This window comes from Ferriphaselus sp. R-1, assembly GCF_000746095.1.
Classification (GTDB): domain Bacteria; phylum Pseudomonadota; class Gammaproteobacteria; order Burkholderiales; family Gallionellaceae; genus Ferriphaselus.
This window is the reverse complement of record NZ_JQKP01000002.1, coordinates 172,736-227,790: the sequence shown is the minus strand read 5'-3', so window position 1 is coordinate 227,790 and position 55,055 is coordinate 172,736. Positions and strand designations below refer to the sequence as shown.

56 protein-coding genes, 1 pseudogene and 1 riboswitch (2 of these 58 running past the window's edge) are annotated in these 55,055 nt (G+C 60.3%); of the genes and pseudogenes, 35 read left to right on the top strand and 22 right to left on the bottom strand.

The features are described from left to right. Positions 1–177, bottom strand: the beginning of a protein-coding gene (locus DM08_RS03500; protein ID WP_035383233.1) for a DUF4124 domain-containing protein. It extends 414 nt beyond the left edge of the window; 177 of the gene's 591 nt are visible here — the first part of the coding sequence; it begins with the start codon at positions 175–177; the stop codon falls past the left edge of the window. Beyond that, positions 170–817 (bottom strand): orotate phosphoribosyltransferase, encoded by a 648-nt coding sequence (gene pyrE, locus DM08_RS03495; RefSeq protein WP_035383414.1) that lies wholly within the window; start codon positions 815–817, stop codon positions 170–172. Before pyrE ends, DM08_RS03500 begins: the two co-directional genes overlap by 8 nt. 61 nt (positions 818–878) lie before the next feature. Here pyrE and DM08_RS03490 point away from each other — a divergent pair, with 61 nt between their 5' ends. Next, a complete protein-coding gene (locus DM08_RS03490) occupies positions 879–1,673 on the top strand; it encodes an exodeoxyribonuclease III (RefSeq protein ID WP_081908762.1) in 795 nt (264 codons plus the stop codon). Here DM08_RS03490 and DM08_RS03485 read toward each other — a convergent pair. The 6 genes from DM08_RS03485 to DM08_RS03460 are packed head-to-tail and all read right to left on the bottom strand — an operon-like array spanning position 1,641 to position 8,188. Next, the gene (locus DM08_RS03485; RefSeq protein ID WP_035383231.1) at positions 1,641–2,627 is read right to left on the bottom strand and encodes a septal ring lytic transglycosylase RlpA family protein; all 987 of its coding nucleotides are present in this window, start codon (positions 2,625–2,627) and stop codon (positions 1,641–1,643) included. The two genes, DM08_RS03490 and DM08_RS03485, sit on opposite strands and share 33 nt — an antisense overlap. Before the next feature lie 10 nt (positions 2,628–2,637). Beyond that, positions 2,638–3,735, bottom strand: a complete 1,098-nt coding sequence (gene rodA, locus DM08_RS03480) for a rod shape-determining protein RodA (RefSeq protein ID WP_035383230.1) — start codon at positions 3,733–3,735, stop codon at positions 2,638–2,640. Further along, positions 3,728–5,674, bottom strand: coding sequence for a penicillin-binding protein 2 (gene mrdA, locus DM08_RS03475; RefSeq protein WP_035383229.1), 1,947 nt, complete (start codon positions 5,672–5,674; stop codon positions 3,728–3,730). The genes rodA and mrdA overlap by 8 nt, the downstream gene beginning before the upstream one ends. 6 nt (positions 5,675–5,680) lie before the next feature. Beyond that, the gene (gene mreD / locus DM08_RS03470; RefSeq protein ID WP_035383228.1) at positions 5,681–6,187 is read right to left on the bottom strand and encodes a rod shape-determining protein MreD; all 507 of its coding nucleotides are present in this window, start codon (positions 6,185–6,187) and stop codon (positions 5,681–5,683) included. Next, positions 6,184–7,089 (bottom strand): rod shape-determining protein MreC, encoded by a 906-nt coding sequence (gene mreC / locus DM08_RS03465; RefSeq protein ID WP_035383227.1) that lies wholly within the window; start codon positions 7,087–7,089, stop codon positions 6,184–6,186. The genes mreD and mreC overlap by 4 nt, the downstream gene beginning before the upstream one ends. Positions 7,090–7,144: 55 nt before the next feature. Continuing rightward, a complete protein-coding gene (locus DM08_RS03460) occupies positions 7,145–8,188 on the bottom strand; it encodes a rod shape-determining protein (RefSeq protein ID WP_035383226.1) in 1,044 nt (347 codons plus the stop codon). A 99-nt stretch (positions 8,189–8,287) separates the two neighbouring features. Here DM08_RS03460 and gatC point away from each other — a divergent pair, with 99 nt between their 5' ends. The 4 genes from gatC to DM08_RS03440 all read left to right on the top strand — a co-directional run bounded on the left by gatC (position 8,288) and on the right by DM08_RS03440 (position 12,407). After that, positions 8,288–8,575, top strand: coding sequence for an Asp-tRNA(Asn)/Glu-tRNA(Gln) amidotransferase subunit GatC (gene gatC / locus DM08_RS03455; RefSeq protein ID WP_035383225.1), 288 nt, complete (start codon positions 8,288–8,290; stop codon positions 8,573–8,575). A gap of 6 nt (positions 8,576–8,581) precedes the next feature. Continuing rightward, positions 8,582–10,036, top strand: a complete 1,455-nt coding sequence (gene gatA, locus DM08_RS03450) for an Asp-tRNA(Asn)/Glu-tRNA(Gln) amidotransferase subunit GatA (RefSeq protein ID WP_035383224.1) — start codon at positions 8,582–8,584, stop codon at positions 10,034–10,036. A 2-nt stretch (positions 10,037–10,038) separates the two neighbouring features. Next, positions 10,039–11,490, top strand: a complete 1,452-nt coding sequence (gene gatB / locus DM08_RS03445) for an Asp-tRNA(Asn)/Glu-tRNA(Gln) amidotransferase subunit GatB (protein WP_035383223.1) — start codon at positions 10,039–10,041, stop codon at positions 11,488–11,490. A gap of 68 nt (positions 11,491–11,558) precedes the next feature. Then, positions 11,559–12,407, top strand: coding sequence for a DNA ligase (locus DM08_RS03440; RefSeq protein ID WP_035383222.1), 849 nt, complete (start codon positions 11,559–11,561; stop codon positions 12,405–12,407). Here DM08_RS03440 and DM08_RS03435 read toward each other — a convergent pair. The 6 genes from DM08_RS03435 to DM08_RS03410 form a co-directional block, all read right to left on the bottom strand. Further along, a complete protein-coding gene (locus DM08_RS03435; RefSeq protein WP_035383221.1) occupies positions 12,397–13,164 on the bottom strand; it encodes an SDR family oxidoreductase in 768 nt (255 codons plus the stop codon). The genes DM08_RS03440 and DM08_RS03435 overlap by 11 nt on opposite strands. After that, complete coding sequence (locus DM08_RS03430) at positions 13,164–13,793, bottom strand: thiol:disulfide interchange protein DsbA/DsbL (RefSeq protein ID WP_035383220.1); 630 nt, start codon at positions 13,791–13,793, stop codon at positions 13,164–13,166. The genes DM08_RS03435 and DM08_RS03430 overlap by 1 nt, the downstream gene beginning before the upstream one ends. 15 nt (positions 13,794–13,808) lie before the next feature. After that, complete coding sequence (locus DM08_RS03425; protein ID WP_035383219.1) at positions 13,809–14,435, bottom strand: SPOR domain-containing protein; 627 nt, start codon at positions 14,433–14,435, stop codon at positions 13,809–13,811. Positions 14,436–14,447: 12 nt separating this feature from the next. Then, the gene (argS, locus tag DM08_RS03420; RefSeq protein ID WP_035383218.1) at positions 14,448–16,127 is read right to left on the bottom strand and encodes an arginine--tRNA ligase; all 1,680 of its coding nucleotides are present in this window, start codon (positions 16,125–16,127) and stop codon (positions 14,448–14,450) included. 80 nt (positions 16,128–16,207) lie between these two features. After that, positions 16,208–16,756, bottom strand: coding sequence for a response regulator transcription factor (locus DM08_RS03415; RefSeq protein WP_035383217.1), 549 nt, complete (start codon positions 16,754–16,756; stop codon positions 16,208–16,210). Then, complete coding sequence (locus DM08_RS03410) at positions 16,753–18,102, bottom strand: ATP-binding protein (protein WP_051937775.1); 1,350 nt, start codon at positions 18,100–18,102, stop codon at positions 16,753–16,755. The genes DM08_RS03415 and DM08_RS03410 overlap by 4 nt, the downstream gene beginning before the upstream one ends. Before the next feature lie 114 nt (positions 18,103–18,216). On the opposite strand from DM08_RS03410, the gene DM08_RS03405 reads away from it, so the two are divergent. Beyond that, positions 18,217–18,684, top strand: a complete 468-nt coding sequence (locus DM08_RS03405) for a copper chaperone PCu(A)C (RefSeq protein ID WP_035383216.1) — start codon at positions 18,217–18,219, stop codon at positions 18,682–18,684. 115 nt (positions 18,685–18,799) lie between these two features. Here the strand turns inward: DM08_RS03405 and DM08_RS12475 are convergent, their stop codons facing one another. The 3 genes from DM08_RS12475 to DM08_RS03390 form a co-directional block, all read right to left on the bottom strand. Next, a complete protein-coding gene (locus DM08_RS12475; RefSeq protein ID WP_035383215.1) occupies positions 18,800–19,006 on the bottom strand; it encodes a DUF1289 domain-containing protein in 207 nt (68 codons plus the stop codon). A gap of 15 nt (positions 19,007–19,021) precedes the next feature. Continuing rightward, the gene (locus tag DM08_RS03395; RefSeq protein ID WP_051937774.1) at positions 19,022–19,258 is read right to left on the bottom strand and encodes a DUF2798 domain-containing protein; all 237 of its coding nucleotides are present in this window, start codon (positions 19,256–19,258) and stop codon (positions 19,022–19,024) included. A gap of 86 nt (positions 19,259–19,344) precedes the next feature. Continuing rightward, positions 19,345–19,599 (bottom strand): YkgJ family cysteine cluster protein, encoded by a 255-nt coding sequence (locus DM08_RS03390; protein WP_051937773.1) that lies wholly within the window; start codon positions 19,597–19,599, stop codon positions 19,345–19,347. 122 nt (positions 19,600–19,721) lie between these two features. Between DM08_RS03390 and DM08_RS12990 the strand changes: the two genes are divergently transcribed. Further along, positions 19,722–20,252, top strand: a complete 531-nt coding sequence (locus DM08_RS12990; RefSeq protein ID WP_161780258.1) for an HNH endonuclease — start codon at positions 19,722–19,724, stop codon at positions 20,250–20,252. Further along, positions 20,171–20,497, top strand: a complete 327-nt coding sequence (locus tag DM08_RS13325; protein ID WP_161780257.1) for an HNH endonuclease — start codon at positions 20,171–20,173, stop codon at positions 20,495–20,497. Before DM08_RS12990 ends, DM08_RS13325 begins: the two co-directional genes overlap by 82 nt. A gap of 422 nt (positions 20,498–20,919) precedes the next feature. Here the strand turns inward: DM08_RS13325 and thiC are convergent, their stop codons facing one another. Continuing rightward, positions 20,920–22,791: a phosphomethylpyrimidine synthase ThiC gene (gene thiC / locus DM08_RS03375; protein ID WP_035383211.1), complete on the bottom strand. Its 1,872-nt coding sequence runs from the start codon at positions 22,789–22,791 to the stop codon at positions 20,920–20,922. 27 nt (positions 22,792–22,818) lie between these two features. Next, positions 22,819–22,917: riboswitch (TPP riboswitch) on the bottom strand. 119 nt (positions 22,918–23,036) lie between these two features. Between thiC and DM08_RS03370 the strand changes: the two genes are divergently transcribed. The 25 genes and pseudogenes from DM08_RS03370 to DM08_RS03250 all read left to right on the top strand — a co-directional run bounded on the left by DM08_RS03370 (position 23,037) and on the right by DM08_RS03250 (position 48,356). After that, on the top strand, positions 23,037–23,687 hold the full coding sequence (locus DM08_RS03370; protein WP_035383210.1) for a protein-L-isoaspartate O-methyltransferase family protein: 651 nt from the start codon (positions 23,037–23,039) through the stop codon (positions 23,685–23,687). Positions 23,688–23,742: 55 nt separating this feature from the next. Continuing rightward, complete coding sequence (gmd, locus tag DM08_RS03365; protein WP_035383209.1) at positions 23,743–24,831, top strand: GDP-mannose 4,6-dehydratase; 1,089 nt, start codon at positions 23,743–23,745, stop codon at positions 24,829–24,831. 9 nt (positions 24,832–24,840) lie between these two features. Continuing rightward, positions 24,841–25,797, top strand: a complete 957-nt coding sequence (locus tag DM08_RS03360; RefSeq protein ID WP_035383208.1) for a GDP-L-fucose synthase family protein — start codon at positions 24,841–24,843, stop codon at positions 25,795–25,797. Beyond that, positions 25,794–26,960 (top strand): nucleotide sugar dehydrogenase, encoded by a 1,167-nt coding sequence (locus tag DM08_RS03355; protein WP_035383207.1) that lies wholly within the window; start codon positions 25,794–25,796, stop codon positions 26,958–26,960. Before DM08_RS03360 ends, DM08_RS03355 begins: the two co-directional genes overlap by 4 nt. A gap of 5 nt (positions 26,961–26,965) precedes the next feature. Beyond that, a complete protein-coding gene (locus DM08_RS03350; RefSeq protein ID WP_035383206.1) occupies positions 26,966–27,592 on the top strand; it encodes a class I SAM-dependent methyltransferase in 627 nt (208 codons plus the stop codon). A 98-nt stretch (positions 27,593–27,690) separates the two neighbouring features. Beyond that, complete coding sequence (locus tag DM08_RS03345; RefSeq protein ID WP_152555770.1) at positions 27,691–28,701, top strand: alpha/beta hydrolase; 1,011 nt, start codon at positions 27,691–27,693, stop codon at positions 28,699–28,701. Between the two features lie 89 nt (positions 28,702–28,790). Further along, positions 28,791–29,540: an FkbM family methyltransferase gene (locus tag DM08_RS03340; RefSeq protein ID WP_035383204.1), complete on the top strand. Its 750-nt coding sequence runs from the start codon at positions 28,791–28,793 to the stop codon at positions 29,538–29,540. Positions 29,541–29,568: 28 nt separating this feature from the next. Then, on the top strand, positions 29,569–31,053 hold the full coding sequence (locus DM08_RS03335; protein WP_152555769.1) for a lipopolysaccharide biosynthesis protein: 1,485 nt from the start codon (positions 29,569–29,571) through the stop codon (positions 31,051–31,053). Then, complete coding sequence (locus DM08_RS13320) at positions 31,050–31,583, top strand: DapH/DapD/GlmU-related protein (protein ID WP_051937772.1); 534 nt, start codon at positions 31,050–31,052, stop codon at positions 31,581–31,583. Before DM08_RS03335 ends, DM08_RS13320 begins: the two co-directional genes overlap by 4 nt. 143 nt (positions 31,584–31,726) lie before the next feature. Continuing rightward, positions 31,727–32,566 (top strand): class I SAM-dependent methyltransferase, encoded by an 840-nt coding sequence (locus tag DM08_RS03325; protein WP_161780256.1) that lies wholly within the window; start codon positions 31,727–31,729, stop codon positions 32,564–32,566. A gap of 4 nt (positions 32,567–32,570) precedes the next feature. After that, on the top strand, positions 32,571–33,896 hold the full coding sequence (locus DM08_RS03320) for an O-antigen ligase family protein (protein ID WP_035383201.1): 1,326 nt from the start codon (positions 32,571–32,573) through the stop codon (positions 33,894–33,896). Positions 33,897–33,904: 8 nt separating this feature from the next. Further along, positions 33,905–34,714, top strand: coding sequence for a glycosyltransferase family 2 protein (locus tag DM08_RS03315; protein ID WP_035383200.1), 810 nt, complete (start codon positions 33,905–33,907; stop codon positions 34,712–34,714). Continuing rightward, a complete protein-coding gene (gene asnB, locus DM08_RS03310) occupies positions 34,714–36,564 on the top strand; it encodes an asparagine synthase (glutamine-hydrolyzing) (RefSeq protein WP_035383199.1) in 1,851 nt (616 codons plus the stop codon). Before DM08_RS03315 ends, asnB begins: the two co-directional genes overlap by 1 nt. Further along, the gene (locus tag DM08_RS03305; protein WP_051937771.1) at positions 36,561–37,475 is read left to right on the top strand and encodes a glycosyltransferase; all 915 of its coding nucleotides are present in this window, start codon (positions 36,561–36,563) and stop codon (positions 37,473–37,475) included. Before asnB ends, DM08_RS03305 begins: the two co-directional genes overlap by 4 nt. Positions 37,476–37,479: 4 nt before the next feature. Beyond that, positions 37,480–38,310, top strand: coding sequence for a methyltransferase domain-containing protein (locus tag DM08_RS03300; RefSeq protein WP_051937770.1), 831 nt, complete (start codon positions 37,480–37,482; stop codon positions 38,308–38,310). Positions 38,311–38,702: 392 nt separating this feature from the next. Beyond that, positions 38,703–38,855 (top strand): annotated as a pseudogene (locus tag DM08_RS13315) (DapH/DapD/GlmU-related protein); the annotation flags it as partial. 10 nt (positions 38,856–38,865) lie between these two features. Continuing rightward, positions 38,866–39,723, top strand: a complete 858-nt coding sequence (locus tag DM08_RS03290) for a class I SAM-dependent methyltransferase (RefSeq protein ID WP_035383197.1) — start codon at positions 38,866–38,868, stop codon at positions 39,721–39,723. After that, the gene (locus DM08_RS03285; protein ID WP_035383196.1) at positions 39,720–40,664 is read left to right on the top strand and encodes an NAD-dependent epimerase/dehydratase family protein; all 945 of its coding nucleotides are present in this window, start codon (positions 39,720–39,722) and stop codon (positions 40,662–40,664) included. Before DM08_RS03290 ends, DM08_RS03285 begins: the two co-directional genes overlap by 4 nt. Continuing rightward, the gene (locus DM08_RS03280; protein ID WP_035383195.1) at positions 40,661–41,833 is read left to right on the top strand and encodes a glycosyltransferase family 4 protein; all 1,173 of its coding nucleotides are present in this window, start codon (positions 40,661–40,663) and stop codon (positions 41,831–41,833) included. Before DM08_RS03285 ends, DM08_RS03280 begins: the two co-directional genes overlap by 4 nt. Next, on the top strand, positions 41,830–42,579 hold the full coding sequence (locus DM08_RS03275; protein WP_035383194.1) for a glycosyltransferase family 2 protein: 750 nt from the start codon (positions 41,830–41,832) through the stop codon (positions 42,577–42,579). The genes DM08_RS03280 and DM08_RS03275 overlap by 4 nt, the downstream gene beginning before the upstream one ends. Continuing rightward, positions 42,576–43,538, top strand: coding sequence for a UDP-glucose 4-epimerase family protein (locus DM08_RS03270; protein ID WP_035383193.1), 963 nt, complete (start codon positions 42,576–42,578; stop codon positions 43,536–43,538). The genes DM08_RS03275 and DM08_RS03270 overlap by 4 nt, the downstream gene beginning before the upstream one ends. Then, positions 43,535–44,512 (top strand): MraY family glycosyltransferase, encoded by a 978-nt coding sequence (locus DM08_RS03265; protein ID WP_035383192.1) that lies wholly within the window; start codon positions 43,535–43,537, stop codon positions 44,510–44,512. Before DM08_RS03270 ends, DM08_RS03265 begins: the two co-directional genes overlap by 4 nt. After that, complete coding sequence (locus tag DM08_RS03260) at positions 44,496–46,331, top strand: polysaccharide biosynthesis protein (RefSeq protein WP_035383191.1); 1,836 nt, start codon at positions 44,496–44,498, stop codon at positions 46,329–46,331. Before DM08_RS03265 ends, DM08_RS03260 begins: the two co-directional genes overlap by 17 nt. Continuing rightward, a complete protein-coding gene (locus DM08_RS03255) occupies positions 46,315–47,598 on the top strand; it encodes an O-antigen ligase family protein (protein WP_035383190.1) in 1,284 nt (427 codons plus the stop codon). Before DM08_RS03260 ends, DM08_RS03255 begins: the two co-directional genes overlap by 17 nt. Next, a complete protein-coding gene (locus DM08_RS03250; protein ID WP_237560208.1) occupies positions 47,595–48,356 on the top strand; it encodes a glycosyltransferase family 2 protein in 762 nt (253 codons plus the stop codon). The genes DM08_RS03255 and DM08_RS03250 overlap by 4 nt, the downstream gene beginning before the upstream one ends. Here DM08_RS03250 and DM08_RS03245 read toward each other — a convergent pair. Then, positions 48,353–49,192 (bottom strand): glycosyltransferase family 2 protein, encoded by an 840-nt coding sequence (locus tag DM08_RS03245; protein ID WP_035383189.1) that lies wholly within the window; start codon positions 49,190–49,192, stop codon positions 48,353–48,355. The genes DM08_RS03250 and DM08_RS03245 overlap by 4 nt on opposite strands. A 139-nt stretch (positions 49,193–49,331) precedes the next feature. Here DM08_RS03245 and DM08_RS03240 point away from each other — a divergent pair, with 139 nt between their 5' ends. Together DM08_RS03240 and DM08_RS12175 are read left to right on the top strand one after the other, a co-directional pair. After that, complete coding sequence (locus tag DM08_RS03240; protein ID WP_051937768.1) at positions 49,332–50,402, top strand: glycosyltransferase family 4 protein; 1,071 nt, start codon at positions 49,332–49,334, stop codon at positions 50,400–50,402. Positions 50,403–50,407: 5 nt separating this feature from the next. Continuing rightward, positions 50,408–50,800: a GtrA family protein gene (locus tag DM08_RS12175; RefSeq protein ID WP_051937767.1), complete on the top strand. Its 393-nt coding sequence runs from the start codon at positions 50,408–50,410 to the stop codon at positions 50,798–50,800. Here the strand turns inward: DM08_RS12175 and DM08_RS03230 are convergent. The 3 genes in view from DM08_RS03230 to DM08_RS03220 are tightly spaced (at most 12 nt apart) and all read right to left on the bottom strand, a layout consistent with a single transcriptional unit that may run on beyond the window. Then, positions 50,793–53,567 carry a bifunctional diguanylate cyclase/phosphodiesterase gene (locus tag DM08_RS03230; protein WP_035383188.1) on the bottom strand — a complete coding sequence of 925 codons (2,775 nt, stop codon included), beginning with the start codon at positions 53,565–53,567 and terminating at the stop codon, positions 50,793–50,795. The two genes, DM08_RS12175 and DM08_RS03230, sit on opposite strands and share 8 nt — an antisense overlap. A 12-nt stretch (positions 53,568–53,579) precedes the next feature. Continuing rightward, positions 53,580–54,764 (bottom strand): hypothetical protein, encoded by a 1,185-nt coding sequence (locus DM08_RS03225; RefSeq protein ID WP_237560207.1) that lies wholly within the window; start codon positions 54,762–54,764, stop codon positions 53,580–53,582. After that, positions 54,736–55,055, bottom strand: the 3' portion of a protein-coding gene (locus tag DM08_RS03220) for a hypothetical protein (protein WP_237560206.1). The gene runs 118 nt beyond the window's last position; only the last 320 of its 438 coding nucleotides appear in the window; its start codon lies off the right edge, out of view — the gene reads right to left on this strand; the stop codon is at positions 54,736–54,738. The genes DM08_RS03225 and DM08_RS03220 overlap by 29 nt, the downstream gene beginning before the upstream one ends.

Here is a 55,055-nt window from a genome sequence, read left to right as displayed (position 1 = left end):
GATCACGCGCCCCTTCTCGTCCAGCTCTACGCTGCTGCGGTTCGCGTATTCGGGCGGGATGGTTTCGCCATAATGGGTGCGTCCTTTCTCATCCTTCCATTTGAAAGTCCTTGCCTCGATCGCCGAGGTAAAGAGCAGGCCAAGAACAAGAGCCGGGATCAGGCGGATGCTAGTCATTTTCTACTCCGTAGCGGTCGCGGTAGGCTTGTACCGCATGCAGGTTCTGCTGCAGCTCGGGTTGACCCTGCAAGTAGCCGAGCAAATCGCCGAGTGCAGCGATCGAGATCACCGGGATGCCGTAGCTGCGCTGAACTTCCTGTACGGCGGACAATTCGCCCTGGCCACGCTCCATGCGGTCCAGTGCGATGACCACGGCGCAAGGGGTCGCCCCGGCGGCACGGATCAGGTCGATGGATTCTCGCACCGAAGTGCCGGCAGAGATCACGTCGTCAATGATGAGCACCCGGCCCTGCAACTTGGCGCCTACCGTGGTGCCACCTTCGCCGTGATCCTTGGCCTCCTTGCGATTGAAGCAGTAAGGCACGTTGCGGCCTTGTTCCGCCAGCGCGATGGCCGTGCCTGCCGCCAGCGGGATGCCCTTGTAGGCCGGGCCGAACAGCATGTCGAACTCGACACCGGAGGCCAGAATGGCCTGCGCGTAGAACTGCGAGAGCTCGCGCAAGGCGCTACCGTCCTGAAACAGACCGGAATTGAAGAAGTAGGGTGAAAGTCGCCCTGCCTTGGTCTGGAACTCACCGAAACGCAACACGTTCTGGCTGATGGCGAAGCGGATGAAATCCTGGCGAAACTGGGACATGGTTGGCTCGGCGAACGATGGGGAGGCCATTATAATGGCAGCCTTCCATTTGGAGTACCTCATGCGCATCATTACCGCCAATCTCAACGGCATCCGCTCCGCGTTCAACAAGGGCTTCCTGCCCTGGCTGGAGCAACAGAATGCCGACCTCGTTTGTTTGCAGGAGCTCAAGGCGCAAGCGGCTGACATGACTCCGGACATGCTCGCCCCGGCGGGCTATCACGGCTTTCACCACTACGCCGAAAAGAAGGGCTACAGCGGTGTCGGCATCTACACCCGGCAAGTGCCGGATGCGGTGATCGAGGGTCTGGGCATCCCGGAGTTCGACTGTGAGGGGCGCTATCTGGAAGTGCAGTTCGGCAACCTCAGCGTGGTGTCGCTGTATCTGCCGTCCGGCTCCAGTGGCGAAGAGCGACAAGCGGTGAAGTTCAAGTTTCTCGATGCCTTCATGCCACACATGGTGCGGCTAAAAAACAGCGGGCGTGAGGTCATCGTCTGCGGTGACTGGAACATCGCCCACACCGAGAAAGACCTGAAGAACTGGAAGGGCAACAAGAAGAATTCCGGCTTCTTGCCGGAAGAGCGCGCCTGGATGAGCGAGCTGCTGGGCTCGGTGGGTTTTGTCGATGTGTTCCGCCAGTTGCATCCCGAGCTGGAAGCCTACACCTGGTGGTCGAATCGCGGACAGGCCTGGGCCAAGGACGTGGGTTGGCGCATCGATTACCAGATCGCTACGCCCGGCATCGCCCAGACCGCCCGCTCAACCTCGATCTACAAGGCTGAGCGCTTCAGCGACCACGCCCCGCTGACCGTGGATTACTCATCAGTGCTTGCTCACCAGGGGCTTGAAGCCTAACTGAGCCGCCAGCTTTTCAGCGGCGGCACGTGCGGCAGCGTCGTTTGGATACGGGCCGAGGTGCACTCTTACCAGCCCGTCGTTTTTTGGGTACAGCATCAGCTTTTTGGTGCCCGCGCTTAACTCGGACTGCATCTTTGCGCGGAAGCTCTCGGCGCTCTCCTGACTGCGGAAAGCGCCCAGTTGCAAAAAATGATCGCCGCCCTCCCCAGAAACGACAGGCAAGGTTTCGGCGATCGCTGCACTTGGTTCTGGGGCGGGGAGAGGGGTGCTACTGAGCACCCCTTCGTTTTGCAGGGCATAGGTACGTCCGCTGGCATGAACTGCAGGCGTGGGATCACTGTCGGCAGTCAGACTCTCCACCTCCACCTGCGCGCTACCGTTGCCGATGATGGCCAGCTTGGTCGCTGCCGCATAGGAAAGGTCGATGAGGCGATCATGCAGGAACGGGCCGCGATCGTTGATGCGCACCACTACCGAGCGACCATTGCCGACATTGGTGACGCGCGCATAGCTCGGCACCGGCAGGGTGGGATGGGCCGCAGTCATCTTGTACATGTCGTATGGCTCGCCGCTGGAGGTGTTCTGGCCGTGGAACTTCTTGCCGTACCAGGAGGCGATGCCGCGTGTCTTGTACTTCCCGGCCTCAGTCAGCGGCGTGTAGTTGTTGCCCAGAGCGACGTAAGGGCGGTTGGCATAACGGTGCAGCGGCTCGTTGACGGGTACGGCATCCGGAGTGTTTTCCAGGTTGGGTGGAATATCGTTGCCTGGGCCGTCCCCCGCCAAGTAACCGCCACGACCGGGAAGGCTGGTTGGCGACGATGGCTCCGTGATGGGAGCGTGTGTCGGGACGACAGGTACAGTCGCATCGCGTACGCCTGCCGGTTGCGTGGGCGTGGTGCCACAGGCGCTGAGTAGTAGCATCGCGCAGAGCAACGATCCGTATTGCTTCATGGGGTTCACCTCAAGTTTTTACCAGTTTTTGATGGGTATGCACGCTCATCAGGATACCAAAACCCAATAGCAATGTAAGCATGGAGGTCCCGCCATAGCTGACCAGCGGCAGCGGCACGCCTACCACCGGCAGGATGCCGCTGACCATGCCCATATTGACGAAGGCATAGGTGAAGAACGTCAGTGTGACGCTGCCCGCCATCAAGCGGGTGAAGTAGGTCGAGGCATTGGCGGTGATGACGAAGCCGCGCAGGATGACGAACAGGTACATGGCGAGCAGCAGCAGGTTGCCGAACAGGCCGAACTCTTCCGAATAGACGGCGAAGATGAAGTCGGTGTGGCTCTCCGGCAGGAAGTTGAGGTGAGTCTGAGTGCCGTTCAGATAGCCCTTGCCGAACACCCCGCCGGAGCCTACCGCGATCATGCCCTGGATGGTGTGATAGCCCTTGCCCAGCGCATCCTTGGTCGGATCGAGCAGCATCATGATGCGGTGCTTCTGGTAGTCGTGCAGCATGCCCCACAGGAAGGGTGCGCTGGCGGCGGCGGCGATGACCATGCCGGCCATGACGCGCCAGGAAAGTCCGGCCAGAAACAGTACGTAGAAGCCGCTGGCACCAATCAGGATGGCGGTGCCGAGGTCTGGCTGTTTGGCGATCAGGCCGACCGGCAGCAGCAGCAGCAGGGCGGCGATGGCGTAGGTCTTCATGGTCAGCGTGGCTTCGTATTTGTCGAAGTACCACGCCATCATCAGCGGCACGCCGATCTTCATCAGCTCCGACGGCTGGATGGTCGCCACCCCCAGATTCAGCCAGCGGCGGGCACCGTGACTGATCTCGCCGAACAGGGCCACGCCCAGCAACAGCAGTATGCCCACCAGATACAGGGGAACGGCGGAGCGCATCAGGTAATGCAGCGGCATGTTGGCGACCGCCCACATCAGCGCGAACGCCACCACGATGTTACCCAGTTGGGCGAACACGCGATGCCAGCTGGCATCGCCCGCGCTGTACAGCACCACCAGGCTGGTCAGCATCAGCAGGCTGATGGCGAGCAGCAGCACGGGGTCCAGGTGGGCGGTGAAGCGATGCCAGAATTCGCGCTTAGTCATGCTCCTCTACCTCCTCGGTGGCAGGCGCGGCTTCCGGTACGCCGGAGGCTGCGTTGCCCAACGGCTGTTTCGGCGCGGGCGGGGGCGGCACCTTGCCCAACAGATAGTAATCCATCACTTTGCGGGCGATTGGAGCTGCTGCGGAACCGCCATGGCCGCCGTTCTCGGCCAGCACGGCCAGAGCGATGGTCGGCGCCTCAGCCGGGGCGAAGGCGATGAACCAGGCGTGGTCGCGATGCCGCTCAGCCAACTTGCTGGCATCGTATTTCGCCCCTTGCTTGATGCCGACCACCTGCGCGGTCCCGGTCTTGCCCGCGATGGCATATGGAGCACCCGCCGCCGCCTGGAAGGCGGTACCGCCGGGTTGAGTGACGCCTATCATGGCGCGTCGTACCAGCTCGAAGTGCTCCGGGTTGATCGGGAAGTTGGCATCCACGATGGGGGCGATGGTGCGCTTCTCGCCGGTCTCCGAACTCTGGATCGCCCGGACCAGGTGCGGACGATAGCCGACACCGCCATTGGCGAGCGTGGCGGTAGCGGCGGCCAGTTGCATCGGCGTGACCAGATCGTAACCCTGGCCGATACCCGCCGAAACCGAGTCGCCGGCGTACCACTTTTGCTTGAAGCGCTTCAGCTTCCACTCCTGCGAGGGCAGCAGCCCCGGCTGCTCGCCATCCAGATCGACACCGGTCTTCTGGCCGAAGCCGAAGCGCGACAGGAAGTCGTGGATGTTGTCTATGCCCAGCTCGACGGCCAGACCGTAGTAGTACGTGTCGCAGGAGATGACGATGGAGCGGAACAGATCGACGCTGCCATGCCCGTCTTTCTTCCAGTCGCGGTACTGGTGACCGCTGCCCGGCAGTGTGAAGTAGCCGGGATCGCTGATGGTGTAGCTGGGCGAGCGTTTGTTGTAATGCAGTCCGGCCAGCGCCATGAAGGGCTTGAGCGTGGAGCCCGGTGGGTATTGCCCGCGCAGCACGCGGTTGTTCAGCGGCGTATCCGGTGAGTTGTTGAGCTCGTCCCAGCTCTGCTGGTCGATGCCGTCGATGAACAGGTTGGGGTCGTAGCCCGGCTTGCTGACGAAGGCGAGTACCTCGCCGTTGCGGGGGTCGATGGCGACTAGGGCACCGCGATAGTCGCCAAATGACTGTTCGGCGATTTCCTGCAATTTGGCGTCCAGACTCAGCATCAGATTGTTGCCGGAGCGCGGCGGCGTATGCGACAGCACGCGCACCCCGCGACCTCCGGCATCGACTTCGACCTGCTCCATGCCGGTCTGGCCGTGCAATTCGTGCTCGTAGCTCTCCTCCAGACCGGCCTTGCCGATGTAATCCGAGCCGCGATAATTGGCCAGCAGGTCTTCTTCTTCCAGCCGCTCACTGTCCTTCTGGTTGATGCGTCCAATGTAGCCGATCAGGTGCGAGGTGCCTTCGTGCAGGGGATACTCGCGGAACAGCCGCGCCTTGATCTCGACGCCGGGGAAGCGGTAGCGCTGGGCGGCGAACTTGGCGATCTCCTCATCCGTGAGTCGATTACGGATGGACAGACTCTCGAAATCGCGGCTCTCCGCCAGCAGCTTTTTGAAGCGTTTGCGGTCCTTGGGCTGGATGTCGATGAACTGGGCCAGTCCGTTAATGGTCGTCTCCAGATCGCCTGCCTTGCTGGGCGTGATCTCCAACGTGTAGGCGGAGTAGTTATGTGCCAGCACCACGCCATTGCGATCCAGGATCAGGCCGCGATTCGGCACGGTCGGCACGATGGAGATACGGTTTTTCTCTGCCATGGTGTGGAAATAGTCGTAGCGCACCAGTTGCAGGTAGACGAAGCGCGCGAGCAACAGGAACATCAGCAGCAGCACGAAGCCCAGGCTAAGCGCCAGTCGCAGGCGGAAATTGAAGATCTCCTGCTGATGGTTCTTGAGTTCGATGCGGTGCGGCATGGGTGCTTACAGGGAATCCGCCTTGGGCGCGCGCGGACGGCTGAGCGCTTGCAGCAGCAGGGTCAGCGGCAACCACAGCAAGGCCGAGGTGACACATCCCGGCAGATAGCTCCAGGCGAAATGGCCCTGCGCCACCCAGTCGATGGCGGCGAACACGAGGTAATTGACCAGCAGCAAGGGAAATACCTGCATCGTCTGCTGCGACAGATCCAGCATCAGGATGCGACGCTTGAAGATGCTGCTGCCCAGCGCCAGAGCGCTGTAAGCCAGTGCGTGCTGGCCGAACAGACTGGCATCCGCCACGTCGGCGAGCAAACCCACGAACCATGCGGTGCTGATGCCGACCTTGTGTGGCGTATGGGTGGTCCAATACAACAAGACCACTGCAATGAAATCCGGGCGTAGTGCCAGCGCCCAACCGTGCCAGGGTAGCCAGGTCAGCAACATGGCCAGAGCCATGCTGAACAGGATGGGCGGGACGGGGTTACGGTAATGCGGGAGGACGGCGCTCATGGCTTCTTCACCTTGCGTTTGCCGAGGGCGGGTTCATCCGGCAGCGGTTCGGGGGCGGCAGGTAGCGGGGTTTGCCCGGTCAGTATCAGCAAGTGCCGGTACTGGTCGACCTCAGCGATGGGCGCGCAGAGGATGCGGGCAAAGGGGTAACTCGCATCACGTTCGATCCGGATGACCCGCGCCACCGGCAAGCCGGGTGGGTAGATGCCGTCGATGCCGGAGGTCATCAGCAGGTCACCCTGCTGAATGTCCGAGCTGACCGGGGTGTAGCGTATGGTCAAATGATCGATGTCACCGGAGCCGAACACCACGGTGCGCAAGCCGTTGCGCAGCACCTCCACCGGTACGGCCTGATCCTTGTCGGTCACCAGCGTCACCTCGCTCATCAGCGGATAGACGCGGGTTATCTGGCCAACGATGCCGTTGGTGTCCATGACGACCTGGCCTGCCCGGATGTCTGCCTGAGTGCCCTTGTCGAGAAAGATCCGGCGACGGAACACGTCTTTCTCGGCGTAGATGATCTCGGCCAGTTGCGAGCGGAACTCGGCTCGGTCGCGCAGCTCCAGCAGTTTGCGCAATTGCAGGTTCTCGGCGGTGAGTGCCTGCAGTTGCGATAATCGGGCGCTGTCACTGTCCAGTTGCCGTTGCAATTCCTCGCTATGGCGGATCAAGCTGGATTGGGTATAGAGGTACTCGCGTGCATCGTGCAGGCTGGAGAACGGTAGCGAGAGCGCCCGCTGCACCGGCTGTACCAGCACCGACAGGCCATAGCGTATGGTGTCCAGAGTGCGGAAACGCACATCGACCACCAGCAAGAACATTGAGAGCAGGGCGAAGAAGGCGAAACGGACAGGAGGAGGGTAGCCGCGCTTGAAGAATCTGACTGGTTGCGCATTGTCCATACGGAGTCCCGGAGTGGCCGGGACTTACCTTGGGCAGCCCCGGCGTGTAGCGCGATCAGTCGGTGGTGAAGATACTGCTGAACTTGTCCATGCGATCCAGCGCCTTGCCGGAGCCGCGTGCTACACAGGTCAGCGGATCGTCGGCGATCAGCACCGGCAGGCCGGTCTCTTCCATCAGCAGGCGGTCGATGTCGCGTAGCAGCGCGCCGCCGCCGGTGAGCACCATGCCCTTGCTGGCGATGTCCGCGCCCAGTTCCGGCGGGGTCTGTTCCAGTGCGGTCTTCACCGCGCTGACGATGCTGTTCAGCGGATCGGTCAGCGCTTCGAGGATCTCGTTGCTGGAGATGGTGAAGCTGCGCGGCACGCCTTCGGCCAGGTTGCGGCCCTTGACTTCCATCTCGCGCACTTCGCTGCCGGGGAAGGCGGAGCCGATTTTTTTCTTGATCTCTTCAGCGGTGGTTTCGCCGATCAGCATGCCGTAGTTGCGGCGGATGTAGTTGATGATGGCTTCGTCGAACTTGTCGCCACCCACACGGACGGAACCGGAGTACACCGCGCCGCCCAGCGAGATCACGCCGACCTCGGTGGTGCCGCCGCCGATGTCCACCACCATGGAGCCGGTCGCGTCTTCCACCGGCAGATCGGCACCGATCGCCGCCGCCATCGGCTCTTCGATCAACTCCACGCGGCGCGCACCGGCGCCGTAGGCCGATTCACGGATGGCGCGGCGTTCCACTTGAGTGGAGCCGCAGGGCACGCAGATCACGATGCGCGGGCTGGGGGTGAAGATGCTGGATTTGTGCACCTTGCGGATGAACTGCTTGAGCATCTGCTCGGTGACGGTGAAGTCGGCGATCACGCCGTCCTTCATCGGGCGGATGGCGGTGATGTTGCCCGGCGTGCGGCCCAGCATCTGCTTGGCGGCGAGGCCGACCTGCTGGATCACTTTCTTGCCGTTGGGGCCGCCTTCCTGACGAATCGCCACGACCGAGGGTTCGTCCAGCACGATGCCTTGGCCGCGCGCCCAAATGAGCGTATTTGCTGTGCCGAGGTCGATCGCCAGATCGTTGGAAAAATAGCCGTTCAAAAAACCAAACATGTTCGTAATCCTGTAAGTCGAGAGCTGCACCGAGGGGTGCGCTGTAAAAGGCGTTTATGATACCCTATTACGCTCGTTTCTATAAAGCCTTACCCCATCATGTCCCTGACTACGGATGACGTAAAAAAAGTGGCGCGCCTGGCGCGTCTGGCCATGAGCGAGCAGGAGATACTCTCTGCCCAGGCCCAGCTCAACAACATTTTCGACCTGATCGCCGAGATGCAGGCGGTGGACACCACCGGCATCACCCCGATGTCCCATGCGCAGGATGTGGTGCAGCGCCTGCGTGCCGATGTTGTGACCGAATCCGATCAGCGGGAGTTATTCCAATCCATCGCGCCGCAAGTCGAAGCGGGGCTGTACCTTGTCCCACAGGTCATCGAGTAAGCCGTTATGTTTGAATCCAGTTTGAAGCAACTCGGCGACGCGCTGCGCGCCAAAAAGATCTCCAGCGTCGAGCTGACGCAGCTCTACCTCGACCGCATCGCCAAACTCAACCCGGCGCTGAATGCCTACGTCACGGTCAACCCGGAGATGTCGCTGGCACAGGCACGTGCCGCCGATGCCCGCATCGCCGCCGGTACCGCCGAAGCGCTGACCGGCATCCCGTTCGGGCAGAAAGACATCTTCTGCGCTCAGGGCTGGCTGACCACCTGCGGCTCGAAGATGCTGCACAACTTCGTCTCGCCTTACGACGCGCACATCATCAGCCAGTTCAACGCAGCCGGTGCGGTCAATCTCGGCAAGACCAACATGGACGAGTTCGCCATGGGCTCGTCGAACGAGACTTCGCATTACGGCGCGGTGAAGAACCCGTGGGATGTGGCGCGTGTGCCCGGCGGCTCGTCCGGCGGCACGGCCTCAGCCATCGCCGCGCGCTTGTGCGCGGCGGCCACCGGCACCGACACCGGCGGCTCCATCCGCCAGCCCGCCGCGCTGTGCGGTATCTCCGGCCTCAAACCGACCTACGGCGTGTGCTCGCGCTACGGCATGATCGCCTTTGCCTCCAGCCTGGATCAGGCCGGGCCGATGGGACGCAGCGCGGAAGACTTGGCGTTGATGATGAATGTGATGGCGGGCTACGACGAGCGTGACTCGACCAGCCTGCAGCGTGGCAAGGAAGATTACGCCCGCAATCTGGACCAGCCTCTGACCGGTCTGCGCATCGGCCTGCCCAAGGAATTCTTTGCGGCAGGTATGGGCAGCGACGTGGCGCAAGCCGTGGAAGCGGCCATCGCCGAATACAAAAAGCTGGGCGCGACCGTGGTCGACATCAGCCTGCCCAACTCCAGACTCTCCGTGCCGGTGTACTACGTGCTGGCCCCGGCGGAAGCCTCCAGCAACCTGTCGCGCTTCGACGGCGTGCGCTACGGCTACCGAGCCCCGGAATACAGCGACCTCGCCGACATGTACGAAAAGAGCCGCGCGCAGGGCTTCGGCTCGGAAGTGAAGCGCCGCATCATGATCGGCACTTACGTGTTGAGCCACGGCTATTACGACGCCTACTACCTGCAAGCGCAGAAGATTCGCCGCCTGATCGCCCAGGATTTCGTCGAGGCGTTCAAGCAGTGCGACGTCATCATGGGGCCGACCTCGCCTTCCACCGCCTTCAAGCTGGGCGAAAAGGGCGACGATCCGGTGCAGATGTATCTGTCCGACATCTACACCATCGCGGTGAATCTGGCCGGCCTGCCCGGCATGTCCATCCCCTGCGGCTTCGGCGACAACGCCATGCCGGTCGGCTTGCAGATCATCGGCAACTACTTCGATGAAGCGCGCATGCTGAATGTGGCGCACCAATATCAACTGGCGACCGACTGGCACAGCCGCGCGCCGCAAGGAATCTGAACATGACTTGGGAAATCGTCATCGGGCTGGAAGTACACACCCAGCTCTCGACCAATACAAAGATATTTTCCGGCGCGTCCACCGCCTTCGGCGCGGAGCCAAACACGCAGGCGGATGCAGTGAGTCTGGCGCTGCCGGGCGTGTTGCCAGTGCTGAACTGTGGCGCGGTCGAGCGTGCGATCAAGTTCGGCTTGGCCACTGGCGCGCACATCGCGCCGCGTTCGGTGTTCGCGCGCAAGAATTACTTTTACCCCGACCTGCCCAAGGGCTACCAGATCAGTCAGATGGACTTGCCGGTGGTGGGACAGGGTGCGCTGACCATTCAGGTCGAGCCGCTGTCGGGGAACGCAAAGCCGTATGAGAAAGTGGTGCGCATCACCCGCGCCCACCTCGAAGAGGATGCGGGAAAATCGGTGCACGGCAGCTCGCAGGGCGTGACCGGCATCGACCTCAACCGCGCGGGCACGCCGCTGCTGGAGATCGTGTCCGAGCCGGACATGCGCTCTGCCGCCGAAGCGATCGCTTATGCCAAGGCGCTGCACACGCTGGTGAAGTGGATCGGCATCTGTGATGGCAACATGCAGGAAGGCTCGTTCCGTTGCGATGTGAACGTATCGGTGCGCAAGCCGGGGCAACCGTTCGGCACCCGCCGCGAGATCAAGAACCTGAACTCGTTCAAGTTCATGCAGCAGGCCATCGACTACGAGGTGCAGTGGCAGATCGACACGATAGAGAATGGCGGCAAGGTGCAGCAGGCCACCGTGTTGTTCAACCCGGACACCGGCGAGACGCGCTCCATGCGCAGCAAGGAAGATGCGCACGACTACCGCTACTTCCCTGATCCCGATCTGTTGCCGCTGGAGATCAGCGAGGCGTGGAAGGCAGAAGTGCGTGCCACCATGCCCGAGCTGCCGCAAGCCAAGCAGCACCGCTACGTCAACGAACTCGGGCTGTCGGCTTACGATGCCAGCCTGCTCACCTCCTCACGCGAGATGGCCGACTTCTTCGAGGCCGCGCTGAGTGCCGTGCCGTCCCAAGCCAAGATATGCGCCAACTGGCTCATCGGCGAGGTCAGTGCCCAGCTCAACCGCGACGGGCTGGACATGGCGCAGTGCCCGATCACCGCGCAACAACTGGGCGGCATGTTGCTGCGCATCGCCGACGGTACCATCTCCAACTCCGGCGCGAAGGAAGTGTTCCGCACGCTGTGGGCGGAGGGCGGCGAGGCGGATGCCATCATCGAGGCTAAGGGGTTGAAGCAGGTCTCGGATTCCGGCGCGATCGAGGCGCTGGTGGACGAGATCATCGCCGCCAACGCCGACAAGGTGGCGGAATACCGTTCCGGCAAGGACAAGCTGTTCGGCTTCTTCGTCGGGCTGGCCATGAAGGCCAGCAAGGGCAAGGCCAATCCCGCGCAGTTGAACGAGATACTGAAGCAAAAGCTGGCGGGCTAATTCGACACCCCTCCGTTCGCCCTGAGTCAGTCGAGGGGCGAACGGATTTTCCGACCACAGGGAGGTGCATGAACCGTTTTCTTGCTCCTGTTCTGTTCGCGCTCGCCCTGCTGGCCCCCTTCCTGTGCGCCGCCGAACCGCCGCCGCTGATGCTGGCCAATGTGTACCACGCCGACATCGACCTTGCCGAGTATCTGGTCAGCGAGAAATACGACGGCGTGCGGGGCTATTGGGACGGTGAGCGCCTGCTTACTCGGGGCGGCGAGGCCGTCCATGCACCCGATTGGTTCACGGCGGGCTGGCCGAAGGTGCCGCTGGACGGCGAACTGTGGGTCGGTCGTGGCCGCTTCGCCGCCGCCGTTTCCACCGTGCGCCAGCAACAACCCGACGAGACGGGCTGGCGACGCATGCGTTTCATGGTGTTCGACTTGCCTACCCATCCCGGCACCTTTGCCGAGCGCGACCGCGCCCTTGCCCAGATCGTCAACGACCTCCATCAGCCCTGGGTCGTGCATGTCGAGCAATCCCGCGTGGCCGACCCCGTCGCGCTGCGCGCCCGGTTGCAACGCGTCGTCCAGCAGGGTGGCGAAGGGCTGGTGTTGCATCGCAGCGGCTCGCGCTATCGCGCCGAGCGCAACGACGACCTGCTCAAACTCAAGCTGTACGAGGATGCCGAGGCGCGTGTGATTGGATACCTGCCGGGCAAGGGGAAATATGCCGGGATGACCGGCGCGCTGGAGGTCGAAACACCGCAGGGACTGCGTTTCAGGCTGGGTGCCGGTCTGAGCGACACGGAACGCCGCGATCCACCCGCGCTGGGCAGTTGGGTCACCTATCGCTACAACGGGGTTAACGAAAAGACCGGCATTCCGCGTTTCGCCCGCTTCCTGCGCGTGCGTCCGGACTTCAATCCTTGAAGGCGCGCGGCTTGTGTTTGGCCTTGGCGAACAGCCGGTCGTAGAGCCAGTCTGGCAGTAGCCTCAGCAAGCGTCCGACCAGCGCCATCTGCCAAGGCACCACCTTGAACGAGCTGCCGCGCGAGATGACGCGGGCGATGCGTCGTGCCGCCTCGTCCGGCTCCAGCATGAAGGGCATGGGATAGGGGTTGATGTCGGTCATCGGCGTGCGGATGTAACCGGGGCAGACGGTGACGACCTTTACCCCGCTGCCGTGCATCTCCAGCCGCAGCGATTCCAGATACGAGATGAACGCTGCCTTGGAGGCCGAATACGCACCGGAGCCGGGCAGCCCACGGAAGCCCGCCACGCTGGCGATGCCGACCAGCCGCCCGCGCCCAGCCTCGCGCATGGCCGCCACGAAAGGTTGGAAGGTCTTCACCGCGCCCATCACGTTGATGTCCAGCACATGCTGGAATACATCGTTGTCTTCGGCGTAGCGAGTCAGTGTGCCGGTGCTGACCCCGGCGTTGGCGATGACGATGTCGGGCGTGCCGACGCGGGTGAGGAAATCCCGGGCGGCGGCTTGCTGGGCTTCAGCATCACGCACGTCCAGCGGGTAGATGTGTACCTGTCCGGGAAAGGCCTGGGCGAGGGTTTGCAGCAATTCGGCGCGGCGGGCGTAAACGCCGACGACCGCACCCTGCTCCAGATAATGGCGCGCCAGCGCCAGACCCAGGCCGCTGGAGGCACCGCTAACGATGACGCGTAGCTGCATCAGCGCTTCTTGCTTGCGCGCTCCTTGCGCACCTGGTCGGTCAGTTCGCGCAGCACGCGGATCATGTCGGCAGGTTGCAGGCCGGTGATGGCATAGCGACCATCCACGACCAGAGTGGGCGTGCCCTGGATGCGATAGGACAGCACCATCTGCTTGCTGCGGGTGACCTTGGACTGAACCGAGAACGAGCGATAGGCATCGGTGAATTTCTGCTTGTCCACGCCGCGCTGGGCAACGAAGTTGGAGATCTGCCCGATCGAGGTCAACTCGGTATGCGACACGTTCCAGGCATCGAACAGGGCATCGTGCAGCTTGGGCAGCTGGCCCAGCGTATCCAGTGCATAGAAGGTGTAAGCCATCGGTTCCCAGGAGTCACGGAACACCACCGGTACGTAGGTCAGCGCGACATCCTTGGGCATGTTCTTCGCCCAGGCGCTGAGTTCGGGGACCAGATGGTGACAATGCGGGCAGGGATAGGCGAAGAACTCCAGCACCTCGATCTTGCCATTGGTTGCCGTGGGCTGGGCAGGCTCGATGAGGGTGTAGTCCTTGCCGAGAACGGCGGCCTGGGCATAGCCCGCGACGGTAATCAGGGCGATGGCCAGCAGGTTTCTGAATGCAAGTTTCATGTGTTCTCCTATTGCTTACTTGGCGCGCATTGGAGTGGCTTCCACCCCGATTTGTTTCAGTGCGGTGCGGACTTTGTTCATCTCGGCAGCACCTTTGTAGGGCCCCAGACGTACGCGGTAACGCTGCCCTTTCTCCGGCACGAACACGCTTTGTACATTGGCCAGCATGCCTTGCATCGCCAGCCTTGCCTTTTCGTTCTCGGCATCGGCCTCGGAGCTGTAGGAGCCGGTCTGCAGGAAATAGCTGGTGTTGTCCGTGGCCTCAGTCGCCGTGTCGGGCTTGAAGGAGCGGTCTTCGATCTTGGCGGGAGCCTGCGGCATCGGCACGCTCGCATCCTTCTTGTCGGTCAGCACCTTGTAGAACTCGAACCGTGGCTTGCTCTCTTCCGGGCTGGAGGCCGGGGCGGCGGGAGCGGGGTTGATGCGGGGCGGCTCCTGCACCAGCGGCTTGTCCACCACCGGGGAGTCGGGCTGTTGCTCGACTTTGGTGAACGGGCTGGGCAGCTTCATCAGATACCAGGCGACACCACCAGCGACCACCAGGCCGAACACCATGCCCAGCAAGATGCCGACGAACAGCCCGCCGCCCTTGCCGGAAGGTTTCTTTGGCGCGGGTGCGCGTCCAACCATGTTCTTGCTCATGCCGCCCTTTCCTTACATTGATTCCGGTGCGCTGACGCCCAATAGCGCCAGACCGTTCTTCATCACCTGTGCCGTGGCCGCGATCAGTGCCAGCCGCGCCAGCTTGACCGCCTCGTCCTCGACCAGAAAACGCGAGGCATTATAGTAGCTGTGGAAATCGGCTGCCAAATCCTTGAGGTAGACGGCGATCTGGTGCGGCGCGAGGTCGTGTGCGGCGCTCTCCACGGCCTGCGGAAAGTCGATCAGCTTCTGCAGCAGCACCGTCTCGTAGTCGCTGTCCAGGCTGGACAGATCGGCACCGAGCAGCGTCCGGTGTTCGCCGCCCCACTGTGACAACACGCTGAAGATGCGCGCGTGGGCGTACTGGATGTAGTACACCGGGTTGTCGTTGCTCTGCGCCTTGGCCAGGTCGATGTCGAACACCAACTGCGAATCCGGCGAGCGCGCGGCGAGGAAGTAGCGCGTGGCATCGCAACCCACCTCGTCGATCAGGTCGCGCAGGGTGACATAGCTGCCGGCGCGCTTGGAGATCTTCACCTCCGCGCCATTCTTCAGCACCGTGACCATCTGGTGCAGCACATATTCCGGCCAGCCTTTGGGGATGCCGACGTTGAGCGCCTGCAAGCCGGCGCGCACGCGGGTGATGGTGGAATGGTGGTCCGCGCCCTGTTCGTTGATGACGCGCTCGAAGCCGCGCCCCCACTTGTCCAGATGGTAAGCCACGTCCGGCACGAAATAGGTGTAGCCGCCCTCGCGCTTGCGCATCACGCGATCCTTGTCGTCGCCGAAATCAGTGGTGCGCAACCACAGCGCGCCGTCCTGCTCGTAGGTATGGCCGCTGGCGATGAGCTGGGTCACGGCGGCATCCACCTTGCCCTCGGTGTACAGCGCGGACTCCAGCGAGAACACGTCGAACTCGACACCGAAGGCGCGCAGGTCGAGGTCCTGCTCGCGGCGCAGATAGGCCACGGCGAAGTGGCGGATGGCTTCGGCATCGTCTGCGTTGCCGGTGCCGGTGAACTGCTGGTCGTCGGAGACCACGGACTCCTTGGCCATGAAGGCGTTGGCCACGTCCACGATGTAGTCGCCGCGATAGCCGTCTTCCGGCCACTCCGGGCTGTCCGGCGTGAGGCCACGGCAGCGTAGCTGTACCGAGCGGGTCAGGTTGTCGATCTGCTGTCCGGCATCGTTGTAATAGAACTCGCGCGTCACGTTCCAGCCCGCTGCGTGCAGCAGACGGCACAGCGAATCCCCCACGGCAGCGCCGCGTCCGTGGCCGATGTGCAGCGGGCCGGTCGGGTTGGCGGAGACGAACTCGACCTGGATCTTGCGGCCCTGGCCGACATGAACATGGCCGTAGCCGGCGCCCGCTTGCAACACGCCCGCCACCACGCGGCGCTTGGCGGCGGGGGCGATGAACACGTTGATGAACCCGGCTCCGGCGATCTCCACCTTGTCGATGAAATCGGTCTGCGGCAAGGCGGCGATCAACGCATTGGCGATGTCGCGCGGCGCTTTGCGCAGCGGTTTGGCCAGTTGCATGGCCAGATTGCAGGCGTAGTCACCGTGGGCTGCCTGCTTGGGGCGCTCGATCACGATGGGGGCATCGGCCAGTTCGGGTGCGACGACGGCTCGTGCCTGCGCGAACAGCTCGGAAAGATGGGATTTGAAGTCGAGAACGGGGACGGACATGGCGCTTACCTTAAAAACAGGCGCGGATTATAGCATCGCGGCAGAGACGGCGAATTTCTGCTGAGTACCGACGCACGGCCTCAGTTATCGAGAATAGGGCGCTTGGTTAGTTTGCGCTGCAGGGTGCGGCGGTGCATGTTGAGCGCGCGGGCAGTGGCGGAGACGTTGCCGTCGTGGTCCTGCAGCACGCGCTGGATATGCTCCCATTCCAGACGGTCGACCGAGGTCGGCTGGACGTTGGGCTCGATGTCGGCACTGGCGGCATGGCCGAAGGCCTCGATGATCTCATCGGCGTTGGCGGGTTTGGTCAGATATTGGGTCGCGCCCAGCTTGATCGCCTCCACCGCCGTAGCGATGCTGGCATAGCCGGTGAGCATGACGATGCGGGTGGCCGGGTCGAGCTCGTGCAGCGCCTTGACCAGCACCAGCCCGGAGGCTCCGTCCATCTTGAGATCAACCACGGCGAACTCGGGCGGATTGGCTGCAGCCAGCGGCAGAGCCTGCTCGACGCTGTTGGCGCTGGTGACGGCGAAGCCGCGTTTCAGCAGGGCTTTGGCGAGGACGGCACAGAACGTGGCATCGTCATCCACCAGCAGCAGCGAGGGCTGTTCGGACGGTGTCGTGCTCATGCGGAGGCTCCCAGAGGCAAGGTCACTTCGGTGGTGGCACCGCCCTCGGTGCGGTTGAACAGGCGTACTTTGCCGCCCAAGCGCTCGATGCTGGTGTTGGCCAGGAACAGGCCGAGGCCGCGCCCTTCCTGCTTGGTGGTGAAAAAGGCGGAACCGGCGCGCGTGGCGGCCTCGGGGGTCAGCCCGGAACCATAATCGAGGATCTCCAGCACCAGTTGCTGTGCGTTCCAGCGCGCTTGGACGGCGATCCTTTCCGGCGATGCGTCGGCAGCGTTGTTGAGCAGGTTGAGCAGGGCGGCGCGTAGCGCGGGATCGAAATCGAGCTGCGGCGTGCCGCCCGTGGTGGTCGGCGTGTAACTGCATTGCACGGTGGGCCGCAGCAGCTGCCATTCGTCCAGCGTTTCGAGCAGGAAGCGGTCGATCGGCTCGGTGCGCGTGGTGCCGCTGGCGGTGTCCTGAGCGCTGGCCAGCATCTTGTCGAGGATGCGGCGGCAGTTACGCACCTGGCCGTCCAGCAGGGCGAGGTCTGCGCGCCATTCGGGCAGGGCAGCGGCCTCGTGTTGCAGCTCGCCGATGACCACGGCCAGAGTGGAGAGCGGCGTGCCCAGTTCGTGTGCGGCACTGGCGGCCTGCAAGCCCAGCGCCACCACCCGCTCATTGCGCAAGGTCTCCTCGCGGATACGCGCCAGCGCTTCGTCGCGTTCGCGTACCGCCTGGGCCATGCGTACCACGAAATAGGCGACCACCGCCGCGCTGATGACGAAGCCGAGCCACATGCCGAACACGTGCATGTTGAAGGCAGTGTCGGGGGTCGTGGGCATGTCCATCATGGCCATGTCGTGGCCGGCCATATCTTCCATCCCCACCATGTCATGGCCCATCATGCTGTGGTCCATGGCATCGTGCCGCATCGGTAGCGGTACGTAGAACTTCATCAGCAAGGTGTAACAGGCGGTGGTCACACCGGCCATCAGCCAGGTGAAACGACCGGGCAGGGTTGCCGCCGCGATCACCAGCGGCAACAGGAATAGCGAAACGAAGGGGTTGGTCGAGCCACCGCCGTAATAGAGCAGTACGGAAAGGGCCAGTACGTCGGCGCACAGTTGGGTGAACAGTTCCGGGTTCGATACCGGGCGTGTCGCCCGCAAACGCCACCAGCTCAGCAGATTCAGCCCGGCCAGCGCGGCGATGGTGGCCATCATCGGCAGCCAGGGCAGCGCCATGTCCAGGAAGCGGTAGGTTAGCGCCAGCGTGGCAATCTGCGCCAGCACTGCGATGCTGCGCAGGACGACCAGTCGTCTGAGGTGGCTGTGGCCGGTGGAGTCGGCGAGCAGGGAAAGATTCATGGGAGGCATTCTACGCAATCGGGCCGAGCGGAGGGTGCGACGAATTGTCGCAGTAAGCGGGCGGCCTTTCCGTTTAGAATGCGCGCGGGAGATTTTGGCTTGAGGAGAGGTGACATGAAAAGATTGATTCTGGTGGGTGTGGTCGGCTTGCTGGCGGCGTTCTCTGCCGCTGCGGCAGAGGTCAAGGTAACGGGAGCGTGGGCGCGGGCCACGGCACCGGGTCAGGACAGCGCCTCCATCCAGTGCGTGCTGAGCAGCGGTAAAGACGCGCGCGTGGTCGCCGTGTCCAGCCCGGTGGCCGGCAGCTCCGAGCTGCATCGCATGATGCAGATGAACGGCATGATGATGATGCACGCCGTCAAAGCGCTGCCGCTGCCCGCCAACAAGCCGCTGGATCTTGCCACCGAGGGCTATCACCTGATGCTGATGGGCCTGAAGCAGCCGCTCAAGGCGGGCGACAGCGTGGCTTTCACGCTGACCGTGGAGTTCGCCGACAAGCATCGTGAACAGGTCGAGGCCAGTGCCGACATCAAACCACTGACGGCGACCACCGAAGGGCACGAGCACCACCATCATCACTGAGTCGAGTCACCCGTTCCGGGTGATTTGAGAGGGCAGATCCGCTGGGCTGGGTCGCTCCCGCATGGCGGGTGACGCATCAACTTCACTTCCTTGGCCCCGCTCGGGGCGCAGAGAGCTAATGGTCGGGGCGACTGGGTCGGGCTGCGATGCGGCGATTGATCGCCCGCCGCTCATCCTCGCTCAACTCCGGCCAGCGCGTGATCTCCTCGAACGTGCGCAGGCAACTGCGGCAGACATCATCCCCCAGCGCCGTGGTGCAATGCCCCACGCAGGGGCAATCGGCAGAAACGTCGGGGAGGGTGTGAGTGCGGTATCTATGCATGGCGACTCTTGGCGACTAACCGGCGGAGGGTTCCGTCAAGCGCGCCACCCACTTGCGCACACGCGGTGCCACCACCAGCACAGTGGGGAAAGCGATCGGCCATGCCGTGATGAATCCCTGAAACCAATGCCGGAAAAACTCAGGCGTATAGCCCTGATTCTTCAACAACACCGTACCCGAGATCACCGTCACCATGATGGCCGACAACATACCGCCAAACAGAACATTGGCGTACTTCGCTGGAATGCGCATGAATCCTCCTGCCCCCATGTTATCAAGCCGCGCATTCCTGCTGCAAAGAAAGTGCTACCGCTTGCGGTGATCGGACGGCCTCGCCGCTAGGGGCGAGTCACCTGCTCCAGCCGCGCCAGCCAAACCAGCGCATGTTCCCGGGTATCCCCGCACATCTCCGCCGCAGGCAACAACCCACCGCAAAAGGCCGGTCGCTCCGGCTGGCCGAACACCTTGCAACGCAGCGCCTCATCCAACTGCACACACGGCACCCCGGCGGGTTTGCCATTCGGCATGCCGGGCAGGGGCGAGGTGATGGAGGGGGCGATGCAGCAAGCGGCGCAGGAGGGGCGGCAGTTCATGGTGTGCAAGAGAATAAGCGGAGCGATAGTTTAATATCTGGATATGGATACCAGGATAAACTAACAGTCAACACTTGGTATTTAGTCGCTGCCATATATCGGTCGAATCGCCGGAGGACAACATGGCTACAAACCGCTGGACGAAGGAACAACTCAAGCTCGCATTCCATCTGTATTGCCAACTGCCGTTCGGCAAACTGGATATGCGCACTCCAGAAGTTATCAAACTTGCAGGCTTGATCGGGCGGACACCCGGAGCTGTGGCGATGAAGCTGAGCAATTTCGCCAGTCTTGATCCTGCTATCACGAGTACGGGTAGAAAAGGGCTTGAGGGTGCGTCGAATCTTGACCGAGAGATATGGGGCGAATTTCATGCTGATTGGGAGGCGCTGGCAGTTGAGAGCGAAATGCTCAGAATAAAGCTAGATGCTAACGCGCAGCCAGCGGACGAATCAGACGAGCAGCTTGTTCCAGAAGATTTCACAGGGGAAACTCGCAAGGTCGTTACAGAGCAACGCATCAAGCAGAGTTTTTTCCGTCGCGCTGTATTGAGCAGCTATCGAGGTCGCTGTTGCATGTCTGGTTTGTCAGAGTCTCGCTTGCTGGTTGCCAGCCATATCGTGCCTTGGAGCAAGATAAGGCGAATCGCCTGAATCCAAGCAATGGCCTTTGTTTATCGGCTATTCATGATCGTGCATTTGATAAGGGACTTATTTCTCTTTCCGATGACATGAGAGTCGTCGTTTCGGAGGAATTAAAGCAGAACAAAGAAAAATTTGTAGTCGAGGTCCTCCTTCCGCTGGAGGGAAGAGCAATAGAGTTGCCCGAACGCTTTGCACCACAAAGGGAATTTATAGCGTGGCATCGGAACGAGCTTTTTGTGGATAGCAGGAGATAACTAGCATGCCGACCAGCGATATCACATGTTGCGTATTTGAGTATATGTACCGCGATGGCTCGAACTACAAAGCGTGGGGCTCACTTCTCCTATCGGGAGAGCCTACACATGAAGACACAAATGCACTGAAAGAATGTTTGGAGTCCGGAGAGTATTTCGTTGCAGAGCAAGTAGGCATCCCACCTGTATACAAAGAATTGTGGGAATTATCGGGAGGCCCCACCGACGACGATCATGCATTACACGAATTTGTTGCGATTCGAACGGCAACTGACGAAGATAGAAAATCGATGCCAATATTTGGGGAGCTATCCCATCTGCTTAAGATTTTCCAAGCCGTGAGCAAATGGGATTATTCGTTGTCCCCAAATTTCGAAACGTGCTTCTGGCGGTAAGGGGGAGGCATCGCCACCGGCGAATCCTCACGCCTTGTGATAAACCTCTGCCCCCTGCTTCACAAACTCCACTGACTTCACTTCCATCCCTTTTTCCAGCGCGGCTTGTTCGGATAGTCCTTCCTTCGCCGCAAAGTCGCGCACGTCCTGACTGATTTTCATCGAGCAGAACTGCGGGCCGCACATGGAGCAGAAGTGGGCGACTTTGGCGGATTCCTTGGGCAGGGTTTCGTCGTGGAATTCGCGCGCGCGGTCGGGGTCGAGGCCGATGTTGAACTGGTCTTCCCAGCGGAATTCGAAGCGCGCCTTGCTCATGGCGTTGTCGCGGATCTGCGCGCCGGGGTGGCCCTTGGCGAGGTCGGCGGCGTGGGCGGCGATCTTGTAGGTGATGATGCCTTCCTTCACGTCGGCCTTGTTGGGCAGGCCGAGGTGTTCCTTGGGCGTGACGTAGCAGAGCATGGCGGTGCCGAACCAGCCGATCATCGCCGCGCCGATGGCGCTGGTGATGTGGTCGTAGCCGGGGGCGATGTCCTGCGTGAGCGGGCCGAGGGTGTAGAACGGCGCTTCGTGGCACCACTTCAGTTGCAGGTCCATGTTCTCCTTGATCATGTGCATGGGCACATGGCCGGGGCCTTCGATCATCACTTGCACGTCGTGCTTCCACGCGATCTGCGTCAGTTCGCCCAGCGTCTTGAGTTCGCCGAGTTGCGCTTCGTCGTTGGCGTCATACACCGAGCCGGGGCGCAGGCCGTCGCCGAGCGAGAAGGTGACGTCGTAGGCCTTCATGATTTCGCAGATCTCTTCGAAGTGCGTGTAGAGGAAGTTCTCCTTGTGGTGGGCGAGGCACCACTTGGCCATGATGGAGCCGCCGCGCGAGACGATGCCGGTCATGCGCTTGGCGGTCATGGGGATGTAACGCAGCAGCACGCCGGCGTGGATGGTGAAGTAGTCCACGCCCTGTTCGGCCTGCTCGATCAGCGTGTCCTTGAAAATTTCCCAGGTCAGGTCTTCGGCCTTGCCGTTCACTTTTTCCAGCGCCTGATAGATGGGCACGGTGCCGATGGGCACGGGCGAGTTGCGAATGATCCACTCGCGCGTCTCGTGGATGTTCTTGCCAGTGCTCAAATCCATCACCGTGTCACCGCCCCAGCGGATGGCCCAGGTCATCTTCTCGACTTCTTCCTGAATGCTGGAACCGAGCGCGGAGTTGCCGATGTTGGCGTTGATCTTCACCAGGAAGTTGCGGCCAATGATCATCGGCTCGACTTCGGGGTGGTTGATGTTGGCGGTGATGACGGCACGGCCTGCGGCGACTTCATCGCGCACGAATTCCGGCGTGATTTTTTTCGGCATCGCCTTGCCGAAGTTCTCTCCCGCGTGCTGTTGCAGCATCATCCCGGAAAGCCCGTCGATCTTCTGGTTCTCGCGGATGGCGATGTATTCCATCTCCGGCGTGATGATGCCTTTGCGGGCGTAGTGCATCTGAGTGACGTTAGCGCCCGCTTTCGCACGGCGCGGCGTGTGCTTGAGGTTGAAGCGCATGTCGGCGAGCGCCGGATCGTTCAAACGTTTTTGGCCGTAGTCGGAAGACAAGCGCGGCAGAGCTTCGGTGTCGCCGCGCTCGGCGATCCAACCTGCGCGCATCTCGTCCAGACCGGAACGGATATCGATCTTGACCGCCGGATCGGTATAAGGGCCGGAGCAGTCGTACACGTAGATGGGCGCGTTCTTTTCGATGCCGTTGCTGGTGTGGGTGTCGGTCAGCGTGATCTCGCGCATCGGCACGCGGATGTCGGGGCGGCTGCCTTCAACGTAGATCTTGCGCGAGTTCGGCAGCGGCTTGATGGCGGCCTCGTCGACATGGGCGGCTTCGGCCAGGAATTTGGGAGTGGCGTTCATTGTGATGCTCCAAAAAACGCAGGGGCATCAGCGGCGGCTGGCGCTTCCCTACGACGGCATTATCCGTACAGGTTCAAAGGGTGTTTCTCACTTCGCCGAACCCGGCGAAGACCCCCACGCGAGCGGCGCAAGTTACTGGAAAGTCGCAGCAAAAGCAAGCCTATCGGGCAATACCCGATTGAGCGGGCTGGCCGCGCTTGCTATACTGCGCCGCTCGATACATACCAACGCTACAGGGACAGGGGATGAACAATATGGAACTCGCTCGTTTCAACATGGTGGAACAACAAATTCGTCCGTGGGATGTGCTGGATGGTCGGGTGCTCGACCTGTTGAAGAAACTGCGCCGTGAGCGTTTCGTTCCCGCCGACAAACAGGCATTGGCTTTCATGGATATGGAGATTCCTCTGGGGCACGGTGTCACCATGTGGCAGCCCAAGCTGGAAGCGCGTGCAGCGCAGGATCTGCGCCTGAGGAGTTCGGATCGCGTGCTGGAGATCGGCACCGGCAGCGGCTACCTGACAGCCTTGCTGGCAAGTCTGGCCAATCACGTCACCAGTGTCGAGATCGATGCCGAGCTGAGCGCGAATGCTGCGCGGACGCTGGCGGCGCACCATGTCGAGAACGTGAAGCTGGAAGTCGGCGATGCCGCCAACGGCTGGAGCGGCAGCTACGATGCCATCGTGCTGACAGGCTCGGTTCCCGTGTTGCCCGAAGCCTTCCAGAACGCGCTCAACATCGGTGGCCGCTTGTTCGCCATCGTCGGTGACGCGCCGCTGATGCAAGCCAAGCTCATCACCTGCGTAGGCCCGGGCGTATATGAAAGCGCCACCCTGTTCGAAACCTGCGTCGCCCCGTTGCAGAACGCGGTACAGCCGGAACGGTTCGCGTTCTGACCTGCGCTGTCTGTTCAGGCAGGCTGGAAATTTAAATTCACACTTAAGGACTCACTTGAAAAAGATCGCACTAATCACCGGCGTGACCGGCCAAGACGGCGCCTACTTGGCGGAATTGTTGTTGGAGAAGGGCTACATCGTGCACGGCATCAAGCGCCGCTCGTCGCTGTTCAACACCGACCGCATCGACCACTTGTACCAGGACCCGCACGAGAAGAACCGCCGTTTTGTCTTGCATCACGGCGACTTGACCGACTCCACCAGCCTGATTCGCATCATCCAGCAAGTCCAGCCGGACGAGATCTACAACCTCGCCGCCCAGAGCCACGTTGCTGTCTCGTTCGAAGAACCTGAATACACCGCCAACTCCGATGCCTTGGGCGCTTTGCGCATCCTCGAAGCTATCCGCATCCTCGGGTTGGAAAAGAAGACCCGCTTCTACCAGGCCTCCACCTCCGAGTTGTATGGGCTGGTGCAAGAGATCCCGCAGAAAGAGACCACCCCGTTCTACCCGCGCAGCCCGTATGCCGTGGCCAAGCTCTACGCCTACTGGATCACCGTCAACTACCGCGAATCCTACGGCATCTACGCCTGCAACGGCATCTTGTTCAATCACGAATCCCCCCTGCGCGGCGAAACCTTCGTCACCCGCAAAGTCACCCGCGCCCTTGCTCGCATCAAGCTCGGCCTGCAAGACTGCCTGTTCATGGGCAACCTCGATTCCAAGCGCGACTGGGGCCACGCCCGCGACTACGTCGAAATGCAATGGCTGATGCTGCAACAAGAGCAACCGGAAGACTTCGTCATTGCCACCGGCGTGCAATACAGCGTGCGTGAATTCATTGACGCTGCCGCCGAAGAGCTCGGCATCAAGATCCGCTGGGAAGGCACCGGTGTAGACGAAAAAGGCATCAACCTCGCCACCGGCAAGACCATCGTTGCCGTTGACCCCCGCTACTTCCGCCCTGCTGAAGTCGAAACCCTGCTGGGCGATGCCACCAAAGCCAAAGAAAAGCTCGGCTGGGTCCCCGGCACCACCTTCAAGGAGCTGGTGACCGAAATGGTACGCGAAGACCTCAAGGCCGCCGAACGCGACGAACTGGTCAAGAAGCACGGCTACCAGGCCATGGACTACCACGAGTAATCCGTCACGATGCAACCGGACAGCAAGATCTACATCGCCGGCCATCGCGGACTCGTGGGCTCAGCCTTGGTGCGGCGCCTGCAAGCGCGGGGCTACACCAACCTGGTCACACGCACTCATGCCGACCTGGAGCTGCGTGACCAGGCCGCCGTCGCCCGCTTCTTTGCCGAGGAACAGCCCGACTACGTCCTGCTGGCCGCCGCCCGGGTGGGCGGCATCTACGCCAACAACACCTACCCGGCGGAATTCATCCACGACAACCTGGTCATCCAAAGCAACATCATCCACAGCGCTTGGCAGAACAACGTCCAGCGCCTGCTGTTCCTGGGCTCCTCCTGCATCTATCCCAAGGCAGCTCCCCAGCCGATGAAGGAAGACTGCCTGCTCACCGGCCCGCTGGAGCCGACCAACCGTCCGTACGCCTTGGCCAAGATCGCCGGTATCGAGATGTGCCACAGCTACAACCGGCAATACGGTACAAGATTCATGGCCGCCATGCCCACCAACCTGTACGGCCCCAACGACAACTACGACCTCAACAACTCCCACGTCCTGCCTGCGTTGATCCGCAAGATGCACGAAGCCAAGCAGAGCGGAGCCAAAGAAGTCGTGGTGTGGGGCACCGGCACCCCGAAGCGTGAGTTCCTGTACAGCGACGACATGGCCGATGCCTGCCTGTTCCTGCTCGAACAACCTGAAGCGCAACTCAGTTCCCTGTTCAATGAGGCCTCTCCGCCGCTGGTCAACATCGGCTGCGGCGAAGACCTCTCAATCCGCGAACTGGCCGAACTGGTCGCCGAAGTCGTCGGCTTCACCGGCAAACTCACCTTCGACACCAGCAAACCCGACGGCACCCTGCGCAAACTGATGGATGTCGGTCGCATCAACGCGCTGGGCTGGAAGCGCCAGATGCAACTGAGAGACGGCATCGCGCGGTCCTACCAAGATATGCTGAGCAAACTATGAAAATCGCCATCGCAGGTACCGGCTACGTCGGGCTTTCCAACGCCATTTTGCTGGCCCAACACCACGAAGTGGTGGCGCTCGACATCGTCCCCGAGAAGGTGGCGATGCTCAACCGCAAGCAGTCGCCCATCGAAGATGTCGAGATCGAAGACTACCTGAGCCACAAGGCGCTCAACTTCAAGGCGACGATGGACAAGGTCGAGGCCTACACTGGCGCGGATTACGTCATCATCGCCACGCCCACCGACTACGACCCCGAGACCAACTACTTCAACACCCGCTCCATAGAAGCTGTGATCGGTGACGTGCTGGCGATCAACCCGCAAGCGGTGATGATCATCAAATCGACCATCCCGGTGGGTTACACGGTCAAAGCGCGCGCGCAGTTCGGTTGCGACAACCTGATCTTCTCGCCCGAATTCCTGCGCGAAGGTCGAGCCTTGTACGACAATCTGCACCCCTCACGCATCGTGATCGGCGAGCGCTCCCAGCGTGCCCAAGTGTTTGCCGCCCTGTTTCAGCAGGGTGCGGTCAAGCAAGACATCCCGGTGCTGTTCACCGACTCCACCGAAGCCGAAGCCATCAAACTGTTCGCCAACACCTTCCTGGCGATGCGCGTGGCCTACTTCAACGAACTCGACACCTACGCTGCCACCCACGGTCTGGATACCAAGCAGATCATCGAAGGCGTATGCCTCGACCCGCGCATCGGCGATCACTACAACAACCCCTCGTTCGGCTACGGCGGCTACTGCCTGCCGAAGGACACCAAGCAACTGCTGGCCAACTACAGCGATGTTCCGCAGAACCTGATCCACGCGATTGTCGAGGCCAACTCCACACGCAAGGACTTCATCGCCTTCGACATCCTGAAGCGCAAGCCTAAGGTCGTCGGCATCCATAGATTGGTGATGAAGAGCGGCTCGGACAACTTCCGCGCCTCCAGCATCCAGGGCATCATGAAGCGCATCAAGGCCAAGGGTGTCGAAGTCATCGTGTACGAGCCCGCCCTGCACGAACCGACCTTCTTCAACTCGCGCGTGGTGAACGACCTCGCCCAGTTCAAGCAGGAAGCCGATGTCATCGTCGCCAACCGCATCACAGATGACATTCGGGAAGTGGAAGGCAAGATTTACAGCCGTGATCTGTTCGGCAAGGATTGAGAGTCATGCTCAAAAAGCTCGTCATAAACACACTGAAGGCCGCTGGTTATGAGATTCACCGCAGCCCAAGAGCCATACCGCCGGTGGCGCAAGTTGCCCCCAAGTACTCGAAGATCCATTACGGAAGTGGTCGTGTATATCTGGATGGTTGGTTGAATGTCGACATTATTGCGAACGGTCCAGAGAACTATATGTACGTCAATCTGGTCGAGCGTCATCCATTCCCTGACAACTCATTTACATTCGCATTCAGCGAGGATTTCATCGAGCATGTAGATCAAGCATCTGCCATGATGTTCCTGGTAGAGGCATATCGGACGCTTGCTCCCGGCGGGGTTCTGCGGATAACCACGCCGGACTTGGATAAAGTACTTACCAAGCATTATCGTAAACAGGATTTCAGTGGTTTTGAGGTTGGACGCGAGGAGGCTTACTCCAGCTCTAGTCATATCCATTTCTTTTCAAAGGGCACATTGCGTGCGGTTGCCGCTCACATCGGCTTTGATACGCATTTTGTCGAGGGCGACAGATCGAAATATCCAGAGCTGGATGGAATCAACACCCGAAGTGACGAAGTATATTTACATGCGGAGCTCGTTAAGCCCATTCATGGTCGGATGAGCAAACCATGAACCGGCGGAGTGTGCTGAAGTTCTTGGCAGCCCAATTGTGCTTGGGGTCTACGGCGGCTGGGGCGGCCCAGCCCAAAGCTGAATCGAGTTGCTTTCCGATGAAGTGTTTCGATAACGATTTCAATGTGCTCGGGTACCGCGCATATATCGATAGCCTCTTCGTGTATGCACGGCAAAAGCGCTTCCGTGAGGTTGCCCCTACAGGTAGCCTTTTGCAGCCAGAGGCACACCTGCTGTTTGGGAACAAGGATCGGCTATACGCGATCAACAAGTCCACTCTGGTGACGGAGAATCTTCCGGTGCGAGGTGGGTGGCAACTCAAGCGCGTTACGGTTGAGCTGGAATGCGGCGTGCCGATCCGGGGCTGTTTGTCACTGCCTGTTGGTAAGCCCAAGGGGCTGATCCTGCTTGGGCATGGGAGCTCCACCACGCCTGAGCATTGCTTCAATAGCGAAGTGCCGGATTACATGAATGCAATCGGCGCAAGGCTGACCGAGGCAGGTTTTGCAGTTTGGTGTTCCTTCGTCCCACATGCGGGTAATCAGCCCTCAGTTTACAACATGATGGCGTTGTTCGCCTCACAAGGTATTGCCTTTCATCACGTGATTATCTCCTCGCTCAATGCTGGCATCGACGTGTTCACTTCCTTGGTTGGGGCCAAGCCGAAGGCGGTCGGGCAGTACGGGGTTTCGGGCGGGGTTTACTTGACGCTCCACCTATTGGCGGCTCGCGGAGAAAGCTGGCCAACGGTGCTGTGTGGTGACTTTGTGGACGATACGGAGTACCTAGTTTCAAGGGACATGAGCCTGAACTATGGCAAACTGATGCCGGGCTATCTTTGGATGATGAATGGAATCAGGCCTTTCCTGATTCCCAATATTGCTTCGTTAACGTATCGTGCGCCGCTGTATTTTGAGGTGGGGGTGGAAGATCACGGTTTGCTGCCGAACCCTTTGGAAACCATGTATATGCAAGGCCTGATAAATAAGTTCCGCGCTAAATATCGCGAAAAGGGTTCTCCGGCTGCCTTGATTCTTGGCACCTTCAAGGGGGGGCACGAGGTCGAAGGGATCGAGGCGACAGCTTGGCTCCAGAAGAGCTTGGCTTAGCTGCTCTGATCAAGTTCGTTGGTCTGCATTTGGCAGGGGCTGCGCTGACAGCTCCTGCCGAATCATCTTAATTCTAAGTTTGGGACACTATGCTGAATATTTGGATAAAGGCTCTGCTCAAGCGTATGGGCATCATCGCGGTAAGGCAATCGAGCCGGGTATATTTGCCGGAAGATGAGTCGTATCGAATAGTAGCTAGCCTGGTGGGGTGCAAGGATCCTGTCGTGTTTGATGGTGGGGCGCATCTTGGAGATGTGCCCGACCAGCTTGGGGCATTGCTGCCCGATGCCAGGTTCTTCAGCTTTGAGCCGGACCCCGAGCTTGGAGCGATTCTGGAGCAGCGGTTTCAGGGTAATGCCAAGGTCAAGGTCATACGCGCGGCGCTGGGAGATACGCCGGGTTGGGCAAAATTCAATCTCAACGCATCCAAGCCGACCAACTCTCTACTGCCCGCCTCCGACAGCCTGCAGGCGGACCTGAAGACACTTTGCCAGCTCGTCGAGCAAGTGGATGTCGAAGTTGTGACGATAGACGACTTCTGCAGAAAGAGCGCGATAGACCGCGTCGATGTGCTGAAGTTGGACTTGCAGGGCTATGACTACCTTGCCCTGAAGGGGGCATCTGATACCCTGAAAAAGGCGAAGGTGGTCCTCGTCGAGGTGTTGTTCGTGGAGCTGTATCAAGGGGCCCATGGCTTCCCTGACATTCTGAATTTGATGCTTGAGCGTGGATTCAAATTGCATACGCTGTGCGGGTTGCACTATGGCGAGTCGAACGAGCTGATGTGGGCTGACGCGATTTTTGTGCCTGCGGCAACTGTGGCAAGCAAGGGAGTTTAGGGAGCGACGGCTCGCCTGAAGATCGGTCGTGAGTGGTCATTTCAGAAATGCGGGTTGGAGCGGAGCGATAACCGCATTCCGTGCGGCTTCCGGGCTTGCAAACTCCTTGCTGGCGGTCAGGCTGGTCGGCATCGAGCAGTATGGATTGTTGGCAACCTTGTTGTCGATTTTTGCGCTCTACTTGTCACTGGGAACCAGCGTGTACACCGTTATGGTGGCCCAGCTGATGGCGGTCGATAAGCAGGGACTTGAAGGGCGCGGGAACATCCTGGCCTCGGCGGGACTGCTGACGGGGCTTGCATTGTTGATATTGGTTGTCCTTGCGGTCGGCGTGTTCTGGTTATCCCCCGTGCTTTTGCATTTGGAGCCTGCGCAACTTGGCCTGCAGGGGGTTCAGGGCGCGATCATGTTCATGGCACTGTTGACTGGTGTCCAGATGTTGTCAGCATGGCAATCGGCACTTATCGAGGCTTCCGGGCGTCTGGATCGAGCCATGAAGGCACAACTGTTCGGCCCCCTCGTGCTGCTGATGGGGTTAGCGTACCTTTACTTTGTCCACGGGGCTTTGAGTGGGATGGGGTATTTGCGGCTTTTGTGCTTGTCGGCCAGCGTGGATCTGCTCGTTTTGTTCGTCCTTAGGCGCTTCCGGATGGGGCTGCATTGTGGCTACAACGCAGGGAGTGTATCGCCCATCGTCGCGGTACGTAACATATTGCGTGCGGGGGGCGTGTTGCAGGCGGCCACCCTGATGAATCTTTTCTTGGAGCCACTCAACAAAATGCTATTGGCACACTTTGTTGGTTCCGTGGCTGTGACCACATACGATCTTGCAATGAAGGTGATATGGGGGATACAGGGACTCTTTGGCGCAGCGATGCGCGTATTCCTGCATATGGCCAATGAGGGTGGTGCGGCTTTGGGCCGTGCATATCTGAGAGTAGTTACCTTGGCCACGATACCGATACTGGCGGTCCATGTGGTAGGGGCGGCATTTCTGGCCTGGGTGGCTCACAACTGGGTCAAAATCGACCCTCAGCAGATCATGTTCTTTTATGCCATCGCGACGGTGTCCAACCTTGGGATGTTGCTGGTGACACCTTTGTATATTAGCTTGATCGGTCGCGAAGATCTTCGATTCATCTTTCGTGCCCAAGCCACCCTGTCGGTGACGAACATCCTGATGTCAGGGTTGCTGATACCCATGTTCGGTCTGGTTGGTGCGGCATTTGGCTTGCTGATTGCCTGTATATACAACGTGATTGCGGTATACCGGCGTCACATATACCTTTCGGGAGTCCAGATGACGGTGTCGGATATACTGTCGAGCATGAGGCCTGTTTCATTGCTCATGTATCTGGGGCTGTTGTTGGTCATGATAGCTACGGGAGGCCACGAGGTGCTGAGTCCGGTAGTTTTGGTACTTGTATTGTTGGCAACTATCGCGGGAATGGCTTATCAGCCCTTGGTTAAGGAGATTCTGATGCGTGCCAGAAAGGGTGCATTGAGCAAATGAGCTTGGTAGATCGCATGGAGCGGACTCTTGCCCTGATGCTTAAGCTGGCTAGAGCCCCTTACAGGTTGCCGCTGATTGGTCGATGCGTGTCCTTGAGTCGGCGGGCCTATTGGCGTTCCTATTTGCAGCAGATGGGGCGAGGTTGTCAGATATACCCCAATGTGGTCATACATTGCCCGGGAAAGGTCAGCTTGGGGGATGATGTTAGCATAGCCGAGTTTGCCCATATATGGGGTGGGGGTGAGGTAACCATAGGCAATTCGGTGATGATCGCTTCCCATACGGCGATTACCTCTCAAACACACCTCGTTGACCCTGCGACCAGGCGCACAAACGTCTTTGCGCCCGTTGTGATCGGCGATAACGTATGGATTGGAAGCGGCGCGATAATACTTCCCGGCGTAACGGTTGGTGAGAACAGTGTCATTGCCGCCGGTAGTGTGGTTACTCGCGATGTCCCGTGTAATACCCTGGTCAAGGGCACCCCGGCCAGAGTATCCAAGCTCCTTGATGGCCCCGGGCAAGGGTGATTTGTGATCGTGGCGCAGGTCGTCTGGAATTGGAATATTGAATAATGCAAAGTAATTCAGTGAGTATCGTTTGCCCCAGCTGTGCCTCTGCCGAGGTACGGAATCTGGGTCAGATTCCGCCGAGTAGCACATTCGCCGGCAGAATGCTCGAACGTGAGTTGAGCGGAGGAAGCCTGTTCCGATGCTGTCGGTGTGAGTTGTATTTCAGGGCGCCTCGGCTAAGCGAGGAAGAACTGAACGAGCTGTATCGTGCCGGGAACGAAGAAAGCTGGCCGGATGCTTCCTCAGAGCGCAATGATTGGCAGCTTATCAGCGAGTGGTTGTCTTCCAGGAAGGATGCCCACTATCTGCTGGATGTCGGATGTTTTGATGGCCGTTTGTTGGAGAGCCTGGGGAGGGACTACCGGCGTGCCGGAGTCGAGATTCACCCCGAGGCAGCGCGGAGAGCACAAGCCAAGGGAGTTGAGATCGTGGGGGGGGATTTTGCCACCTTGCCCAAGCTTGACCCGGCACCTGACGTGGTTCTGGCCGTCGATGTCATCGAGCATAGTCCCGACCCGCGAAAATTCCTGAAGTCTTTGTTGGAGGTGGTTAGACCCGGGGGCTTCATCATCGTTACCACGGGCAATACAGAGGCACCTAGTTGGAGACTGATGGGCGCGCGCTATTGGTATTGTCATATTGCCGAGCATATCTCCTTTATCAGCCCAACCTGGGCCAGGCTGGCTGCCCCTTCATTAGGCCTTGCCTTGATCGAGACCCGTAGATTTTCGCATGTGAAGTGCCAAAGCTGGATACGTCAGGCAGGTTACGAAATGTCCGTCAATTTGCTGCTCAGATTTGCACCCCGTATATTTGCTCGTTTGCGCAGGCGGGGCTTCGGGCAAATAGATTTGGCCCGCTATCCGGGCTTGGAGATGGCTCCTCCTTATTGGATGAGCTCACAGGATCACATGATGCTCGTTTTCAGGAAAGAACGATAAATCGATGAAGAACAACCTTGCGTACCCTGCAGCTTTGTTGCTGTTTGGCTTGCTATTCGGCTTTGCCTTCACCTACTTTCTCCAAGTTCCATGGAAATCGTGGATGACCATCACATTGTATTGTGTGTCCTTGTGCTGGGTGCTGATGGCCGCCCGATCCAGGCTTGAGCGGCTACTGCCGCGTACCCGTCTGGAGTGGCTCACGGCGGGATTCGCCCTGCTCATATTGCTGTCATTTACGCTGCATCACTCTCGTCACGTATGGCTGAGCGGCTATTTGCGCTACTTCCCTTTCCTGGTTGTATTGCCCTTCTTGTGCGGCAAGTTGATGCGGCCTGTGGATGTCAATCGGCTTTCCAAGATCATCATCTATGCCGGACTGGCACTATTGCCGCTGTTGCTGCTCGATCTGCTGTTCTCGGCTCGCCAGCTTGGTCAAAGATGGACATTCTTCGGGCAGGACCACAGCCCCTTGTTAGTGGGTGGGCTATTGGCTACGGCCCTGCTTGCGCAGGGTGTGCGCCGGGCAGGCTCACATGGTTCTGACAAGAAGTCTCAGCTGTTCGAGTATGGGCTTATGGTGTTATTGGCCACGGCGTTGGTATGGGTTTCGGCACGAGGATGGCTGCTGTCGTCAATGGTGGCTCTGCTGGTTATGGCGGTTATCACCTACAAGAGCCGCAAGCTTTGTGTGGAGTACTCCCGGCAATTTGTACTGGTGCTGGTCACGGTTATACTTTCACTTTCTTTCCTGCCACGGCCATCCAGTCAGTTCTACGCTGGCCTGTTGACCCCGCCACCACAGGTTGCTGTCGCTGAAGGGGGCGGGGGGGAGGCTGGTGGCGTGATGGAAGAGGCGACAGGAGTGCTGGGGGTGACCCATCATTGGGAGCCGATATTAGGGGACGAGAGTTGTCGTCCTATCATCGACGGAATCAACTCCATTGCTATTCGCTGGACGCTTTATCGTGAAGCATGGGAGATATTCAGGCTCGATCCATTGGCGGGGGTGGGTGCCGGGAACTTTGGTCTGTACTCCTGCTCAGGTATCATGGGATTTCCGCACAGTACTGTGCTGCAAGCATTTTCGGAATTAGGTCTATTGGGAGGTGTACTTTTGCTGGCGATCGCTTTCCTGATGGCCCGGGAGTTCTTGCGTGACGTGTCCGAACCCAGAGCCCCGGAAATCTTGAATGCCCGTCAGTTGGTCATCGCCCTGTTCGCGGCTTATTTCTTGGCGGACCAGATTTATGGCAATTATTTTATGTCCTCGGGAACATACCTGCTAATCGGGATGTTTGCGAATTTGCACGTTAACCGACAGTCTTGAGCTACCGAATGTCCGACTTTCCAAAAATAACCGTCGTTACGCCCAGCTTCAACCAAGCAGAGTTCTTGGAGCGAACGATACTTTCGGTACTTGACCAGAACTACCCCAATTTGGAGTACATCATCATCGATGGCGGCTCGACCGATGGTAGCGTGGATATCATTCGCCGCTATGAAGATCGTCTGGCTTATTGGGTCAGTGAGCGGGATGGCGGACAGACCGAGGCGATAAACAAGGGGCTTAAAAGAGCGACAGGTGAGTGGGTAGGGTGGCAGAACTCTGATGATGTCTATTATCCAGGTGCGTTTAATGAGTTGGCTATGCTTGCCAAGAAGAATCCGGGGGCAGGGTTGATCATTGGCGACATGATGCTTATTGATGAGCATGACCGCCCCCTTCGCGACCTGCACTACATCAAACCAAGCTATCAAGCGATGTTGGCAGAAGGAATGATTCTGACCAACCAGTCGGCCTTTTGGCGCAGGGACGAGCATGCCGCAATCGGATATCTGGACGAAAGCCTGCATTGCTCTTTTGACTATGAGTGGTTCTTGCGTTTGACGGAGCATACCGAGGGCGAGCATATCGGACACATCTGGGGCGCACTACGCCTGCATGGAGCTACCAAGACCAGCACACAGTCGGCGAAATTCGTCGAAGAGAACAAGCGAATATTGGCCGGGCGCGAAATGCCTGGCTGGAAGAAGAAGCTATACAAGATGCGCCGACTCGTGTGTATGCTGAAACAAGGAAAAATCGGCTATGTGCTGCGCGGACTCTCGCGCCATGCGCAGGGCAAAGGCGGAGACCTCTACTGATGTGCGGCATTCTGGGCTGGTTGGGTGATCTCACGCCAGCGGACACTCCTCGGTTCCATGCAGCGCTCGATACTCTGGCGCATCGCGGCCCCGATGACAGCGGGGTGTGGGTTTCCGCTGATGCGTTGTTGGGGCATCGCCGGCTGTCCATCCTCGATCTTTCCCCGGCAGGCCATCAACCCATGGTCGAACCGGCCAGCGGTGCGGTGATCGTTTTCAATGGCGAGATCTACAACCACATCGAATTGCGCGAGCAGCTGGAAGGGTTGGGTCATCGTTTCGTCGGCCATTCCGACACCGAGGTGTTGCTGCATGCGCTGATCGAATGGGGCGAGGCGGCCTTGCCTCGGCTGAACGGCATGTGGGCGTTCGCTTACTGGCAGCCGGAGCGCAAGCGGTTGCTGCTGGCGCGTGATCGTTTTGGCGTTAAGCCACTCTATTACCGCAAGGGTGCCGATGGCTTGGCGTTCGCCTCGGAGCCCAAGGCCCTGCTGTCCTTGTTCCCGCAACACCGGGCGGTGAATGAGGCGGTGCTGCTGGACTTCCTTGGCAACAACCTGCTGTATGCGCACGGGGAGTCTTTTTATCAGGGCATACACGTCATGCCGCCCGCGCACTATGCTGTTTATGACCTAACCACTGGCAGTTTCGACCGGGTGAGCTACTGGCAATATCCGACGGAAGAGATCGAGGGACTGACCCGGCAGGAGGCGGTCGCGCAGTTCGACGCACTGCTGACCGATGCGGTCCGTCTGCGCTTGCGCAGCGATGTGCCCGTCGGCCTGACTTTGAGTGGCGGCCTCGATTCGACCGGCATACTCGCGGCGGCAGGCGTGAATTCGTCCGCCCCGTTGACCTGTTTTACCTCGGTCTATGGCAATGGTGAGGTAGGCGAGCTGCCCTGGGCACAACGTGCGAGCGATGCCGCCCATGCGCCGCTGATCCCAGTCGCGGCTCCGGCGGACGATTGGCTGGCCACCTTGCGCAAAGTGGCCTGGCACATGGATGGTCCGGGCTACTCCCCGGCGGTCTATCCGCTCTGGCACCTGATGAAACGCGCCCGCAGCGAGGGCGTGCCGGTGCTGTTGGAAGGCCAGGGTGCGGACGAGGCGCTGGCCGGATACCCGCAATATGCCGTACTCGACCTGTTGGACCGGTTGTCCGACCACCCCGCGCCGGGAGATTTGATGACGCGCTTCGCGGCCATGCGCCGCACCTTTTCCTTGCGCTGGACGGCGGCCTGGATGGCGCGGGAGCTTTCGCCGACGTTGTTGCGCTGGCATCGACAGCGCACCGGCTTTGAGTCCCTGCTGCGTGACGGAGTGGCGCTTCCTCCGGTCGTCCCCCAGCCTTGGGAGGGTAAGACCGATCGCGTCAGGCAGCGCCTGCTGGCCGACCACGCCCAGAACATTCTGCCCGGACTTCTGCATTACGGCGATGCCATCAGCATGGCGCATGGCATCGAAGCCAGGCATCCGTTCATGGACTATCGCCTGGTCGAGTGGATGTTCCGCCTGCCCAAGCGCTTGCGTTTCGATCAGGGCGAGACCAAATCGGTGCTGCGCGAATACTTGCGCAAGCACGGGCAGATTGCCATCGGCAACCGCCCCGACAAGAAGGGCTACCCCACTCCTGTAGGTAAGTGGCTGGCCTCGGATCAGGGGCGCGAGATCGAGGCGCTGTTGCTCAAGCCCGGCAACCGCTTGCACCAGTGGTGCGACCCGGCCAAGATCCGCCGCCTGATCGAGCGCAACAAGCAGGGCGTCATGGGCGCGGAGCATCATCTGTACAAGTTGGTCTCCACACAGATCTGGCTGGATGAATGCATAGCAGGCGGGGAGGTCGCTTGAGCACGCTTGCCCCCATCGTGGTATTTGCCTACCGTCGCCCGGACCATTTGCGCAACACGCTCGAATCGCTCAAGCAGTGCGAAGGTTTCAGCGATAGCCCGGTGATCGTTTATTGTGATGGTCCGCGCAATGCCGCTGAGGTCAGCCTGGTTGAAGCAACCAGAAAGGTGGCCAAAGAGTTGCTCGGCGACGGTGCTGAATATCATTTCAGTGAAGAGAATCGGGGGTTGTCGAGATCGGTGATTACGGGCGTGAGCGAAACTCTGGAAAGGTTTGGCAGAGCAGTCGTTGTCGAGGACGACCTGGAATTAAATCCCGGCTTTCTGCGCTACATGAATGAGGCCCTGGATCGCTATGCTGACGAAGAGCAGGTATTCCAGATTTCCGGTTATATGTTCGATGTGCCTGAATTCTCAAAGGTACAACAGGCGATGTTCATGCCGTTCACTGTATCTTGGGGTTGGGGGACATGGAAAAGGGCTTGGGATCACTTCGACTCCAATGCGACCGGCTGGGAGGCCGTGCGTACAGATGCGGTCTTGCGCAAGCGATTCAATCTGGAAGGTGTGTATGACTACGCAACCATGCTGATCCGGCAAATGGAGGGGCTGCGGGATTCCTGGGCCATACGTTGGTATTGGGCGGTATTCAGGGAAAATGGCTTGGTGTTGTTTCCCCCTGTCACGCTTGTGAGTAATAAGGGGTTCGATGGTAGCGGCTCTCATGGCAGAGGGTGGTTCCGGGGGTTTTCCGTTAAGAAGAACTTCTCCAAGGTGGGCAGCATCGCACTTCCGTTGGCTACACGGCTAGATTTAGAGCAATACCGGAAAGTGACAAGTACAATGTGGCGACAGAACGGTGGATGGGTCACGACCATTCTGGATCGTTTGCGTCGTAAATTTGGGAGTTAATAGTATGTTATTCAGAATCAAAGAAGTGCTCGATGGCTTGGCGCTGCCGGTGTATCAATTACGAGGTGCTCGCCCATGGAGCGCGGGTTATTACACGGCCAAGAAACAAGCCATATGCTCGGCCATTGATAGCGGGGTATTTTCAAAGAAAGTGGCCTTGCCAACAGGACTCGGGCTGCGTATCGATGAGCGAGTGGTCGAATATCCATGGCTGTTTGCACAGCTACCCAAAGCCCCAGGGAGGGTGCTTGATGCAGGTTCTGCACTTAACCACCGTTTTCTGATTGAGCGATCTCCGTTGAGCGAAGCCGACTTGACGGTGATGACCTTGGCACCAGAGAAGCGCTGTTTCTGGGACAAGTCGATTTCGTACGTTTATGGAGATCTTCGGAAGCCGATGTTCGCTGAGGCTAGCTTCGATGTTGTTGCCAGTATTTCGACCATCGAGCATATCGGGCTTGATAATACGCTCCTGTATACCGCAGATTCGACGAAGAAAGAATCGAACGCTCTAGGGTTTGTTCCCGCCATCGCTGAATTCAAGCGGATTTTGAAACCGGGCGGACTTTGTCTTGTCAGCGTACCCTTCGGAAAGCGAGGGGTGCATGGCTGGTACCAGATATTTGACCAGGCGTTAGTGATGGAAGTTGTCAATGCCTTTCAGCCAGCCGAATATGAAATCGAATATTTTGGATACACCGCTGACGGTTGGCAGCGGACCTCTCCTGAAAAGATTTCAGATGTGGAGTTCTACGATGCGCATGCGGGGAGTGAGCTTGCCGCAGATAGTGCAGCTGCCGCGCGTGGTGTGGCTTGCCTAAGGCTGGTTGCGTGAATCTGGACTACCTGTTTAGGAAGTTGTCTGGCAGGGCAACCTGCGAGCTGGGCTTGGGGGCTAAGCTAGCCCGCTCAGCCAGAATTCGGAATATCTTGGGCATTTCACATCGGATACGAATAGGCTCGCACACATATGTCCTCGGAGAGCTTTTGACGTTTGCACACGGGGGTGAAATCACTGTTGGCGACTGGTGTTATATCGGGGAGGGGGCTCGCATCTGGTCAGCCGGTGCGATCCACATCGGAGACCGGGTGTTGATTTCCCACAACGTCAATATCTTCGATTCGCTTACGCACCCCTTATCCGCTCGTCAGAGACATGCCCAGTTCCGGGCAATCATGAGTTCCGGCCACCCAACTGAGATCGATCTTGGTGAGCGCCCTATCGCGATTGGTGACGATGTCTGGATAGGTGCGAATGCCAGCGTATTGCGCGGAGTCAATATCGGGGCGGGAGCGGTCGTGGGGGCGGGAGCGGTCGTCACCAAAGATGTCCCTCCGTACACCATCGTTGCCGGGAATCCTGCACGGATCATTAGAGAGCTTGCTGCCGATGAGCGATGAGAAGAAATATTCCAGCTGGGAAGAGGCGGTAGAGTCGCTGCGCCGACAGCCGGACAAACTGCAATTGGTGAGGGATTGTTACTACGACGACCCGCTGATCGTCGCTGCGCAACGCTATTGGCAGAGCGAAGAGTGGGGTGCCATCCGCAGTCTGCTTGCCGGAGCGTCGGGTAGCGCACTGGATGTTGGTGCCGGGCGCGGTATTGCCAGCTATGCCATGGCACGCGATGGATTTGCGGTCACCGCTCTGGAGCCCGATCCCAGCGACATCGTGGGCGGAGGGGCGATACGCGGACTGGCGCAAGAGGCCGGACTGAACATACGTGTCGTTGAGGAGTTCTCCGAGCGTTTGCCCTTCCCCGACGGGACATTCGATGTAGTGTTCGCCCGTGCGGTGTTGCATCACACGCGCGACCTGGAGGGGGCGTGCCGCGAATTTATGCGTGTGCTCAAGCCGGGTGGACGCTTGATCGCCGTGCGCGAGCATGTCATCTCGCGTCCCGAGGACTTGCCGAAGTTCTTCGAGATCCATCCTCTGCACCACCTTTATGGTGGAGAGAATGCGTTCCAGCTGGGCCAGTATGTCGCGGCGCTGGAGCGCGCCGGTTTTGCTGCCTCGACGGTGCTCACGCCCTGGCGCAGTCCGGTCAATTTTGCGCCCTACAGCCTGTCCGAGTTCCAGGGAGAGTTGGCAAAGCGCATCAGTTTGGGCATTCCCGGAATGCGGGCATTGCTGCGAGGGCTGCTCGCTGTGCCGGGTGTCTGGCCGATGGTCAGTCGAGTCATGGAATATGTCGACCATCGCCCCGGTCGCCTTTATTCCTTTGTGGCAAATAAGCCAAGATGATTATCTGGATAACAGGTGCGCGTGGCTTCATCGGTCGCTATCTGGCCAGGGATCTGGCTTCGCACGGCAATCTGGTTGCCGGTATAGGTCACGGCGCCTGGCCGGCGATCGAGGCCAGACACTGGGGCATAGCGTCCTGGATCAACGGCGAGATCAGCGCAAGTAATCTGGACCAGATGCAGCAGGCGGGCGGTTCGCCGGACGTGGTGTTCCACCTTGCGGGCGGCTCGTCGGTCGGCGCCGCGATCGCCAATCCGCTGGAAGACTTCACGCGTACCGTGGTGACCACGGCGACCTTGCTGGAATGGCTGCGCCAGCACGCCCCTCAGGCCAAGGTGGTCGCCGTGTCCAGCGCAGCGGTGTACGGTGCCGGCCACGAAGGCGCGATCACCGAGCGCGCGGCGACGATGCCCTATTCTCCGTATGGGGCGCATAAGTTCATGATGGAGGAGTTGTGTCGCTCCTATGCGGCTAACTTCGGACTGTCCGTCGTGCTGCCACGCTTGTTCTCTGTGTACGGGCCGGGGTTGAAGAAACAATTGCTGTGGGATCTGTGCTGCAAACTGGCAGCGGGTGGCGCGGTCGAATTGGGTGGGACGGGTAAGGAGTTGCGTGACTGGGTCGATGTCCGTGATGTGGCCAGGGTATTGGGACGGCTGCCGGAGTTGGCTGGAGCGGACGCCCCCGTCATCAACGTCGCATCCGGTGCGGTAACGCCGGTCAGCGAGATCGCCGGGCACGTCCTGACCGCTTGGGAACGCGCACGGGGCGAGTCTCGCACGGTCTCGTTCAATGGCCGGTCCCGACCCGGTGACCCATTCAGCCTGGTGGCCGACAATGCCAGGATGCGAACTCTGGCGATAGGCGACATCCTGCCTGTCGCACAAGGTATCGCCGAGTATGTCGGCTGGTATCTGACTTCGAGTGGAGATGAGTTTTGACGAGAGTCGCCTTTACCCTGATCGGTGGCAAGACGTGGACTGGCGGATTCAATTACCTGCGCAACCTGTTGCAAGTACTGGCACAGCACGAAGGCCGGCGCCTGACCCCGGTACTTTTCGTGGGCGCAAGCATGACGGGGACAGACATCGAGGCGCTGGCCGCGATCCCGGGAGTCGAGTTCGTCCGCACCCCCCTGCTTGATGCTTCGCGCCGTGGGCGCTCGTTGCTGCAAGCTATCGCTTGGGGCAAGGACATGGCTGTGGCCGAGCTTTTCCGGCATCATCGGATCGACGCGGTGTTCGAGAACGCTCAGTTCTTCGGCTGGCGGCTGGGCTTGCCAGCCATCGCCTGGATACCCGACTTCCAGCATCGCGAGTTGCCTCACATGTTCACCTGGCAGGGGCGCTGGAAGCGCGAGATCGGCTTCATCGCCCAGGTGATCGGGCGGCGCTTCGTCATGCTGAGCAGTGAGGATGCCCGTGTGGCCTGTGAGCGTTACTATCCATCCACGCGCAGTCGGACGCAAGTTGTGCATTTTGCCGTCCCTCCGGGAGCGGCGATGGAGCAGGACGCGGCGCGCCGAATCGCCAATGAGTATGCCTTGCCAGAGCGCTTTTTCTTCATGCCTAACCAGTTCTGGAAGCATAAGAATCATGCGCTTGTGGTAGAAGCTTTGGCGATTTTGCGCGAGCGTGGCGAGCGCGTGGTCGTGGCCGCTTCCGGCATGCAGAGCGACCCGCGCGACCCGGAGCATTTTCCCTGTTTGCAGGCACAGGTCGAGCGGCTGGGCGTTCAGGGAGAGATGCGCTTCCTTGGGCTGATCCCATACCCCCATCTCGCCGCACTGATGCAGTCCTGTACCGCCTTGCTCAATCCGTCCTTGTTCGAGGGCTGGAGCACCACGGTGGAAGAGGCGCGCGCGATAGGTACACCGATGCTGCTGTCGGATCTGGCCGTGCACCGCGAGCAGATGGGGGCGGATGCCAGCTATTTCGATCGCTATTCGGCACTCGCGCTGGCTGACGCGATGCAAGGTTTTCCCGTATTGAGTGCACCGCAGCGTGTGGCGGCGGCCAGCCTTGCCCGCCAGCAAGCAGAGGCGCGGGTCTGCCGGTTCGGTAGCGAGTTCGCCGATCTGGTCGAGGCCATCGTCAGGGCCCGCACATGAAGATCAGTATCGTTACCGTCGCCTACAACGCCGCCGCCACCATCTCGGCGACCTTGCGTTCTGTGGCTGAGCAGACCTACCCCGATATCGAGCACATCGTGATCGACGGAGGCTCGAAGGACGGGACGGTCGCGATAGTCAGGCGCGACGGGACGCATGTGGCGCGCCTTATCTCCGAGCCGGACCATGGCATCTACGATGGGATGAACAAGGGCATAAGCCTGGCGACCGGGCATCTCATCGGATTCCTGAATGCTGATGACATCTATGCCCATGCTCGGGTTCTGGAAGATGTCGTCAAGGAAATGAGAGCCGGCAACCTAGATGCCCTGTACGGTGATGTGGCGTTCTTTCGTGCAGAAGATCCGGGGCGGCTGATACGCCGCTACAGCTCGGCCCGCTTTAGTCCGGCCCGGATCGCCTGGGGCTGGATGCCCGCCCATCCTGCACTGTTCCTGAAGCGCGAGGTGTTTAGCCGGGTGGGCAAGTTTCGCACGGACTACCGGATCGCAGGCGATTTCGAGTTCATCGCGCGGGCATTCCACGGCGATGTGCTGCGCTCCCGCTATGTGCAGGAAGTGTTCGTGCACATGCAGACCGGCGGAGTAAGCACCGGCGGGTGGCGGAACACCTTGCTGCTCAACCGCGAAGTGCTGCGCGCCTGCCGGGAGAACGGGATAAAGACCAATACGTTGAAAGTGTTGTCGAAATACCCGGCGAAAGTGTTGGAGCTGATACGGCGATGACGCTCATGGGCAAAAGCATGTTGGTGACGGGCGCTAATGGCTTTGTCGGGCGCGTTCTTTGTGCGGAAGCTCATGCGCGAGGCTATGCCGTGCGAGCGGTCACCCGCGCGCCTGCCGAGTTCGATGGCGGAGTGGAGAATATCGTTGTGCAGGCTGCCGCTCCCGATTGGTTTGCGGCACTGGCGGGAATGGATGTCGTGGTTCATCTGGCTGCCCGGGTCCATGTGATGCGAGACACTTCGGCAGATCCGCTGGAGGAGTTCCGCAAGGTGAATGTCGAGGGGACCATGCGCCTTGCGCGCAGCGCAGTAGCAGCGGGGGTCAAGCGTTTCGTGTATGTCAGTTCGATCAAGGTCAACGGTGAGGAGACTCCGGCCACGACAGCGTATGACGAGACCGCGTGCCCACACCCGCAGGATCCTTACGGCGTGTCCAAATGGGAGGCGGAGCAGGCGCTGCATCAGCTGGCTCGCGAGACCGGACTGGAAGTGGTCGTCGTTCGCCCGCCGCTGGTCTATGGGCCGGGAGTCAAGGGTAACTTCATCGCGCTGATGCGCGCCGTCGCCCAAGGCGTGCCGCTGCCCATCGGTTCCATCCACAACGCGCGTGATCTGATCTACGTCGGCAATCTGGTCGATCTGCTGATCCTGTGCGCGACCCACCCGGGGGCGGTGGGGCAGACCTATCTGGTGCGGGATGGCGAGCCACTCTCCACCTCGGAGCTGGTGCGACAGTTGGCGCGCGCTCTGGATGTGAGGCCGCGTATGCTGCCGATCCCGGTGATGGCGTTGGAATTGGTCGGCAGGGTGAGCGGTCGGTCCGCCCAGATCGCGCGCTTGGTCGGCTCGCTGCGGATAGACGATGATAAAATCCGCCGGGAGTTGGGCTGGTGCCCTCCTTATCCCCTGCAGCAAGGCTTGCAGGCCACGGCGAACTGGTTCAAAACGGTCAAAAGATGACACATTACTCCCCGGTGGTGGCGGCACTCGTCACCATGCTGCTGACGCTCATTCTGCTGGTCTCCAAGACCGGACGGCTGGTTCAGGACGTACCCAACGAGCGCTCCTTGCATACGATACCGGTCCCGCGCATCGGCGGGCTGGGCATGATGGGCGGTATTTGTGCTGCTTGGGCGTTCATGCCTGGTGCGCTGTTCTGGTGGGTGGTCGTGCCGATGTTGCTGCTGGTCGCTGTGTCCTGGCTGGATGATCTGCGCGGCCTGCCGGTGCGGACCCGTTTGCTCGGACAGATGATGGCGGCGCTGGTCACGCTGGTCGGCTCCGGTTTCGCCTGGCAACATCCCGTGCTCTTCCCCGTGCTGTTGCTGGCCATCGTCTGGATGACCAACCTCTACAATTTCATGGATGGCTCGGATGGCCTGGCGGGCGGGATGGCCTTCTTCGGCTTCACGGCGTATGGCGTGGCAGCGTTGATGGCTGGCGGTGAAGCGCACGCCATGTTGAATTTCTCCATCGGTGCGGCAGCACTGGGTTTCCTGTATTACAACTTCCACCCAGCTCGGATCTTCATGGGAGACTCTGGCTCCATTCCGCTGGGCTTCCTGGCGGCGGTCATGGGCATGGTGGGCTGGCAGCAGTCGCTCTGGCCGTTCTGGTTCCCGCTGATCGTCTTCTCGCCCTTCATCGTCGATGCGACGGTGACTCTGGCGCGGCGATCCTTGCGCGGGGCCAAGGTCACCGAGGCGCATCGGGAACATTACTATCAGCGACTGGTACAATCGGGCTGGGGCCATCGCAAGGTCGCGTTCGCCGAATATGGACTGATGTTCCTTTCCGGCACGCTGGCGGTCTGGGCCAGTGCGGCTCCGGTATTTCCTTGGATGGCTGTTGCCGCGCTGGCGGGCCTATATGTGTTGCTGATGTGGGCGGTGGACGCCCGCTGGCAGGAGTTTCGACGTGATCAGACCAACTAATCCGCGTACCTTGCTGGCGATCCTTCATGATCTGGTTGCCTCGGCGCTGGCTTGGGTGTTGGCGTATCTGCTGCGCTTCAATCTGGAGCTACCGCCGCACTTTCTGGCCGAGATGTGGAATACCCTGATTTGGGTTGTGCCACTACAGGGGCTGATGTTTTGGCGCTTCGGACTGTATCTGGGCATATGGCGATATGCCAGTTTGAACGATTTTCGCCGCATCCTGTTGGCAGTGTCGATTTCTGCGGCTGCTATCCCGTTGCTCTTCTGGATGCTGCGCAATCAAGCTGTTATTCCCCGCTCGGTGTTGCTGCTTGACCCGCTCCTGCTGATATTGATCATGGGCGGTGACCGCTTGTTCTACCGGATGTGGAAGGAGTGGCAATTCTCTGATCGGGTGGACCTCTTGAGCGAGCCGGTGCTGATTCTCGGTGCGGGAGACGCTGCCGTCAGCTTGTCTAGGGAGTTATTGCGTAGCAAAGCGTGGCATCCGGTGGGGATGCTGGATGACGACGGCAACAAGGTTGGGCGTGCCTTGAATGGCATCAGAGTATTGGGGACATTGGAAAGTCTGTCGGTTTGGGCTGAGCGGGCCGATGTCCGTCAGGCCATCATCGCGATGCCCTCGGCCTCGCACCAACAGCGCAAGCGTGCCATCGACTTGTGTCAGGAGGCCGGAGTCAAAGTACTCACCGTGCCTTCCTTCGATGACCTGTTGAGTGGACGGGTATCGGTGTCGCAGTTGCGCGAGGTCGAACTGGATGACCTGTTAGGCCGCGACCCGGTGCAGCTGGACGATGCCGGTTTGCATCAGTTGCTGACCGATAAGGTCGTCATGGTCACCGGCGCGGGCGGTTCGATCGGCTCCGAGCTGTGCCGCCAGATTGCCCGTTTCGGGCCATCCACCTTGCTGCTGTACGATCAGGGCGAGTTCGCGCTGTACACCATCGAGCAGGAGTTGCGCGTCAGTCTGCCCGGGTTGCGCTGCGAGTACCTGATCGGTGATGTGCGAGACTCGGCCCGGCTCGACGAGGTCATGAGCCGCTGGCAGCCCGCCGTGATCTTCCATGCCGCCGCCTACAAACATGTCCCCCTGATGGAGCAGCACAATGCCTGGCAGGCAATACAGAACAACGTGCTGGGCACCTGGCGGGTGGCCCAGGCTGCGCAACGGCACGGGGTGGACAAGTTCGTGCTCATCTCCACCGACAAGGCCGTCAATCCGACCAATGTGATGGGAGCCAGCAAACGCTTGGCGGAGATGGCCTGCCAAAGTCTGCAACAGGCGACAGGCACTTGTTTCGTCATCGTGCGCTTCGGCAACGTGCTGGGCAGCAACGGCAGCGTGATTCCCAAGTTCCGTGAGCAGATCGCCAAGGGCGGGCCGGTCACGGTGACGCATCCCGAGATCACCCGCTTCTTCATGTCTATCCCCGAAGCCGCCCAGCTGGTGTTGCAGGCCGGGCTGATGGGGCAGGGCGGCGAAATCTTCGTGCTGGACATGGGCGAGCCGGTGAGGATCGTCGATCTGGCGAAGGAACTGATCCGCCTGTCCGGCCTGAGCGAGGACGAGATCAAGATCGAATTCAGCGGATTGCGACCCGGCGAGAAGTTGTACGAAGAGTTGCTGGCGGACAACGAGCATACCTTGCCCACTCCGCATGCCAAGTTGCGCATCGCTCAGGCGCGTGCCGCTGAGCCGGACTTCCCGCAGGCGCTGCTGGGCTGGGCAGCTGCGCCGCAGCAAAGCGATGCGGCGGTCAAGCAAGCACTGGTGCGCTGGGTGCCGGAGTATGCGCCGGATGAGCGCAGCCATTGAGTCGCTTCCCTTGACTCTACAGCGCACCGCCCAGTGGTTGGCCGTCGCTCTGGCTTTTACGCTTCCCCAGCAGGTGGCGCTGAACAATCTTGTGCTGGGGCTGCTGCTGTTGGTGGCTCTGCCCGCGTACGGCAAGGACTTGCCGGAGCTGATCCGCCAGAATCCTGTGGCAAGGGTGGCCGTGATTATGTTCGGCTTGTTGCTGCTCGGTACGCTCTGGGGAGATGCGCCTTGGGGGCAGGCGTTGGGTGTGCTGGGCAAGTATGTCGATTTGGCGCTGATCCCCTTGTTCATGCTGCTGTTCCGCGAGCCGGTGACGCGGGCGCGTAGTCTGCGGGCCTTCATCTTCATCATGCTCATCGCTTGGGCGCTGTCCTGGGCGATAGGGCTGAGGCTGTTGCCGCTCACTCACGGGGTCCGGTTTCTGGTGGGTCCCTCGGCGCAGGTGGACAATCCCAGCATCTTCCATAGTTACATCACTCAGGGACTGATGACACCCTATGCCAGCTTCCTGTTGCTGCTTTGGGCGCGCCAGATTGACTCGGCGCGGCTGCGCTGGGCGATGTACCTGCTGGCAGCACAAGCGGTTGCCGATGTCCTGCTCATGCTCAATGGACGGACGGGTTATTTGACGTTGCTTGTACTACTAGGCTGGTTGGGCTGGACCGGACTCAACAGCTTGATTTTGCGCCACGGCTTGGGTGTACGTGGCAAATTGGCGGCATACGCTGCTCTGATCTTGTTCCCCCTCGCGCTGATGATGTCCGCCTATCAGGGCATCCCCCGGGTCCATGACCGGGTGACTACGGCGCTGACTGAAGTGCAGCAGTGGCAGCCCGGCAAGTTCGATGAGGAGAATTCTATGGGCACGCGCTTGAGTCTGTACGCCAACTCGTTGACCCTCATCGCCGACAAGCCGCTGCTGGGATACGGGACCGGCGGACTGGCCCGGGCTTACGGCCAGCTTCCCGATGTCGACCCCACGCATTTGGTGGAAAATCCCCACAATGAATACCTGATGCAGGCCGTTCAGCTTGGGTTTCTCGGCCCGGTCATGTTGATCTATCTGTTCGTTACACTTTGGCGTTGTGCCGCTCGCCTGCCAGCTTTCGAGCGTGATGCGGCGCGCGGGCTGGTGTTGACTTACAGTCTGACCAGCGTGTTCAACTCGATGCTGCTGGATCACACCGAGGGCTTGTTCTTTGCCTTCTTCACTGCTTGGCTGTTCGCCAGACTGGGCGAACCGGAAGCGCCGGGACGGGCATGATGCCGACAACGCTTTCCGTCATCCTCATCACCCGCAACGAGGCCGCCAATATCCGCGATTGCCTGGCTTCGGTGTCGTGGGCGGACGAGTTGATCGTCGTGGACTCGGGCAGTACGGACGAGACGCTGACGATGGCGCGGGAGTTCACCGATCGGGTGTTTAGCTATGATTGGCCGGGATTCGGCCCGCAGAAGAATCGGGCGCTAGGCTACGCCACGGGCGAATGGGTGTTGTCGCTGGATGCCGATGAGCGCGTCACACCCGAGTTGCGGCAGGACATCGAGGCGGCTATCCGGGAGGGGCGTTGCGACGGGTATCGGATGCCCAGACTTTCCCAGTTCTGTGGCAAGTTTGTCCACTATTCCGGCTGGTATCCTGATCCTGTGCTGCGCCTGTTCAGGCGCACGCAGGGACGCTTCTCCGACAGCTTGGTGCATGAGCGGGTCGAACTTCCGGGCAAGGCAGGTATGCTCGAACACCCTTTGCTGCACTACAGCTACCTGAGCCGACAGGATGTCGAACGCAAGGTGGAGCATTATTCCTCGGCGGCGGCACAGCAGATGTTCCAGAACGGAAGGTCGGCCTGGCCGATGACGGCGCCCCTGCGCGGCGCGTGGGCGTTTGTGCGCACCTATCTGTTCAAGCTCGGGGTGCTGGATGGCTGGACGGGCTGGCAGATCGCGGCGATGAACGCCCGTACCACCTATCTGAAGTATCACAAGCTCGCCCGGTTGCGTTCCGGGCAAACATCGGCCTAACTCAATGCCCGCTTCAACCGGCTGCGCATCAGCTGCCAGCGGAATTCGCGGGTGTCTTCCGGCTCTTCCAAGTTCAGCCCTTGTGCGGGCAGACCGCGCCGCAGGAAGTAATGGTCGAACACCGACTGCCGAATCCCCCATTTGTGCAGGAACTGCTTGCCGCCGTTGTTCTTCTTGACCTTGCCGGTGGATTTGCACTGGAAATGATAGACCAGCGAGTCGCCTACGCCGAGGAAGACCCGGCAGCCCGCGTGCCATAGCTTCATGGAGAAGTCGTTATCGCTGCTCATCCCCGGCGAAAATTCGCTGCTGTAGCCGCCAACCTTGAACCACCAGCGCTTGCTCACCAGGGTCGGCGGCCAGGTCGAGCCGCACCAGTCCGCCTTGCGGTAAGCGGGCAGATCGGCCAGTAACTGCGCTTCCGCGAAATTGGCCGGGTCGTCGCCATAGTCATGGACGATCACGCAGGGATTGTGGGTGTCGCGCGGCTCGATCATGGTGCCGGACAGCATGAACAGGTCGCTGTCCAGCTGCTGGAGCTTGTTCACCAGCGCCGTGTCCCAGCCCGGACAGCAATACATGTCGTCGTTCAGATACAGGATGTAGTCCTGCGTCGCGTGCATCGCCGCCTCGTTAACGGCCAGACAGATGCCGATGTTCTCAGGCGAGCGGGTATGGCAGAGGCCTTGCTCCTGCACCCACGCCAAGGTGCCATCGCTGCCATCGTTCACATGCACGATGATCTGGTGGTCATAGCGGGAATTCTCGCGGATGCTGCGCACGCATAGTTGCAGCAGGGCGAGGTTGTTCCAGGTGGGGATCAGGATAGAGAACATGGGCTTCCAGTCGGGTTGTGACGATCGGTACAGATTCGGGTTCGGTTCGGGACGAGTTGTTATACTATCCGCGACACTTCATTGTAGATCGTTGGATGGCGCTCATTTTATAACGGTGCGCGCCGCTTGCAGAGAGTAGATGGAAATAATTCATATCGTGCGTCGCTACGGCCCGGTCGGCGGCTCCGAGCGTTATGTCTGGGAGTTGACCCGCGAGCTGGCCGCACTGGGGCATCGGGTCATGGTCGTGTGTGAGCGCTGCGACGTCACGCATCCGGCGGGCATCGAGGTCCATGCTCTGGGGACGATGGTCTATCGGCCACGCTGGCTGTACTACTGGCGTTTTTCCCGGCGCGTCGATCGCTGGCTGGCGGCCCACCCCCATCCGGGCTGGCTGATCCACAGTCATGAGCGCGTCGGTGTGCATCACGTCTCCACGTTTCACGGCCCGCCCTTTGCCAGCGTGCGCGAACGTCCCTGGTGGAAGAAGCTCTCGCTGCGTATTTGGGCGCAGTTATATCTGGAGCGGCGTGAACTGGATCGGGCGCAGGCCATCATCCCCAACTCCGAGGTGATCCGGGGCCTGTTGGCCCGCTACTACCCTGAATATGCCCACAAACTGACCTCCCCGGTGGTGCCCGGCGTCGCTCCCGGCGTGCTACGCCCGTTCCGCCATCCTATGGCCGATGGCGGCGTGATCGGCTTTGTGGGCAAGGAATGGCAGCGCAAAGGACTGTCGCTGGCGGTCGACATCGCGGCGCACTTGAGACGCAAGCGCCCGCAGCTGGAGATTTGGGTGGTCGGGCCCCGACCGGACGAGATAGAGCACTTGTTCGCTGGCTGGCAAGGCGGTTTCCGCCTGCTGGGCTGGCGCACCGACGCCGACCATCTGCGCGACTTCGACGTGCTGCTGCATCCGGCCAGGGCAGAGCCGTATGGCATGGTCATTTCCGAAGCCATGGCGGCCTGCGTTCCGGTGGTCGTGTCCGATGCCTGCGGCGCGGCCGCCCAGGTCGGAGCGGAGTCCGGTGTGGTGCTGCCACTGGGTGCGGAGCTGTCGCAGTGGGTGCAGGCAGTGGAACGGCAATTGCAGCGGAGCGATCCCGTACCCGCGTTCCGGCATGGCTGGAGCGAGGTGGCGCAAGAGTGTGTAGAGATCTACCGGCCGCAACTTCCGAACGGCCCGACCCTAAGCGACCGGCGGAGCTGAAACCCATGTCCCGACTCAAACATGAAGCTGGCATCCTGTCGCGCTACTCGCTTTCGGGTGCGCTTAATACCGTGGCCGGTTTCTCCACGATCTTCGGGCTCACCGCGCTGGGTTTCCAGCCCTATGCGGCCAATGCGGCGGGCTATCTGGTCGGATTGGTGCTGGGGTTCTTTGTGTCGCGCCGCTTCGTCTTCCGTCACGAAGGGAAGATGAGCGCGCAAGGTGCCCGCTATCTCATGGCCTTCGGTGTCTGCTTTGTCATCAACCTGCTGGTGCTGCGCTTCGCCTTGCAGGCGGGCATCCATGAGATGTGGGCCCAGGCCGGCTCAACAGCGGTCTACATTGTCGCCATGTTCCTGGCACTGCGTCTGTTCGTGTTCCGTCACCGCACTAATTGATCAGCTTGGGCGAGGGGCGGCCGATCAGATAGCCCTGCGCGCAATCGACCCCGATCTCGCGCAGCAGGGCCAGTGTCTCCTCATCTTCCACGAACTCTGCCACGGTGGTCTTGCCATAGCTCTTGACCGCATTGTGCAGGGCGCGCACGAATGCGGCATCGTCGGCGTTACGGGTCAGTCCCCGGATGAACGAGCCATCTATCTTGACGAAGTCCATCGGCAACTCCTTCAGGTACTGGAAGGAGCTGTAGCCGACACCGAAATCGTCCAAGCCGAAGGCGCAGCCCAGGCTGCGTAACTTCTCCATGGTTCGGGTGGCCTTGCTCATGTTCCCGAGCGCGGCGGTCTCGGTGATTTCGAGCTGTATGTTTTTTCCCTCGACCCCATGGCGCTTGAGCGCTGTCCTGACGATCTCGAAGACAGAATCGTCGTCGAAACTGCGTCCTGACAAATTGAGCGCCACCTTGATGTCGGGCCGACCGGCGACGAACTCCGCCACGGCGTTGACCACCCAGCGATCGACCCGGCGAATCAGGCCGGTGCTCTCCGCTGCATCGATGAACTCTCCGGGCATGATCAGTGTGCCGTCTGCACCGACCAGACGCACCAGTGCCTCGTAATGGCTGATGGTGCCCTTGATGATGTTGCGGATGGGCTGATAGTGCAGGACCAAACGGTCTTCCTCCAGCGCCTGCTCGACTTCCCGTTTCCAGTAGGCCCGTTTGCCCATCGAACTGCGCTGGGGGTCGTCGGCGGAATAGAGGTGCCAGGAACCATGCCCACGGTTCTGTGCCTGGAGCAGGGCGAACTGGGCGCTGCCCAGCAAGGTATCGGAATCGCCGCCGTGTTCCGGGAAGTTCACTATCCCCACGCAGGTCGACAGGACGTGGGGCATGAGCTGGGATTCGGCGCATTGGGGCCTGATGTGGTTCAAGCGCTGGGCCAATCCGATGGCCTCGGTGATGGTGAGTGCGGGGTACATCAGCGCGAACTCATCGCTGCCCAGTCTGGCCATCAGCCGGGGCGAGGGTACAAGTGCCTCCAGATACTCGGCCAAAGCCATCAGCATGGCATCACCTGCTTCATGACCGCCAGCTTCGTTGATCACCTTGAACTGGTCCAGGTCGCAGACCAGGAGTACCCCGTACGTGGTGGTGGACAATAGCTGGTCGAGTTCCCGTTTGAAGGCGCGGCGGTTGAGCAGGCCGGTGACCACATCGCATTCGGCCAGTTTGTGCAGTTGGTGTTTGATTTGCCGGTGCTCAGTGACATCCATGCCTACCGACAGATAGGCGGGCGTTCCGCCTGCCTCATGGGCCAGACGGGTATGGAACCAGACGATGTCGTGTTTCTGTCCGTCGAAGGATTCCAGGCTCGATTCCCCGTGGTGTATGCCGCCCGAGACCATGCTCGCCATCTCGGCTGCATGGCTAGGGCGTTGCCAGGCATCCAGAAACAAGGTGGCGAAATCCTGACCGATGAGTCCGAGTTCACCCATGTCGCCGATTTGCTGTGCGGCTTCGTTTGCCATGCGGATGCAGCCGTCCCGGCCATAGGTGAGGATCAATACGGGGGCGGTATTGAACAGGCTGGTGAACAGGTCGCGCTCCTGTTCCAACAGTTTTGCCTGCGTGGCCAGGTCGCGCAGATGTTCGCGCGACTCGTTGCGCAACCCTTCGAGCCGGTTGGAGAGGGTGACCGCCAGTTCTTCCAGTTCATCGGTTTCGTCCGGGAAACGACTGCGTGGCCGATTCGAGTAGCTATCCCGGATCTCGCCGAACCGCTCCTCGCCCAGTAGCGGCATGATGCCAGTGACGTGTTCGATGCGGCGCATGGTCGGTCTCAGCATCAGATAGAGCAGGAGCAGCGCCAATGCCAAGGCCACGCTACCCAGCAGCACACTGCGTTGTGCCGTGGTCTGGATGAGTCGGACCTGTGAGGTGATGTCGGCGGAGAACGCCAGATAAGCGCGTACGCCGTTACTTGCCGGTACCGGCAGCAACATCAACTGGAATACCTGTTCGCCGTGGTTTATCTGTGTGTGGTTGTTCTGCCACGGGATCGAGGTGGCTGAGTGCAGCAATTCACGCATCGCCTCGCCGCCGCTGGCGGTCAAAAGGCTCATTCCGCGCAGCGGGGAATCGGGGTGGTCGGAGTGGCCGGTGAACACCGCGACTTCAGCCCCAGACAGCTGTCGCAGGTCGAGGATGATGTTCTCCAGGCTGCCTTGCACGGCGATGACACCTAGCGTGTTGCCACGGTAGGTGATCGGGATGGCGGACTGGTAGGCGCATTCCTCGGAGCATTCCAGCCAGCTTAACGGAGTCTCGTGCAAGGCGACCATCTTGGCCATCCCCACTTGCAAGGTCGTCTTGCGCTCGCCTCGGTTGACCAGCCGGTTCTGCTGTTCATCGTAGATGCTGACATCCAGCAGGCCTTGGCCCATATTCAGCTCGGACCACAGGGGGTCGATGGCCTGCGCCAAGTCGGTCGCATCGTGGGAGGCCATATCCTGTCTGACCTTGGGGATACTGGCAAACATGCGCGCCTGCATCTGCAGCCGTTCCGACTGTAGCTCGAACAGCCGGTCGACCAGCTCCTCGGTGCGTCGACGCTGGCTGGCCTGATCGGCCTCGAACTGCCGCATCTCGGCATGGTACTGTTGCCAGATCAAGAGACTGCCGGTCACGCACAATACCAGACCTGCCAAAAGCAGGATCTTCCAGCGGATGCCAAGGAAATCCCGGGGCCTGGAGGGGGGGGCCATGTTGCTCTCCTCCTAGAACCGCCACGCGGCTTGCAGCAGCAGCATGTTCCACGGGGTCGCCAGTGCGGCAGGAGGGTTGTCGAGCTTCGATAGCCAGGCTGCCCCGCTGACACGGTGCCATTCGGCGAACAGCGACCAGTCCTTGCTGGGGTCGAAACGCAATCCCAAGGTCCAGTCGCGGGCATAGCGCTGCGCTGCGGGCATCCCGGTCGCGGCAGCAAACTGCAGACCGTTACGGTCACGGCTGTTCAGATACAGCATGTCGAAGCGGGCCAGGGCCTGCCACTGCTGCACGAAGCGCCATTGAGTCTGGAAGTAAGCGGCCTCGATCGTAGTGCCCATGTCCAGAATAGGAGCAAATGGCACGTTGAATCCATTGCGGATCTGGTGAGTGAGCGCGTATTCGACCGTGTGAGTCCACTCTTCACTGTTACGCTCCAGCGACAATACACCCGTGTTCAGGGTGATGTGGCCCGCATGCAGAAAATCCCCCACGCCCGGCTGGTACTGCATCTTCATGTTGCTCATCGTCAGGCCGGTGCGCCAGCGCCCGCCATCGAAGTCATAGATCGCCTGACCGAGTATAGAGGGCAGGCCATTGAAGTGTCCGGGTTGCTGGTCGACCATGAGGATGGTCAGATTGCGGTCATTGATCTCCGGACGGATGATGCTGACTTGCCAATGCAGGCCTCCGCTGGTCATCTCGCCGTCCCCGTACACGGCCATGCCCGGGGCGGCTAGGAAAGAACTGCGCAGTTGGTCGTAATAGATGGACTGTGGCGGTATCACGCCGGGACGGGTGTGTGCCACATCGCGAGTGGTGTTGTAGAAACCGAAGGGGATCTTGATCTTGCCGACCCGTACTCCTACCCGCTGCCCTTCGAATTCGAGCAAGGTGTGATCGACGAAGGCGTAGTCGACACGTACGTTCCCGTTGTCGCTGGCCCCCGCGAGGCGGGACAGTAATTGGCCTGATACCAGCCAGTCCGCATCCGGGCGCCAGGACAGGTTGCCGCCGATTTCGTGTAGATCTGTGCCGACTTTGCCCGGCTGGTTACCGCCGACTTGGTTGTGGTTGGTCCAGGCGGCTGACTGACTGACAAAGCCGTGGACCTGTATGTTCTCAGGGAGCCCCTCGGCCAGAGCGCTGGCTGAGACTAACAAGGTGCTAATGTACAGGGACAATGCGTACCGCATCGGAGTTACTCGCTTTCTTGACATAGCCGATCGCGCCCGGTGTCGCGGACACTTGGCTGATCATCTGTTCTTCGGAAGTCAACTCAGTTGGCGCTTGACCGGTACCGGAATACACCTGCCGATCCCAGGATTGCCGTAACTGGTAGGGGAAAACATCTAAGACCTCCCTGCACAATGCCTTGTGCAGGGGATGCGCATCGGGTAATACGAACACTTTCAATGGCGTACCATCCGGCCATTTGTTCTGCCGCATGCCGAACATGGCGCGAGCCATGCTTACGGTCAGTGTGG

What these genes read in the sequence shown, in the direction of transcription:
- DM08_RS12990 (WP_161780258.1), top strand. Translation starts at nt 19,722, where the DNA reads ATGGCTACAAACCGCTGGACGAAGGAACAACTCAAGCTCGCATTCCAT.
- DM08_RS03440 (WP_035383222.1), top strand. Translation starts at nt 11,559, where the DNA reads ATGAACCGTTTTCTTGCTCCTGTTCTGTTCGCGCTCGCCCTGCTGGCC.
- DM08_RS03245 (WP_035383189.1), bottom strand. Translation starts at nt 49,192, where the DNA reads ATGTTCTCTATCCTGATCCCCACCTGGAACAACCTCGCCCTGCTGCAA.
- DM08_RS03370 (WP_035383210.1), top strand. Translation starts at nt 23,037, where the DNA reads ATGAACAATATGGAACTCGCTCGTTTCAACATGGTGGAACAACAAATT.
- DM08_RS03275 (WP_035383194.1), top strand. Translation starts at nt 41,830, where the DNA reads ATGAAGATCAGTATCGTTACCGTCGCCTACAACGCCGCCGCCACCATC.
- DM08_RS03350 (WP_035383206.1), top strand. Translation starts at nt 26,966, where the DNA reads ATGCTCAAAAAGCTCGTCATAAACACACTGAAGGCCGCTGGTTATGAG.
- mrdA (WP_035383229.1), bottom strand. Translation starts at nt 5,674, where the DNA reads ATGCCGCACCGCATCGAACTCAAGAACCATCAGCAGGAGATCTTCAAT.
- DM08_RS03225 (WP_237560207.1), bottom strand. Translation starts at nt 54,764, where the DNA reads ATGCGGTACGCATTGTCCCTGTACATTAGCACCTTGTTAGTCTCAGCC.
- argS (WP_035383218.1), bottom strand. Translation starts at nt 16,127, where the DNA reads ATGTCCGTCCCCGTTCTCGACTTCAAATCCCATCTTTCCGAGCTGTTC.
- DM08_RS03405 (WP_035383216.1), top strand. Translation starts at nt 18,217, where the DNA reads ATGAAAAGATTGATTCTGGTGGGTGTGGTCGGCTTGCTGGCGGCGTTC.
- DM08_RS03345 (WP_152555770.1), top strand. Translation starts at nt 27,691, where the DNA reads ATGAAGTGTTTCGATAACGATTTCAATGTGCTCGGGTACCGCGCATAT.
- DM08_RS03435 (WP_035383221.1), bottom strand. Translation starts at nt 13,164, where the DNA reads ATGCAGCTACGCGTCATCGTTAGCGGTGCCTCCAGCGGCCTGGGTCTG.
- DM08_RS03325 (WP_161780256.1), top strand. Translation starts at nt 31,727, where the DNA reads ATGCTCGAACGTGAGTTGAGCGGAGGAAGCCTGTTCCGATGCTGTCGG.
- DM08_RS03265 (WP_035383192.1), top strand. Translation starts at nt 43,535, where the DNA reads ATGACACATTACTCCCCGGTGGTGGCGGCACTCGTCACCATGCTGCTG.
- gatC (WP_035383225.1), top strand. Translation starts at nt 8,288, where the DNA reads ATGTCCCTGACTACGGATGACGTAAAAAAAGTGGCGCGCCTGGCGCGT.
- gatB (WP_035383223.1), top strand. Translation starts at nt 10,039, where the DNA reads ATGACTTGGGAAATCGTCATCGGGCTGGAAGTACACACCCAGCTCTCG.
- DM08_RS12475 (WP_035383215.1), bottom strand. Translation starts at nt 19,006, where the DNA reads ATGCATAGATACCGCACTCACACCCTCCCCGACGTTTCTGCCGATTGC.
- DM08_RS03340 (WP_035383204.1), top strand. Translation starts at nt 28,791, where the DNA reads ATGCTGAATATTTGGATAAAGGCTCTGCTCAAGCGTATGGGCATCATC.
- DM08_RS03315 (WP_035383200.1), top strand. Translation starts at nt 33,905, where the DNA reads ATGTCCGACTTTCCAAAAATAACCGTCGTTACGCCCAGCTTCAACCAA.
- DM08_RS03485 (WP_035383231.1), bottom strand. Translation starts at nt 2,627, where the DNA reads ATGAAGCAATACGGATCGTTGCTCTGCGCGATGCTACTACTCAGCGCC.
- pyrE (WP_035383414.1), bottom strand. Translation starts at nt 817, where the DNA reads ATGTCCCAGTTTCGCCAGGATTTCATCCGCTTCGCCATCAGCCAGAAC.
- DM08_RS03355 (WP_035383207.1), top strand. Translation starts at nt 25,794, where the DNA reads ATGAAAATCGCCATCGCAGGTACCGGCTACGTCGGGCTTTCCAACGCC.
- rodA (WP_035383230.1), bottom strand. Translation starts at nt 3,735, where the DNA reads ATGACTAAGCGCGAATTCTGGCATCGCTTCACCGCCCACCTGGACCCC.
- DM08_RS03290 (WP_035383197.1), top strand. Translation starts at nt 38,866, where the DNA reads ATGAGCGATGAGAAGAAATATTCCAGCTGGGAAGAGGCGGTAGAGTCG.
- DM08_RS03250 (WP_237560208.1), top strand. Translation starts at nt 47,595, where the DNA reads ATGATGCCGACAACGCTTTCCGTCATCCTCATCACCCGCAACGAGGCC.
- DM08_RS03460 (WP_035383226.1), bottom strand. Translation starts at nt 8,188, where the DNA reads ATGTTTGGTTTTTTGAACGGCTATTTTTCCAACGATCTGGCGATCGAC.
- DM08_RS03300 (WP_051937770.1), top strand. Translation starts at nt 37,480, where the DNA reads ATGTTATTCAGAATCAAAGAAGTGCTCGATGGCTTGGCGCTGCCGGTG.
- DM08_RS03390 (WP_051937773.1), bottom strand. Translation starts at nt 19,599, where the DNA reads ATGAACTGCCGCCCCTCCTGCGCCGCTTGCTGCATCGCCCCCTCCATC.
- DM08_RS12175 (WP_051937767.1), top strand. Translation starts at nt 50,408, where the DNA reads ATGTCCCGACTCAAACATGAAGCTGGCATCCTGTCGCGCTACTCGCTT.
- DM08_RS03415 (WP_035383217.1), bottom strand. Translation starts at nt 16,756, where the DNA reads ATGAGCACGACACCGTCCGAACAGCCCTCGCTGCTGCTGGTGGATGAC.
- DM08_RS03240 (WP_051937768.1), top strand. Translation starts at nt 49,332, where the DNA reads ATGGAAATAATTCATATCGTGCGTCGCTACGGCCCGGTCGGCGGCTCC.
- DM08_RS03395 (WP_051937774.1), bottom strand. Translation starts at nt 19,258, where the DNA reads ATGCGCATTCCAGCGAAGTACGCCAATGTTCTGTTTGGCGGTATGTTG.
- DM08_RS03430 (WP_035383220.1), bottom strand. Translation starts at nt 13,793, where the DNA reads ATGAAACTTGCATTCAGAAACCTGCTGGCCATCGCCCTGATTACCGTC.
- DM08_RS03425 (WP_035383219.1), bottom strand. Translation starts at nt 14,435, where the DNA reads ATGAGCAAGAACATGGTTGGACGCGCACCCGCGCCAAAGAAACCTTCC.
- gatA (WP_035383224.1), top strand. Translation starts at nt 8,582, where the DNA reads ATGTTTGAATCCAGTTTGAAGCAACTCGGCGACGCGCTGCGCGCCAAA.
- DM08_RS03490 (WP_081908762.1), top strand. Translation starts at nt 879, where the DNA reads ATGCGCATCATTACCGCCAATCTCAACGGCATCCGCTCCGCGTTCAAC.
- mreC (WP_035383227.1), bottom strand. Translation starts at nt 7,089, where the DNA reads ATGGACAATGCGCAACCAGTCAGATTCTTCAAGCGCGGCTACCCTCCT.
- DM08_RS03230 (WP_035383188.1), bottom strand. Translation starts at nt 53,567, where the DNA reads ATGGCCCCCCCCTCCAGGCCCCGGGATTTCCTTGGCATCCGCTGGAAG.
- DM08_RS03255 (WP_035383190.1), top strand. Translation starts at nt 46,315, where the DNA reads ATGAGCGCAGCCATTGAGTCGCTTCCCTTGACTCTACAGCGCACCGCC.
- mreD (WP_035383228.1), bottom strand. Translation starts at nt 6,187, where the DNA reads ATGAGCGCCGTCCTCCCGCATTACCGTAACCCCGTCCCGCCCATCCTG.
- DM08_RS03285 (WP_035383196.1), top strand. Translation starts at nt 39,720, where the DNA reads ATGATTATCTGGATAACAGGTGCGCGTGGCTTCATCGGTCGCTATCTG.
- DM08_RS13320 (WP_051937772.1), top strand. Translation starts at nt 31,050, where the DNA reads ATGAGCTTGGTAGATCGCATGGAGCGGACTCTTGCCCTGATGCTTAAG.
- DM08_RS03320 (WP_035383201.1), top strand. Translation starts at nt 32,571, where the DNA reads ATGAAGAACAACCTTGCGTACCCTGCAGCTTTGTTGCTGTTTGGCTTG.
- DM08_RS03360 (WP_035383208.1), top strand. Translation starts at nt 24,841, where the DNA reads ATGCAACCGGACAGCAAGATCTACATCGCCGGCCATCGCGGACTCGTG.
- asnB (WP_035383199.1), top strand. Translation starts at nt 34,714, where the DNA reads ATGTGCGGCATTCTGGGCTGGTTGGGTGATCTCACGCCAGCGGACACT.
- thiC (WP_035383211.1), bottom strand. Translation starts at nt 22,791, where the DNA reads ATGAACGCCACTCCCAAATTCCTGGCCGAAGCCGCCCATGTCGACGAG.
- DM08_RS03270 (WP_035383193.1), top strand. Translation starts at nt 42,576, where the DNA reads ATGACGCTCATGGGCAAAAGCATGTTGGTGACGGGCGCTAATGGCTTT.
- DM08_RS03410 (WP_051937775.1), bottom strand. Translation starts at nt 18,102, where the DNA reads ATGAATCTTTCCCTGCTCGCCGACTCCACCGGCCACAGCCACCTCAGA.